This window comes from Brevundimonas faecalis (assembly GCF_040549405.1).
In the GTDB taxonomy this organism is placed as follows: domain Bacteria; phylum Pseudomonadota; class Alphaproteobacteria; order Caulobacterales; family Caulobacteraceae; genus Brevundimonas; species Brevundimonas faecalis.
Genome location: NZ_JBEPTF010000002.1, coordinates 215,577 through 270,708, shown reverse-complemented (window position 1 = coordinate 270,708; position 55,132 = coordinate 215,577). Strand labels below are relative to the sequence as shown.

The following is a 55,132-nucleotide window of genomic DNA, read 5'->3' as shown; positions in this document are numbered from 1 at the left end:
CGCCGGTGATCAGGAAGGAGAGGGAGCCCTCGACTTCGCCTTCCGCCAGCACGCGCGAGACGGCGGCGACCCAGGCGGCGATGCCCCCCTTCATGTCCACCGCGCCGCGACCATAGAGGACGCCGTCTCGGGTCTCGCCCTCGAAGGGGGCGGCGGTCCAGGCGGCCAGGTCGCCGGTCGGCACCACGTCGGTGTGGCCGGCGAAGCAGAGGTTGGGCGAGGCGGTCCCGCACCGGGCGTAGAGGTTCTCGATGCGAGCGTCATGACCCACGCCGGTCGGCCCCTCGAACACCATGCGGCGGCAGGTGAAGCCCAGGCCGGTCAGGGCGCGTTCCAGCACGTCCATCGCCCCCTCGTCGGCGGGGGTGACGGAGGGAATGCGGATCAGGTCGCGAGTCAGTTCGACAGGATCGATGACGGAATGTGATGCGGCGCTCATGGCCTAATGCTTTAGGCATATCCCGCACCCGCGAGAAGGCCCGAAAACCGTGCCCAAGATCGACATCGACAGCGCCCCGACCGGCCATGGAACCGGATACCCCGAGGAATTCGCCGCACCCTGCAAGTCGCGCCGCCGCTGGCGGCTGGGCGACGCGCTCGGTCTGGATCAGTTCGGGGTCAATCTGCTGCGCCTGCCCGCCGGGGCCTGGTCCAGCCAGCGTCATTGGCACACGGCCGAGGACGAGTTCGTCTGGGTGGTCGAGGGCGAGGTGGTGCTGATCGAGGAGGACGGCGAGACGGTGCTGGTCGCCGGCGACTGCGCCGGCTTCAAGGCAGGGGTCGCCAACGGCCACAAGATCGAGAACCGCAGCGGCCATGAAGCGGTGCTGCTGGAGGTCGGCAGCCGTCGCCCGACCGAGGACGCCTGCGACTATCCCGACATCGACATGATCCTGCCCAAGGGCGCCGACCGATATTTCCATCGCGACGGAACCCCCTATCCGAAGACGCCGCGAAGAACGTGACCACAGACAGTATCGACACCGCTCCGACCGTTCCGCCCCAGCCGCCGACGCCGCCTGAGTCTCATGATGGCGGCCCGCCCAGCCCTTGGGCCATACGCGACTTCCGCCTGCTGTGGATCGGACGCGTCGCTGCGGTCCTGGGCATCCAGATCCAGTCCTCGGCCCTGTTGTGGCAGGTCTATGAGATCGCTCGGCGCGACCACCCGATCGCCGAGGCCAGCCTCTATCTGGGTCTTGTGGGCCTGTGTCAGTTCCTGCCGCTGCTGGCTTTCACCCTGCCGGCCGGGGCCATGGCCGATCGTCGCGACCGCAAGCATACGGTGACGCTCTCGGTGGTGGTCGAGTGCCTGTGCGCCCTGGCCTTCCTCGGCATGGCCCTGCATGGGTCGCCGCCGCTCTGGGGGCTGTTGGCGGTTGCGGTCGTCTTCGGCGCGGCCCGCGCCTTCCTGGCGCCGGCCAGCCAGGCCTTCCTGCCCATGGTGGTGGGGCGCAAGGCCCTGCCGCCGGCCATCGCGGCCCAGTCCATCGCCTTCCAGACCGGGGCCATCGCCGGTCCGGCGCTCGGCGGGGTCATCGTCGGCCTGAACGTGCCCCTGGCCTATGCCTGCTCCATGGGTCTGTTCCTGCTGGCCGTCGGCTCGCTTCTGCTGATCCGCACCAGCGGCAAGCCCCAGGTCGACCCGTCCAAGCTGGGACCCATCCAGCAGGTCCGCGAAGGCCTGGCCTATGTCTGGAAGACAAAGATCGTCCTGGGCGCCATCTCCTTGGATCTGGTCGTGGTCCTGTTGGCGGGGGTGGCTCTGCTGACGCCGATTTTCGCGCGCGACATCCTGCATGTGGGCGCCTTGGGTTTCGGCCTGTTGCGGGCCTCGTTTGGAGTGGGGGCTCTGCTGATGGCCCTCTATCTCAGCCGCTTCCCCATCGTGCGTCATGGCGGGCGCTGGATGTTCGCCGCCGTGGCCGTGTTCGGCATCTGCACCCTGGTCTTCGGTCTGTCCAAGAGCGTCTGGCTGTCGGGCGCGGTGCTGTTCATCGGCGGAGCCGCCGACATGATCAGCGTCAACATCCGCCAGACCCTGATACAGCTGGCCACGCCCGATCACATGCGCGGGCGGGTGTCGTCGGTGTCCATGCTGTTCATCGGGGCGTCCAATGAACTAGGCGAGGCCTATTCCGGTGTCATGGTGCGCCTGCTCGGCCCCATCGGGGCGGCGGTGTTCGGCGGCGTCGGGGCCCTGGCCGCGACGGGGGTATGGGCCAAGGTCTTCCCCAGCCTGAGGAAGGCGAACAGGCTGACTTGAAGAGTGGCGAGTATTGAGTGACGAGTGACGAGAGGGGCGGGTTTGCTTCGCCACTCAAGATCGCCATTCGTCACTTGCTTCCTAGCCCCAGGGGCGGAAGTGTTTCGACAGTTTGAGGCCCTGGCTCTGGTAGTGGCTGCCGCCTTCGCCGTAGAGGCGCGACGGGCGTTCCGTCAGCGGCTCATAGACTAGGCGGGCGACGATCTGGCCGTGCTCCAGCAGGAAGGGGGTGTCGTGGGTGCGAACCTCCAGCACGCCCTTGGAGCCGGCGCCGTGGGCCTCGTCCGTGCCGAAGCCGGGATCGAAGAAGCCGGCGTAATGGACGCGGAACTCGCCGACCGAGGGGTCGATCGGGGTCATCTCGGCGGCCTGGTCGACGGGAATCTCCACGTCGTCCGACGAGGCCAGGATGTAGAACTCGCCCGGATCCAGCAGCAGCTCGCCGCGACGCAGGGTCAGCGGTTCCCAGAAGTCGCGCGGGTCGTGGCCGTCGATGTGATCCATGTTGACCACGCCCGCGTGGCGGCGGCCGCGATAGCCGACGACCCCGTTGTCGCCCGCACGAAGATCGACGCCGACGCTGCGGGTCTCCAGCTTGGGCGGCTCGCCGGCCTTGAGGCGCAACTGGTTCAGGCGGGTGCCCGGCTTGACCAGGATGGAGAAGGTCTGGGGCGCGATCTCGAGATAGAGGGGGCCGTCATAGCCCTCGTCCACGTCGTCGAAGCTGCCGCCCTGGTCGGTCAGCAGGCGCACGAAGACATCGACCCGACCGGTCGAGCTCTTGGGATTGGCGCGGGCGTTCAGGCCCTTGGGCAGGCTGAGCCGTTCCTGCAGCCGAGCGATGTAGACGCAGCCCTTTTCCAGCACCACGCCGCCCGACAGGTCGATGGCGTGCATCTCCACGTCCTTGATGCGGTCCTCGACCTTGCGCTGACCGGGCAGGAAGGAGGCGCGCACGCGCCAGGCCTGGTTCGACAGGCGCAGGTCCAAGCTGGCGGGCTGCACCTGATCAGGATCGAAGGGAGTGTCGGACTTGATCGCGCCGACGGCGATCAGGGTCTCGATGCCCTGGAAGGGCAGAATGCCGGGCTGGGCGGGAATCTCGAAGATGCTCATGCCGTCCTGTCTCACACGGATTTTTCCATCTGTCTCGCTTCGGAATGCGACATCCGCAGCGTCAGACGGGTTGAACCCCGAGGTCGGCGGGCTGCATATAGCCTATGCACGTCCCTCCTGCCTATACCGCCGAAACCGAAGGCGTCGTCGTCCGCGTCCGTCCTTCCTATCTGGCGGCGCAATCGGACCCTGAGGAAGGGCGCTGGGTCTGGGCCTATCAGATCGAGATCGTCAATCTGACCGGATCGCCGGTTCAGCTTCTGGCCCGGCGCTGGACCATCACCGACGCCCTAGGGCGGGTCGAGGAGGTGCGGGGGCAGGGCGTGATCGGCGAGCAGCCGGTGATCGAGGCCGGCGACAGCTACGCCTATGCTTCGGGTTGCCCGCTGACGACGCCCTCGGGCTCCATGGTCGGCGCCTACTTCATGCAGGACGCCGAAGGCCGGATGTTCGAGGCGGCCATCCCGGCCTTCAGTCTGGACGTGCCGGGCGAGAAGCGAGTGCTGAACTAGGTCTCCTGCGTCACTGAGGCTCGGTGTCGGGAAAGCTGTGGCGTCGGCTTCCTTCTGGGCGCTTCTGGCGCGTATCGAACGTGATCGGCGCCCCGATGTTTCGCGCTGTCGCGCCGAAGCCGGATTAGGCCGCGTCGGCTTCCTCACGTTCAGCCTTCAATCGCGCCGAGGCCCGCTGCTTCTCGCTTTCGGACTTGAGCTGGCCGCAGGCGGCCAGGATGTCGCGGCCGCGCGGGGTGCGGATGGGCGAGGCGTAGCCGGCCTTGTTCAGGATGGCGGCGAAGCGTTCGATGGTCTTCCAGTCCGAGCATTCGTAGTCGGTGCCGGGCCAGGGGTTGAAGGGGATCAGGTTGACCTTGGACGGGATGCCCTCGATCAGCTTGACCAGGGCGCGGGCCTCGTCGGGGCTGTCGTTGACGCCCTTCAGCATGACGTATTCGAACGTCACGCGGCGGGTGTTGGCCAGGCCCGGATAGGCGCGGATGCCGGCCATCAGCTGTTCCAGCGGATACTTCTTGTTCAGCGGCACCAGGACGTCGCGCAGGGCGTCGTTGGTGGCGTGCAGGCTGATGGCCAGCATGGCGGCCGTGCGATCGCCCAGGGCCTGGAGCTGCGGCACCACGCCCGAGGTCGAGACGGTGATCCGGCGGCGTGACAGGGCGATGCCCTCGTTGTCCGAGATGATGTCGATGGCGTCGGAGACGCTGTCCAGATTGTAGAGCGGCTCGCCCATGCCCATGAAGACGATGTTGGACAGGCGGCGATCTTCCTTGGGCGACGGCCATTCCTCCAGGTCGTCGCGGGCCACCTGGACCTGGGCCACGATCTCGGCCGCGGTCAGGTTGCGCACCAGCTTCTGCGTGCCGGTGTGGCAGAAGGTGCAGTTCAGGGTGCAGCCGACCTGGGAAGAGACGCACAGGGCGCCGGCCCGGCCCACGTCGGGAATGTAGACGGCCTCGATCTCGATGCCCGGGGCCGTGCGGATCAGGTATTTGCGCGTGCCGTCCTTCGAGATCTGACGCTCGACGATCTCGGGACGGGCCAGGGTGAAGGCCTCGGCCAAGGCCGCGCGGGTCTCCTTGCCGATGTCGCTCATCAGGGCGAAGTCGGTGACGCCGTAGTGGTGAATCCAGCGCCACACCTGCGAGGCGCGCATCTTCGCTTTCTCGGGCGGGCAGATATTCGCTTCTATCAGCGCATTGCGCAGGCCCTCGCGCGTCAGACCGGACAGGTTGACGGGGGCCTTGGCTGAAGCGCTTGCGCGGGAAAGATCGAGCGTGATGCTCAAGGGCGGATGTCCTGCGGCGGAAGGGGAGGCGGCGGCGTCTAGCATGGATGGGACGTCTTGTCGCCCTCGGCCAGGACGCCCCGGACTTGATCGACTCGGAGCGAGGCGATAGAGGGACGGCCGTTGGGGAGTAGCTTCCGGCATATCCCAGCCGGGATCGCGTCAACACACTTGCTCCGTCCTGGAGCATGGCGCGATCAGCGGATCATCTCCGCCTAGCGAGACCAGCATGCTGCACCTGCGGGGCCGGCCCGCGCGTGGAGCGTGCTGTCATGCGTCCGGCCGAGTGTGTTTCCCCATGATGTCCCCCGTCGCTATCGCCGTTTTGTCCGTCAGCATGTCCGCCGACGCCTTCGCCGCCGCCATCGGTCGCGGCGCCCAGCATCGACCCAGTCTGGCGCAAGCCCTGCGTTCGGGCCTGGTGTTCGGCGTGATCGAGGCGATCACGCCCCTGATCGGCTTCGCCCTGGGCGTCGCCGCCGCCGGCTTCGTGGAGGCCGTGGATCACTGGATCGCCTTCGGCCTCTTGGGCGCGGTCGGCGCCAAGATGATCTGGGAGGCGTTGAAGCGTGAAGAAGAGGTCGAGGCCGAAGCTGTGGGCGGCAAGGCCGCCTCGCGCGGCCTGCTGGCCCTGGTCGCCACCGCCGTCGGCACCTCGATCGATGCGGGCGCGGTGGGCGTGGGCCTGGCCTTGCTCGGCGCCAATATCTGGCTGATCGCCGCCTGCATCGGCTTCACCACCTTCGCCCTGGCCACCCTGGGCCTGCTGATCGGCAAGGCGGCCGGCGCGCGGCTGGGCAAGGTCGTGGAACTGATCGGCGGCGTGGCTCTGATCGGTCTGGGCCTGAAGATTCTGCTGGAACACCTGGGCGTGCTGGCCTTCTGACGCTCTTGCCTCGAGGAATGGCTTGACGGAACGTGTCCGAACGCAAGCCGTTCTGCCCTCGGCTGTAAAGGAGTCCGTCACATGCGCGTCTTGATCCTCGCCGCCGCCCTCGTCACTCCCCTGGCCTTGGGCGCCTGTGCGGGAAGCGGCAAGCCGTTGCCGACCTATCAGCAGGAAATGGATCAATTGGACGCCGACTGCGTCGCTCGCGGCGGCATCCTGTCCCCGACCGGCGCCCAGACAGGGCGCCCGCAGACCGAATATGTCTGCAAGATCGCCGGCGGCGCTTCGCGGCTGAACCAGAACTGATCGACGGATTTTCGGAGATGTCCGTTGGTGGTTGGAGGCGGGATCGAACCGCCGACCTGTGGGTTATGAATCCACCGCTCTAACCATCTGAGCTACCCAACCCCATACGGGACCCGCAAGGCCGCCGTGGGCGACCGGGTGCGCGAGAGGCGTGCGTATATCGCCGCCTTACGCCGGGTTCAAGCCGGTTCGACGTCTAAATCGCGCGGGACGATTGGTCGCGGCCGGATTCGGCTCGCGAAGACGGGGGCGATCCCCCTATTCTGGCCTCAGGCTCCGACGCTGTTCAGGAACGCGCCATGAAACCCATCATCCTCGCCGCCTCCGCCTCGCTTCTGGTCCTCGCCGCCGCCTGCGGCGCCAACGGCCAGGACGCGCCCGCCGCGCCTGGGGCGCCGGTCGAGACCCGTCCGCCGAACAATCCGGACCAGAGGCCCGCCTTCGAAGGGCAGACCCGCGCGCCGGGACTTCGCACGGAAGTCGGTCTTGAACATGCGGTCGTCGCCTCCGGCCTGGTCCATCCTTGGGGGCTGGCCGCCTTGCCCGACGGCCGCTGGCTGGTGACGGAGAAACCGGGGCGGATGCGGGTGATCGGCACCTCGGGCCAGATCGGCGCGCCCATCGCCGGCCTGCCGGAGGTCGCGGCGCGCGGCCAGGGCGGCCTGCTGGACGTCATCCTCAGCCCGAACTTCGCCCAGGACCGGCTGATCTACTGGTCCTATGCGCAGCCTCGCGACGGGGGCAACGGCACGGCCGTGGCGCGCGGGCGGCTGTCGAGCGACATGGGCCGCGTCGAGAACGTCCAGGTCGTCTTCCAGGTCCAGGACACCTATGACGGGGACAAGCATTTCGGCTCCTCCCTGGCCTTCGGACCGGACGGCAAGCTCTACATCACGATCGGAGAGCGCTCCGACAAGCCGATGCGGCCGAGCGCCCAGAGCCTGGCCTCGCACCACGGCAAGACCATCCGCATCAATGCTGACGGAACGGTTCCGTCGGATAATCCCTTCGTCGGTCGCGAGGGCGCCCTGCCGCAGATCTGGTCCCTGGGTCATCGCAATCCGCAGGGCGTCGCCGTCCAGCCCGGCACGGGCGCCGTCTGGACCATCGAGCACGGTACGCGCGGCGGCGACGAACTGAACCTGGAGAAGCCGGGCGCTAACTACGGCTGGCCCGGAGTCGCCTACGGCATCGAATACAACGGCCAGGCCATTCCCGACGTCGTGACGGCCAGGGAAGGGACCGAGCAGCCGGTCTACTACTGGGATCCGGTGATCGCGCCGGGCGGCATGACCTTCTACGAGGGCGCCATGTTCCCCGGGTGGCGCGGAAACCTGCTGATCGCCGGCCTGGGCGGCAAGCAGTTGGCGCGCCTGGCGCTGCAGGATCAACGCGTCGTGGGCGAGGAGCGCCTGCTGACCGACCTGAACGCCCGTATCCGCGACGTGGCCGTCGCCGCCGACGGCGCCGTCTGGGTCGTCACCGACGAAGAAGACGGCAAGCTGGTCCGCCTGTCGAAGAAATAGGGGCTGAAGGACGGGCGGGAAGACGATTTCCCGCCCGTCGGCGCCCTCACGCGGCTTGTTACTTGACGTTGACGTAAACGTCGGCTTTCTACGCTTCCGAGTTTTCTTTCCAGACGCGATGATCGGACCCGTCCGCCCACCGCCTCCCAACCGAGACGACACCCCGTCCCCCAAGTCGCGAGGCGCCGCGCGCCGAGCATGGGGACACTAGAAACCCGTCCCCCAAGCCGTTCGCTGTCGCGCAGCGAACGATAGGGACACAACAAAGAGAGACGCCTCATGGCCGACGCCTACATCTACGACGCCGTGCGCACCCCGCGCGGCAAGGGCAAGAAGGACGGCAGCCTGCACGAGATCACGGCCCTGAGCCTGGCCGGTCAGGTCCTGGAAGCCCTGCGCGACCGCAACGGTCTGGATACGGGCAAGGTCGACGACGTCATCCTGGGCGTGGTTTCGCCGGTCGGGGAGCAGGGCTCGGACATCGCCCGCACCGCCGTCCTGGCCGCCGGCTATGATCAGCGCACCGCCGGCTTCCAGCTCAACCGCTTCTGCGCCTCGGGCCTGGAAGCCGTGAACGTGGCGGCCGCCAAGGTGAAGTCCGGCGAAGCCGGCATGGCCATCGGCGGCGGCGTCGAGGCCATGAGCCGCGTGCCCATGGGGTCCGACGGCGGCGCCTGGCCGACCGACCCCTCCTCGGCCTTCCCGACCTATTTCGTGCCGCAGGGCGTCTCGGCCGACATGATCGCCACCAAATACGGCTTCACCCGCGACGACGTGGACGCCTATGCGGTCGAAAGCCACAAGCGCGCCGCCAGGTCCTGGGCCGAAGGCCGCTTCAACAAGTCGGTCGTGCCGACCAAGAACCAGCTCGGCCTGGTGCAACTGGATCGCGACGAGACCGTCCGCCCCAACACTGACATGCAGACCCTGGCCGGCCTGAACGCCTCGTTCGAGATGATGGGCGGCATGGGCTTCGACGCCGTGATCAACCAGCGCTACCCCGAGGTCGCGGCCGTGCGTCACGTCCACACTCCTGGCAACTCCTCGGGCATCGTCGACGGCGCTGCGGGCGTCCTGATCGGCACCAAGGAAATGGGCGAGGCCCTGGGCCTGAAGCCCCGCGCCCGCATCCTGGGCGGCGCCTCGATCGGCTCCGAACCGTCGATCATGCTGACCGGCCCCGAGCCCGTCACCCGCAAGCTGCTGGCCAAGCTGGGCATGGAGCCGGGCGACATCGACCTGTATGAACTGAACGAGGCCTTTGCGGCCGTGGTTCTGCGCTACATGCAGGCGCTCGACATCCCGCACGACAAGATCAACGTCTGCGGCGGCGCCATCGCCATGGGTCACCCCCTGGGTGCCACGGGCGCCATGATCCTGGGCACCGTGCTGGACGAGCTGGAACGCTCGGGCAAGTCGACGGCCCTGGCCACCCTCTGCATCGGCGGCGGCATGGGCACCGCCACCGTCATCGAACGCGTCTGATCCGGGAGCGACGGACTATGGAAAACTTCAAGATCGACATCGACGCCGACGGCGTCGCCCTGGTCACCTTCGACGTGCCGGGCCGTTCGATGAACACCCTGACCGGTTCGGTCATCGCCGAAATCCCGACCCTGGTCGAAAAGATCAAGTCGGACGACGCCATCAAGGGCGTGGTCATCACCTCGGGCAAGCCTTCCGGCTTCTGCGCCGGCGCGGACCTGGGCGACATGGCCTCGGGCATGCTGGCGGGCGGCGGCGACCTGCAGAAGGCCTTCGATACGGGCTGGGCCCTGAACGGCGCGTTCCGCGCGCTGGAGACCTCGGGCAAGCCGGTGGCCGCGGCCATCAACGGCCTGGCGCTCGGCGGCGGCCTGGAGTTCACCCTGGCCTGCCACTATCGCGTCGTCGAGAACGACCCGAAGATCCAGCTGGGCCTGCCCGAGATCAAGGTCGGCCTCTTCCCCGGCGGCGGCGGCACCCAGCGCCTGACGCGCCTGATCGGGGTGCAGAACGCCCTGATGCAGATGGCCGAGGGCAAGTCCTGGCGCCCGAACGACGCCAAGGGCGCCGGCGTGGTGCACGAGGTGGTCGAGAAGGGCCAGTCGGTCGAGGCCGCCAAGGCCTGGATCAAGAACGGCGGCAAGGCGGTCCAGCCGTGGGACGACAAGGGCTTCAAGATCCCCGGCGGCGGCCCCTATCACCCGGCGGGCGCCCAGGTCTTCATCATGGGCAACGCCATCCTGCGCAAGCAGTCCTACGGCAACTATCCGGCCGTCCTGAACATGATGAAGGCCGTCTATGAAGGCGTGCAGGTGCCGATCGAGGCCGGCCTGCGCATCGAGACGCGCTACTTCATCAAGACCCTGATGACGCCGCAGGCCCAGGCCATGATCCGCAGCCTCTTCCTGTCCAAGCAGGAACTGGACAAGGGCGCCGTGCGTCCGGCGGGCGTGCCCAAGTCGGACCCGAAGAAGGTCACCGTCATCGGCGCCGGCATGATGGGCGCGGGCATCGCCTATGTTCAGGCCATGGCCGGCATCGAGACCATCCTGATCGACCAGTCGCAGGAAGCCGCCGACAAGGGCAAGCAGTACGCCGTCGACCTGATCCAGAAGCGCGTCTCGCGCGGCCACATGACCCAGGACAAGGCCGACGCCGTCCTGGGCCTGATCACGGCCACCACGGACTATGATCTGATCAAGGGTTCCGACCTGGTGATCGAGGCCGTGTTCGAGAACCGCGAGATCAAGGCTGCGGTGACGAAGAACGCCGAGGCTCAGTTGGCCAAGGGCGCTGTCTTCGGCTCCAACACCTCGACCCTGCCGATCACCGGCCTGGCCGAGGCCAGCGTGCGTCCGGAAGACTTCATCGGCATCCACTTCTTCTCGCCCGTCGACAAGATGATGCTGGTCGAGATCATCATGGGCGAGAAGACCGGCGACGAGGCCTTGGCCAAGGCGCTGGACTATGTCCTGAAGATCAAGAAGACGCCGATCGTGGTCAACGACAGCCGCGGCTTCTACACCTCGCGCTGCTTCTCCACCTTCCTGATGGAAGGCATGGCCATGCTGGAAGAGGGCTATTCGCCCGTGCTGATCGACAACGTCGGCCGCATGACCGGCATGCCGCGCGGCCCGCTGGAGATGCACGACGACGTGGCCCTGGACTTGTCGTACAAGATCGCCAAGCAGACCCGCGAGGATCTGGGCGACAAGTATGTCCCGACCGAGGGCGAGCAGATCGTCGCCACCATGGTCGAGCAGGGCCGCTACGGCCGCAAGAACGGCAAGGGCTTCTACGACTACGACCAGAAGCCCAAGGTCATCTGGCCGGGCCTGGCTGAACTGGCCCCGACCACCAAGGGCGCCGAATTCGGCGAGGGGCCCGAGGCTCTGGCCGCCGTCGACGAGCTGAAGACGCGCCTGCTGTATCGCCAGGCGGTGGAAGTGGCCCGTTGCTGGGAAGAGGGCGTCATCGACGACCCGCGCGAGGGCGACCTGGGCGCCATCCTGGGCTGGGGCTTCGCGCCCTGGACCGGCGGCCCCATCACCTTCATCGACCAGACCGGCCTGAAGGCCTTCGTGGCCAAGGCCGACGAACTGACCGCCAAGTACGGCGATCGCTTCAAGGTCCCGCAACTGCTGCGCGACATGGCCGAGAAGAACGAAACCTTCTACGGCCGCTTCGCGCCGGAGAAGAAGGCGGCCTGAGCCTCAGGCGCAGACTGAAACGGGAAAGGGCGGCCTTCGCGGGCCGCCCTTTTTTGGTGCTCCCCCCTCGATGAGCGGAGATAAGTCGCTCAAGCGGCGAGCCGCCGTCCGGCGAGCGATAGCGACGCTAGCGACTTCTGAACACCCGCGAGGCGGCGTAGCCGGTGCAGGCCGCCAGGATGACGCACAGGACGCCGTAGCTCCACGGCCGCCGATGGGCGAACTCATAGATGTCGCGCTCCAGCCCCACCTTCTCGACGGTCAGGGTCAGGTTGGAGACGGAAACCGGCGCCCCGTCCTGGAACAGCCAGACCTCGGCGTAATACTTGCCGGTAGGCGCGACGGTCGGCAGTTCGACCTCGGCGCGGAACAGACCCTTGTCCACGAACTGCACGCCGCGCGGATCGGTGTTGTAGAGGGCGGCCGCCTCCTTCAGACGGATCACGGCCCGGCGCCAGTCCAGGTAGTTCTCGCCCAGGCGGCTGACGACCACGTCGCGCACGCCGTAACGCGTGACGGTGCGACTTTCCTGCGGCGCGTCGATCCTCAGGTGATCGACGCCGACGCCCAGGCGGCGAAGCTGGCCGAAGTCGGCGATGTCGCTCAACGGCCGGGTCGAGGCGGTCATGTAGAAACCGGGGGCGCCCTCGAAGAGGACCGGGCGGCTGTTCAACCAGACGCCCATGTTGCGCGTCTTCTTGACCAGGCGGACAGGGGCGTCCGGGCCGCGCACTACGACCACCACGTCGGCAGGAGTCGTGGTCGGATTGAACACAGCCCCGTAGAGGACGATGGAGGCGCCGCGAAAACCGGAGTCGACCTTGACCTGGGCGTCGGTCAGGGCGGCGGCCACCCGCACCTCTTCCTGGGTCGCCACGGATCGGTCGCCGGTGTGAACCTCGACCGATCCCGTCGCGGCCGTGGAAGCCGGGGCCTGAACGACGACGGGAGGCGGATCGGGCGGAAGAGCTTGGATCATCATCCGCCCGTCCCCGGCGCCAGGAGGAAGAGGTCGCTGGGCCTCACGAAGAGCTCCAGCCCCATCTGGATGCCGACCAGCAGGACGATCAGCCCCAGGGCCGCCCGCATTTCCTCGGCGCGGAAACGGCCCGACAGCTTGGCGCCGTACTGGGCGCCGACCACTCCGCCCAGCAGGAGGATGGTCGACAGGACGATGTCCACCGTCTGGTTTCGTCCAGCCTGCAGGATGGTGGTGATGGCCGTGGTGATGATGATCTGGAACAGGCTGGTGCCGACCACGACATTGGCCCGCATCCGCAGCACATAAAGCATGGCCGGCACCAGGATGAAGCCGCCGCCCACCCCCATGATGGCCGACAATATCCCGGCGAACACCCCCAGGCCGAAGGGCGGAATGGCGCTGATGTAGAGGCCGGAGCGCGGGAAGCGCATGCGGAAGGGCAGGCCGTACAGCCACATGGGGCGGCGCCGCTCCTTGCGCGGCGGCGTCTCGCCCCGGATTCGATGCAGGATCTGGGTCAGGCTCTCGTACAGCATCATGCAGCCGATGGAGCCGAGGAAGATCAGGTAGGACAGGGCCACCACCAGATCCGCCTGTCCCAGCAGACGCAGGTAGCGGAACAGTTCGACGCCCGCGAGCGCGCCGAGCGCGCCGCCCAGGGCCATGATGCCGCCGATGCGGTAATCGACCGCCTTCATGCCCGAATAGCGGATGACGCCCGAGGTCGAGGAAGCGACGACGTGGCTGGCCTGGCTGGCCACGGCGACCGTCGGGGGAATGCCCATGAAGACCAGGACCGGGGCCATCAGGAACCCGCCGCCGATGCCGAACAGGCCCGAGACGAAGCCGACCGTCGCGCCCAGCAACACTAGGAGCGGCCAGTTCACCGAAACCTCGGCGATCGGCAGGTAAATATCCACGGCACGCGCCTTCGGCTGGAAGGGAACGCAGAACAGCGCCGGTCAGGCGACTAGGTTTCGACTTCCGGTCTTAGCGACGGCCGCGCCGAACCGCCACCCCCAGCAGACGCCGATCAGGCGGCGGGAGGGGCGGTGAAGGCGTCGGCCGCCGCACGCGCCTGGCGACGCGTCTCGGCCGAGGTGACCGGAGTCAGGCGCTGCACGGCGGCCAGCGCCTGCTGGTCGCCGCGACGGGCCGCGATCATGTACCACTTGAAGGCTTCGGCGGCGTTCGGCGCCACGCCTTCGTCGCCCTTTTCGTAGATCTTGGCGACATTGTACTGGCTGTCGACGCGCCCGGCCTGGGCCGACTTCTTGAACCAGGACAGGGCCTCGGGCCGGTTCTTGGCGCCGCCTTCGCCTTCGTACAACTGCATGGCGTAGAATTGCATGGCGCGGGCGTCGCCGCCCTCGGCCGCACGGCGCGCCCAGTTGCGCGACTCGACCGGATCGGCCGTCAGGCCCGCTCCGCCTTCCTGGTACAGGCCCGCCAGACGCATCTGCGCCGGACCATAGCCCAGCTCGGCGGCCCGCTTCAGGGACGCCAGACCGCTGTCGTCGCCATTGTCGATCAACTGCACCGCGCGGGCGAACAGGATCGCGCCCTCGGTCGCCGCCGCGTCGGGAGACGGCGTCGCCTCGGTCGGCGTCGCGTTCAAAGCTACGGCGGCGATCGGCGGCGTGGCCGTCCTGGGCGCCTGCGGGGCGCCGGTCAGGGCCGCGACGCCGGGAAGCTCCAGACCCGATCCCTCGGCCAACTGCAGGGAGGCGTAGCCGCCGCCCATGACCAGGGCCGCGACTGCCGAGGCGCCCAAGGCCTTGCCCACGGTCGAGCCGCCGCGCGTCGCCTGTTTGTCCAGACGTTCCTGCAGCTTGGACTTGCCGCCGCGTTTCAGCTTCAGACCGAACCCCTGACGAGCAGGGGGTTCTTCGGCCTGGGTCATGGCGGCGCGGGCCGCCTCCAACGCGCCGCGCGTCGATGCGCGACCGTCAGTCGCTTCGGCTTGCAGGGCGCGCGGATCGATGAAGTCGCTGTCGGCCAGGAAGCCGTCGTCGCCTTCCGGCGCATCCACCAGAGGCGGCAGGGCGCCGATCGCGCCGTCGGAGGCGCCCAGGACATCGCTGACGTCGGCACCGCCGAAGTCGCCCGCCGACATGGCGGGTTCAACGTTGACCGGGGGCGGCGCGGCCGTTGGCGCAAAGACGTCCCCGAAGCCGTCGTCCGGCAGATGGGTCGAAACGGCGCCGAAACGGGCGCGTTCAGGAGTGGCGCCGAACAGGCCGGCAGGCGCGGCCTCTTCCGTCTTGAGCGTCGGCGCCTCAGCTTCAGCGAAGACGTTCAGTTCGGCGTCCAGAGGATCGTTGAAGACCGGCTCAGGTTCGGAAGCCTGCGGCGAAGGGAAGGGGGCCGCGTCCAGGACGCCGGACAAGGGATCGTCGGACCAGGCCGCGGCCGGTTCGGCGAAGGCCGTGGCGCGCCAGTCGTCGCCGGCGCTCTCGGACGGGCTCCAGGGCGCGGGCTCTGGGCTTTCCAGAGGCACGTCGCGTCGCGACGGCCGCGCGGCCGAGCGCTGCTCGATATTCTCGCGGGCCTCGGCCAGCAGGCGCGCCGTGCGCTCCTCGCTCTGGCGCATGCGCTCGCCCAGCTCGCCCGAAGCGCGGTCGTAGCGTTGTTCGAACCGGTCGGAGCTTTCCGACAGGCGGCGACCGATGTCGTCCAGAGCCTGGGCCGAGCGGCGTTCCGACTGGGCGATGCGTTCGCTCAGACGATCCGAGATGCGGGTGATCTCGCCGCCCAGACGTTCCAGAGCCAGGGCGTGCTGGTCGTCGGACCGGGTGATGCGCTGTTCCACCGCCTGGGCGTGGCGCTGCATCTCGCGGTCGAGCTTCTCGTCCAGATCGCGGCCGAGGGCGTCGATCCGAGCTTCGATCCCTTCAGAGCCGACGCCGCCCTGTTCGACGGTTTCGACGCGGGTGTTCAGGTTCTGAGCGATGCGCAGGACTTCGCGGCCCATGGCTTCGACCGCCGCGGCCGAGCGCTGCTCGGAGGCGCGCGCCTGATCGCCGATGCCGGCCAGGGCGCGCTCGATGCGATCGACACGGCTTTCGGTCTCGGCCGCGTCGAGGCGGCGCATCATCTCGTGGCGGCTGGTCTCGACCTGACGGGTCAGGGTCTCGGCCAGCTTTTCAAAGCGGGCGGCTTCGCGCGCATGCTCGGGTTCGATCCGGCTCTCGGCGTCGCGCAGGCGAAGATCAAGCGCGGCGAAGGAGCGTTCCAGTCCCTTCAGCGCCTCGGAGGTCCGTGTCTGGGCCTCATCCAGACGATGGCCGACCTGACCCAGAAGGTCGGTTCCCGGTCCGGGGCCGGCGGCCTTTTCCACCGCCGTCATCCGCTCGCGCAGTTCGCCGATAGTGTTGCGTTGGCGTTCGTCCAGATCGAACAGGCGGCTGGACACGGCGCCCACGGCGTCGTTCAGCCTGTCCACGCCTTCTTCGGCCTTGGGCGCGACCTCGGCCTCGAAGCGGCGTAGGCGGCGATGGCCCTCGCGCAGTTCCTCGGCGATGTCGTCGATGCGCTTGGCGTAGCCGGCGCCCACGCGATCCTGTCCATCCAGACGACGCACCAGACCGGCCACGGCTTGGTCGATGCCCTGGATCGCCACGGTGGAGCGGCGTTCGGAGGCTTCCAGACGTTCGGCGATGGCCTCCAGCGAGGCGCCGATGCGGCCCAGGCCTTCATGCGAAGCATAGCCGTCATAGGCGTCGTCCAGGCGACGCGAACGGCTGCGGCGATCATAGGGGTCGGGAATGGGCGAACGGCGGGGCAGGGGCGTGACGCCCTCGTCCTCGTCCGGCTCGTCCATGATCATCGAATTCAGCCATTCGCCCAGCGTCATGCCGGAGCGACGCGCAAGGTCCTTGGCGATTTCGCGCGCCTTGGGATCAATCCCCTTAACGCTCCAAGGCGCTGCTGCGCTCACTGATTCGCCTCCTGACCTAGAATCGAAACGCTAACGCTCCAGATCAAGCGTGTAAACGTGCTGTTAACCGCAACATCTGGCGCCTCGGCGACTGAATCATCTCGGCAACAGGTTGGATTTGAGGGCTTCTGTCGCGCCGACATGGTTAACGAGGCGTAAAGCTTCGCCTTTGAGGCCTCAAACGGCTTGCGCGACGGCGCGCGCCACGCCACCTGCCATCGCCATGGACCTGTCGCTGACCCTGACCCTGCTGGCCGTCTCCGTGGCCGTCGCCGTCTTTTCCGGCTGGCGCGGCGCGCGACCGCCGGACCTGTCGAAGGGGCCCCGCATGGCGCCCTGGCGCTTCATCATGCTGGTCGCGGCGGCGCTCGCCTTCCTGTTGCTGATCCACCTCGCCTCGACGCTCGGCGGGCGGACCTATCCGACGTCCTACTAGGCTTGGGTCGCTTCGGCGGAATTAGGCTCCGCCGAAGCACCAGGCCAGCACCGCCTTCTGGGCATGGATGCGGTTCTCGGCCTCGTCCCAGATCAGGGACTGGGGACCGTCGATGACGGCGTCCGTCACCTCCTCGCCGCGGTGGGCGGGCAGGCAGTGCAGGAAGACCGCGTCCTCGTTCGCCTCGGCCATCAGGGCTTCGTCGACGGTATAGGGCTCGAAGGCGGCCAGGCGGGCCTCGTAGTCCTGATCCCCCATGGAGACCCAGGTGTCGGTGACGACCACGTCGGCGCCCTGAACGGCTTCACGCGGGTCGGAGGTCAGGTGGACATAGGCGCCGCCCTTCTCCAGGTCGCGCAGGTCCGGATGATATTCAGCCGGGCAGGCCACGTTCAGGCGGAAGCCGAACTTGGGCGCGGCGTGCATGAAGCTGTGGCAGACGTTGTTGCCGTCGCCGACCCAGGCGATGGTCTTGCCCTCGACCGGGCCCAGGTGTTCCTCGATCGTCAGCAGGTCGGCCAGGATCTGACAGGGGTGGCTGCGATCCGTCAGGCCGTTGACCACGGGCACGGTCGCGACGCGGGCGAAGCGTTCGACGTCCTCATGGTCGTTGGCGCGGATCATCACGGCGTCGACCATGCGCGACAGGACCTTGGCCGTATCCTCGACCGGTTCGCCCCGACCCAACTGCATGTCCGAGGCGGTGGCGATGATGGAGGCGCCGCCCAGTTGGCGGATGGCGGCGTCGAAGCTGAAACGGGTGCGCGTCGAGTTCTTCTCGAAGATCATGGCCAGGACGCGGTCCTTGCCCGGCGCGTCGGCGTCGGCGCGCCCCTGGGGCCAGCCCTTGCGGGCCTGTTTGCGGGCGTGGGCGTCGTCCAGGATGGCGCGCAGGTCGGCGGCGTCCAGCCGATGAATGTCGAGGAAGTGACGGACCATGACAGAGCCTCTCCCTCCCCGCTCAGGAGGGGGTGGTCCCGCAGGGACCGGGTGGGGCGGCCTCTGGGAACCTGGAATGAAGGAACAGCGTCCCCACCCGACCTCGCCCCGATGAGGGCCAGGCCCCTCCCCAAGCGGGGAGGGGGAAAGCACTTAGGCCGCCAGTTTCGTCCGGGCGAACTCGCAGGCCTTTTCGACCCGTTCGACGGCCTCGCGGGCCTCGTCCAGGGTGATGTTCAGCGGGGGCAGGATGCGCACCAGGTTGTCGCCGCCGCCGGCGACCAGCAGCTTCGCCTCGTCGCGGGCCCAGCCCATGAACTCACGGTTGTTGGGGACCAGCTTCAGGCCCAACAGCAGGCCCTTGCCGCGCACCTCGACGATCACGTCGGGGAAGCGCTCCTGCAGGCCGTGCAACTGCTGCTTCAGATAGCCGGCGATCTCGTTGACGTTGGCGATGACCGCATCCGACGAGATCTCGTCGAAGGCCGCCTTGCCGACCGCCATGGCCAGGGGGTTGCCGCCGAAGGTCGAGCCGTGGGCGCCGACGGTCATGCCCTTGGCCGCCTCGGCCGTGGCCAGGCAGGCGCCGATGGGGAAGCCGCCGCCCAGGGCCTTGGCCACCGCCATGATGTCCGGCGCCATGCCGGCCCATTCGTGGGCCCACAGCTTGCCGGTCCGACCCATGCCGCACTGGACCTCGTCGAAGATGATGAGGACGCCGTTGGCGTCGGCCGTTTCACGCATCCAGCGCAGGTCCTCTTCCGAGGTGGCGCGGCAGCCGCCCTCGCCCTGGACCGGCTCCAGGATGACGGCGGCCGTGGTCGGGTTCTCGAAGGCGGCCTTCAGGGCTTCCTTGTCGCCCCACTTCAACTGATGGAAGCCCTGCATCGGCGGGCCGAAGCCTTCGGTGTAGCTGGGGTTGGCGGCCGCGTTGATGCCGCCGTAGGTGCGGCCGTGGAAGGAGCCGTCGAAGCCGTAGATGTCGATGCGTTCCGGCTGACCGTTGGCGTGGTGATACTTGCGCGCCGTCTTCAGGGCGCATTCCACGGCCTCGGTGCCCGAGTTGGCGAAGAAGACCACTTCCGCGAAGGACTTGGCGCACAGGGCGTCAGCCAGTTCGTCCTGACCGGGAATCTTGAAGATGTTGGAGACGTGCCACAGCTTGTCGGCCTGGGCCTTCAGGGCCTCGGCCAGCTTCGGGTTGGCGTGGCCCAGGGCGTTGGTGGAGATGCCCGAGACGCAGTCCAGATACTCCGTGCCGTCCTTGGCCCACAGTCGGACGCCCTGGCCGCGATCCACCTCCAGCGGCGCGCGATTGTAGACACCCATCAGATGACCGGACACTGGGCAGACTCCATAAAAGCGGACGGTCCCGAAGCCTTGGCTGCGGGACCGCATTGAAAAAGGGCGCTGGTCTTGTCGGGCGCTACGGACGCTTAGTCAACACCGCCCGGAAAGCGCCGGACCGTGCTGCGCCGTTCGCCCTATCGGTCGGCCTCGCGGCTGACGCGCAGGGCCAGGTCGGCGACGAACAGGCCGAAGCGGGCGACATCGGCGCCGTTCAGACGCTCGATCCGGTCCTCGGCCGTGTGGATGCGCTGGAAGACCGGCGGGACGAAGCCTTCGGCCAGGCCGTTTTCCTTACCGCCGTTGAAGGCCAGCCACATCTGGTGGGCGCCGATCGCATCCTGGGTTCCCAGCGACACCACGGGGACGCCGGCGGCCGAGAAGACCCTGTCGTCGCTAGGCGGATAGACGGGGAAGGCGACGCAATCCACGCCGCGCTCGGCGCATTGCAGCCGCAGGGCGCGCAGGACGAAGGCCGACTGATCGCCGACGTTCTCGCCGTACATGACCGTCTCGCCATAGGCGGCGACGTCGGCGTTGACGACGGCCTCGATGCGCGCCTTGTCATGGCCTTCCAGCCATTTGCGGGCGCCGATCAGGCCCAGTTCTTCCTGGTCGGTGAAGACGAAGATGAAGCGGTGGGACGTCGGTTGGGCGTGAAGCCCTTCCTTCAGGGCCGAAGCCGCCTCGATCATGGCCAGGACCGAACCGGCGTTGTCGACGATCCCCTGGGACATGGATCCGTCGCGCAGCTTCACGGCGTCATAGTGGGCGGTCAGGACGATGTCCTTCTCGCCTGCGCCCAGGGTCACGACGACATTGGTTCCGGGCAGCGGACCTATCCGCTCGTTGCCGCCTTCGAAGGCCTGGGTCGTGAACGGCAGGCCCGCCGCCGTCAGGGCCGCCTTGACGGAGTCCAGGCGCGCGGCGTTCGAGGGTTGGACGAAGCTGCGCGCCGTCGCCTCGATGCGCGCGCCGGGCGTCGTTTCCAGCGCCGCGGCGGAGGTCGCGGCCAGCAGGGCGACGGATGCGGCAAGGACGCGGATCAGCATGAAGATATCTCCCCTTCGACCCTCCCCAGGGCCGATCATCCGTCCTGCCTAGAGGCTTAGCTCTTCAGGCGCCAGCCTGAACGGAAGATCAGCCAGCAGGCGACGCCCATGAGCAGGGTCAGGACGGCGCTCATGATCATGCCGACGGCCAGCGAGCCCTCGGCATGACCGATGAAGCCGGCCCGGAAGCCGTCGATCAGGTAGAAGAAGGGGTTGAAGCGGCTGATGCTGGCGAAGGGCTCGGGCAGGTTGTCGACCAGATAGAAGGTCCCCGACAGGAAGGTCATCGGCATGACCACGAAGTTCTGCACCGCCGACAGGTGGTCGAACTTCTCGGACCAAAGACCCGCCAGAACGCCGAGCATGCCCATCAGCAGCGAGGCGATCAGGCCGAACCAGAGGATCAGGAAGACATTGGCCAGGCCCAGCTTGGCGAAGGGCAGGACGCACAGGGCCGTCACCAGGCCGACCACGACGCCGCGCGTCGCGGCGCCCAGGGTGAAGCCGATCGTCAGTTCCAGCGGGCTGAGCGGCGGGGTCAGGAAGTCGGTGGCCGTGCCCATGATCTTGGCCTGGATCAGGCTGGACGAGGCGTTGGCGAAGGCGTTCTGCAGGATGGCCATCATGATCAGGCCCGGCGCCACGAACTCGGCGAAGGGCGTGCCGTGCAACGGCGGGCGGGCGCCCTTCAGCGCGACCACGAAGACCAGCATGTAGAGCAGGGTCGTCACCACCGGCGCCGCGATCGTCTGCGCGCCCACCTTCCAGAAACGACGCACCTCGCGCAGATAGAGGGTGCGCAGGCCCACCCAGTTGATCCCGTCATAGCGACGCGGCTGGGGCAGGCCGGAAGGGTGTTCTGCGGGGCGGGCGGGGGCGAGATCGGTCGTCATGGCCGCCCAGATGCGCCCGCAAAGCTGGTTTCGCAAGGCGCCCGACGTTATCCGGCCGCTCCGAAACCTGAGTCAAAACGGGACATTAACCACACTACATCTGGTTTCTGTGGACAGCCGAATTGCTACATCTTGCGCGTTTTAAGGCCTGCTTTACGATTAGTAGCGGGTCGAGCCGAAGAAAATCCGACAAGACCCAAGATATTGAATCCGACTTCCCCGGGAGGGTCGCCATGACCGCAGGCTGGACTGAAGACCGCGTCGGCGCGTTGAAGAAACTCTGGCTGGAAGGCCAGTCCGCGAGCCAGATCGCCAAGGCCCTGGGCGGCGGCGTGACGCGCAACGCCGTGATCGGCAAGGTGCACCGCCTGGGCCTGTCGGGCCGGGCCGCCCCGTCGCAACCCGCCCGCACCACCTTCCGCGCTGCGGCCCGGCCGCGTCCGGCCGCGCCGGCCACCCCCCCGCAGGCCCCTTCGGCGCCGCGCCGCATCGAAGCCGTGGCTCCGCGTCCGGCGATGCCGGCGCCCCAGACTCCGACCCCCGCCCCCGCGCCGGAACTGCCCGGCACGGCCACGGTGATGACCCTGGGCGCCCATATGTGCAAATGGCCGATCGGCGACCCGTCGTCGCGCGAGTTCAGCTTCTGCGGCCGCCGTGCTTCGGAAGGCGTCTACTGCGTCGAGCACGCCCGCGTCGCCTACCAGCCCCAGGTCCGCAAGGGCGCCAAGGACGGCGCCAGCGAGCTGGCCCGCAGCCTGCGTCGCTATATCTAGGGCGCTATCGCTGGCCGCGCGAGGGCTCGTTGCCTGAGCAGCTCTTTGCGCGCCTATGCTCACAACGCGGTTGCTCGCGACTTGAGTGCTAGAGCGACCTGAGCTTCTCCCGTCCGGTTCGCCGGACGGGATCAAGGCGGGGGCTGCGGTTCATCCGGGTTGACGCAGCCCCTTTCGCCCTCGTCCCTCGGCGAGGGTTTTTTCTTGGCCGTCGCGAACGAACGTTCGCCTGCCTCAACAACCGAAAGTAGCTTGGCGCCGCCGTTTTTCTGACAAGGTGTGGCCCGGCTGCTCTAGCGGAGGTCGCATCCGATCGGGCAAGGCTGTTTTGCTTTCGTTCCCCTTTCGCTGGAGGCTGCAGGCTCGCGCACCATGGACTCGTCGTCGTTGCCCAGCGTCCTGTCGAGTCCTGAGGTCCAGGCCTTCGCCACCGGCTTTCCTGTCCTGATCCTGCACCTTCTGGTGACCTTCGGCCTGCTGGCCATGGGCGCGACGGTCTACGCCCTGCTGACGCCGTGGCGCGAGGTGGGGTTGATCCGTGAAGGGAACTCGGCCGCCGCCGTGGCCTTCGCCGGGGTTCTGGTCGGGCTGGCGATTCCCCTGGCCGTCTCCCTCTCGGTTTCGACCTCCATCCGCGACATCGCCATCTGGGGCGTGGCGACGGTGGTGATTCAGCTCTTCGCCTTCCGCGTCGTCGACATGCTGCTGACCGGCCTGCCGCAGCGGATCGAGAAGAACGAGGTCTCGGCCGCCGTCGTCCTGGCGGGCGCCAAGCTGGCCACGGCCCTGATCCTGGCCGCCGCCCTGACGGGCTGAGCGCCTCGCGATGCGCTTTCCCCATCTGCCGGACTGGACCATCTACGCCGCCGTGATCGGGGCCTTGCTGATCGTGTCTCTCGGCCGACGGGAAAAGGCGGACGCGCCCAAGATCCCCGCCGACGACGAGGCGCACGGGCCCTTGCTGGGGCCGGTGACGCCTTTCGACCCCTCCGTCACGGTGATCGCGCCGGACACGCCCTTCCAGCCCTCGTCGGGTACGGCCTTTTCCATCGCGGCCGACGGTCGGTGGGTCACGGCGCGGCATGTGGTCGAGGGGTGCCGCCGTCCGGCCCTGGTGATCGGCGGCGGACGCGCCCTGGCGGCCGACGTGCGTCTGGCCTCGCGCGCCGACGTGGCCCTCCTGTTGACCGAGGGCGGGCCGCCGGCCCTGCCGGTCGTGACGGACGAGCCCTTGCGCAAGGGCCAGCGCGCCTATCACCCGGGCTTCCCTCAAGGCGCGCCTGGCGAGGTGGCGTCGCGCCTGCTGGGTCGCGAGACGCTGAAAATCCGAGGGCGCGGCGAGCGGGACGAGCCGGTCCTGGCCTGGGCCGAAGCCGGCCGCACCAAGGGGCTGAAGGGAACCTTGGCGGGCCTGTCCGGCGCGCCCGTCCTGGATCGCAAGGGGCAGGTTCTGGGCGTGACCATAGCGGAATCGCCGCGCCGGGGCCTGATCTACACCACGGCGCCGGACACCTTCGTGCCCGCCATCCGGGGCGAACGCGACCGTCACGAAAAGGCGCGCGGCGAGGCCGTGACCACCGACAACTACGGCAAGGTCGCCGACCGTCTGCGCCGTGACCTGCGCGTGGCCCAGGTGGTCTGCCTGACGACCTAGAAAACCTCCCCCGTCGCAAGGCGACGGGGGAGAAGGGCGGCTTACTTCAGCGAGGCGCTGTTCAGGTCCAGGTCAGTCAGGGGGATGACCTCGACGGTCGGGTACTTGGTCCGCAGGGAGTCGATGAACTTGGACGCGTCGCCGACGATGACCAGGCTGGCCCGGTCGGTCGGCAGGTGTTCGGCGAAGGCGGCCTCGACCTGTTGCGGCGTGACCGAGCGCACGCGGCCGGCGTAGTCGGCCAGGTCGCTCATCGGCAGGTCGTAGAGGGCTAGGTTGGCCACCAGGCCGCCCAGACCGTCCACCGTCTCCAGCGAACGACCGAAACCGCCGATCAGCGTCGCGCGACGCGGGGCCAGTTCGGCTTCGGTCGCGGGGCTGGTTCCCAGCCTGCCGACCTCGGCCAGGATCAGGTCGGCCACCTCGGTCGCCGTCTCGTTCTTGGTCTGGGTCGAGGCGGTGAAGACGCCGACGTCCTGCTGGGCGCCGACCGAGGAGCGGGCGCCGTAGGACAGGCCGCGCTTGATGCGGATTTCCTGGTTCAGACGCGAGGAGAAGCCGCCGCCCAGCAGGGTGTTGCCCAGGGTCAACGGGAAGTAGTCGGCGTCGGTCCGCTTGATCCCGCGGATGGCGGCGACGACGGCGGCCTGGCCCGCGCCCGGCTGGTCGATGACGACGATGCGCGGCGGCAGGGTCTGACCGGCCTTGGCGACGGGAACCGGAGCAGCGGTCGCCGGGTCGCGCCAGTCGCCGAAGGCCTGCTGCGCCAACTCGCGGGCCTCGGCGGGGGTTACGGCGCCCGAGAAGACGATCGTGGCCTGCGACGGGCGATAGCGGGCGGCGTGGAAGGCGGCCACGTCGTCGCGGGTGATGGCCGGGACGCTGGTCAGGGTGCCGCTTCCGGGCGCGCCGTAGGGGGCGTCGCCGTAGATGACGCGGCCGACCGACTGGGCGGCGACGGAGCCGGGCTGGCTGAGGGCCACGCGCAGGCCGTCAAGCGTCTGCGACTGCTGGCGTTCCAACTCCTCGGCGGCGAAGGCCGGGTTGCGCACCAGATCGGCCATCAGCGCCAGCGAGCGGCCGAACACGTCCTTGGGCGCATTGGCGTAGACATTGGTGAAGTCGGAACCCGAGCCCGCACCGATGTTGGCGCCCAACTGTTCGATGGCGGTGGCGATCTCGGGGGCCGACTTGGTGGTCGTGCCCTGAGTCAAAAGGCCGGCGGTCATGGAGGCCACGCCCGGCTTGCCCGCCGGGTCATTGGCCGAGCCGGCGTTGAAGTTCAGACGCGCCGAGACCAGGGGCAGGCCCTGGGTCGGGGCGACCAGAACCCGCATGCCGTTGGCCAGGCGGAAGTCGGCGACGGCGGGGGTGGCCGGGGCGACTTCTGCGCCCGGCTGGGGCAGGCGGGCGCGCTCGGCTTCCGGCAGCAGGACGGCGACCGGACCGGCGGGGGCCAGTTCGGCCACGGTGACGGGGGCGTCCACGTTCATCTTCTGCACGCTGGCCGGATGGGCCTCGTCGGCGGGCAGGTAGTTGATGGTGATCTGGCGCTGCGGCGTCAGATAGCGACGGGCCACGCGCTGCACGTCGGCGGCGGTGACGGCCTGGATCTCGGCGATCTCGCGGTCGGCGGCGGTTGCGTCCCCGGTCATGATCAAGGCCATGCCCAGAGTGGTGGCGCGGTCGTCGATGCTTTCGCGGCCGCGCAAGGCGTTGGCGACCAGCTCGTTCTTGGCTTCGCTCAGTTCGGCGGCGGTGATCGGGGCGTCGCGCAGACGGGCGATTTCGGCCTCGAGCGCGGTCTTGCCGGCTTCGACCGACTGGCCGTCGGCCATGATGGCGTAGGCGGTCAGGTTGCCGGCCTGCTGGGCGAAGTCGGGGCTGGAGCCGATGGTCGAGGCGATCTGCTTGTCATAGACCAGCGAGCGATAGAGGCGGCTGGATTCGCCGGTCGACAGCACGCCGTCCAGCACGGACAGGGCGGCGCGGTCGGCGTCCTTGTAGGCCACGGTGTTCCAGGCCAGGGCCACGGCGGGCAAGGGCACGTTGGGCGCGTAATAGGTGGCGGTGCGCGGGCCCGTCGGTTCCGGCTCCTTCACGTCGTTGACCGGCATGGGCGTCGCCGGTCGCTTCAGCGGGGCGAAGTATTCGTCCACCCAGGCGTCCAACTGGGCCTGGTCGAAGTTGCCGGCCACGATCAGCATGGCGTTGTCGGGCCGGTAGTAGGTGGCGTGGAAACGCAGCACGTCGTCCAGGGTCGAGGCGTTCAGCTCCTCGATCGAACCGATGCCCGGACGGCGATAGGGGTGATCCTGATAGATGGTCTCGGGCGTGAACAGGCCGAATAGACGGCCGTAGGGGCTGGCCAGGATCCGCTGACGGTATTCCTCCTTCACCACGTCGCGCTCGGATTCGAAGGTCTTCTGATCCACCACCAGCGAGCCCATGCGGTCGGCCTCGGCGAAGAGGATGCGCTGCAGGTGGTTGGCGGGGACCACTTCGTAATAGGCGGTGACGTCGTCGGCGGTGAAGGCGTTGTTCATGCCGCCGACGTCCTCGGTCAGACGGTCGAAGGTCTCGGACGGCATGTTCTTCGTCGACTTGAACAGCAGGTGTTCGAACAGGTGGGCGAAGCCTGAACGGCCTGCCGGATCGTCCTTCGAACCGACGCGATACCAGACCTGGACCGTGACGTTCGAGGTCGAGGCGTCGCGGGCGGTGTAGACCTCCATGCCGTTGGCCAGGACGCGCTTGTGGAAGCCCAGCGGCGGCACGACGACCCCGCCCTGTGCAGCAGCGGCGGTCGCGGCGGGCGGCGCGCCCTCGGCGGAAGCGGCGGCGGGCAGGCCCAGCAACAGGGCCGAGGCGCAGGCGGTCAGGATCAGGCGGGTCTTCATGGCGTCAGGTTCCGGTCGCCCGCCGGCCGCGCCGGGGGCAGGTCGACCGAACCCTATCAGCGTCCAAAGCCGCCGCGCACCTTACGGTGCTGTAATGAAACGAGGCGTTCAGCCCTGGCGGCCGAACACCTCGACGCCGATCTCACCGTCCGTGGTCAGCCAGGCGCGTTTCATGCCCTGGCTGTTGAAGGGGTGAGAGATACGGCCCGCGCGGTCGAGCGCGATCAGGCCGCCGTCGCCGCCCAGGCCGCCGATACGGTCGATGGTCGCCTGCGACGCCTCGGCCAGCGACTGACCGGCGGCCACGCCGAAGGCGGTGCGGGCGGCGGCGGCGACGCGGATGAAGTATTCGCCCTGGCCGGTGCAGGAGACGGCGGCGTGCTCGTCGGCCCAGGTGCCGGCGGCGGGAATGGGGGTGTCGCCGACGCGGCCCGGCATCTTGCCGAAGACGCCCGCCGTCGAGGTGGCGGCGGCCAGACGGCCCTGACTGTCCAGCACGCAGCAGCCGACGGTGCCGTGGCCCAGGACGCCGGGCGGATGATTGTCCTCGCCCTGACCGGCGCGGGTGAACCAGGCCTCCTCGTCGCCGATGGCTTCCAGGCCCTGGTCATGGGCGAACAGGGCGGCGCCTTCGCCGGCCAGCATGACGTGGGGAGTGCGGTCCATCACGGCGCGGGCGGCGACGACCGGGTTGCGGAAGCCCTGCAGGGCGGCGACGGCGCCGGCCTTGCCGCTTGCGCCGTCCATGAGAATGGCGTCCAGTTCATAGGCGCCGGCCAGGTTGGGCGAGGCTCCGCGACCGGCGACATAGAGGCCGGAGTCCTCCAGCATGACCACGGCCTCGACGGCCACGTCCACGGCCGAGGCGCCGGCGTCCAGCCGCGCCTTCATCGCCTCGACCACTTCGCGCATGTGCACGACCTCGGCGTCGTAGTTGCGCTCGCGCCGGGCGCCGGCGCCGCCGTGGAGGATGAGGGCCGTCGCCGCCATGAGGATCTCCTGAAAGTCGGTTCGGCCTCTATGAATCGGGCCGCGCGCTGATTAGCGTCGCAATCGTGTCGGCGCCATGGCCCGACGGGGGATTAGAGAAAAGAACCCATATGCGCGCAGTCCTGTCCAAGGCCGTCGGCGGCCCTGAAGCCCTGGTTGTCGAGGAGGTCATGGATCCCACGCCCAAGCCGGGCGAGGTGGTGATCGAGGTCAAGGCCGTGGGGATCAACTACCCCGACACCCTGATCATCGAGGACAAGTACCAGTTCAAGCCCGAACGGCCCTTCTCGCCGGGCGGCGAGGTGGCGGGCGTGGTCGATGCGGTGGGCGAGGGCGTCAAGGGCGTGTTCCGGGGCGACCGCGTCATCGCCGTGCCGGGCTGGGGCGGTCTGGTCGAACGTCTGGCGGTCCCGGCCGACAGCCTGATCCCCGTCCCCGACGGCATGGATTTCGAGACGGCGGCCGCCCTGGTCCTGACCTACGGCACGGCCTACTACGCCCTGAAGGATCGGGCCAACCTGCAGCCGGGCGAGACCCTGTTGGTGCTGGGCGCCGCGGGCGGCGTCGGCGCCGCCGCCGTCGAATTGGGCAAGGCCATGGGCGCGCGCGTGGTCGCCGCAGCCTCGACCAACGACAAGGTGGAGTTCGCCCTGGAGCTGGGGGCCGACAACGGCCTGATCTATCCGTCCGGTCCGATGGACAAGGCGGCGCAGAAGGCCCTGTCGGGCGAGCTGAAGCTGGCCACCGGCCGCGACGGCGCCGACGTGGTGTTCGACGGGGTCGGCGGCGACTACGCCGAGCCGGCCCTGCGCGCCATGGACTGGAACGGCCGCTATCTGGTGATCGGTTTCCCGGCGGGCATCCCGTCCCTGCCGCTGAACCTGACTTTGTTGAAGTCGGTGTCGGTGATCGGGGTCTTCTGGGGGGCGGCCGTCGCGCGTGACCCCAAGGGGCACGCGGCCAACATGGCCGAGCTGATGCAGCTGTGGGCCGACGGCAAGATCAAGCCGCGCGTCAGCCGGACCTATCCGCTGGAAGACGCCCATGAGGCGATCAAGGCCCTGGGCGATCGCCAGGCCATGGGCAAGATCGTGGTGACGACCGAGGGATAGGCGCGGGGCCGGGCCGAAGCCTAGCCTGCGTCGTCGCGGACCTTCTTCAGCGCCGCCTCTGCCTGTTCATGATGGCGGCGCTTCACATGGGCGCCGAGGGTGGCCAGGACCGCGGCGATCACCGCCGCGTCGTCGGTGAAGCCGATCCCGGCGAAGACGTCGGGAATGGCGTCGACCGGCATGACGAAATAGGCCAGGGCGCCCAGCATGATCCCCTTGGCGGCCATCGGGGTCTGCGGGTCCTGGGTCGCGTACCAGGCGGCCAGGGCCTGGCCTGCGAAGGGGATGCGCGCGGCCGTGCGCCGGATCTTGGGCCAGAAGCCCTTGCGGACGCGCATTTCATTGACCTTCTGGACGGTGGGGACCAGGGCCTTGTTCGGGTCGATGGCGTTCTCGGGCGACGCCGGTTTGGCTTTGGCGGTCATGCCCGCTAAATCCTCGCGCAAGCACTCGGTTCACAGGAATATAGGGACGATTTCCATGAAACTCGACGGTTCGATTTCGGCGGTGGTGACGGGCGGGGCTTCCGGCCTCGGCGAAGGCACGGCGCGGGCCCTGGCGGCCAAGGGCGTCAAGGTCGCCCTGTTCGACCTGAACGAAGAGCGCGGCGAGGTCATCGCCCAGGAGATCGGCGGCGTCTTCTGCAAGGTGGACGTGACCTCGGACGACAGCGTCAAGGCAGGGTTCGAGAAAGCCCGCGCCGCCCATGGCCAGGAACGCTTGACCGTCAACTGCGCCGGCATCGCCACTGGCCAGAAGACCGTGTCGCGCAACCGCGAGACCCAGGAACCGCGCGCCCACGACATGGCCCAGTTCGAGCGCACCGTCTCGATCAACCTGTTCGGCACCTTCCGCGTCCTGTCGCAATCGGCGGCGGGCATGGTGACGCTGGAGCCCATGGAGGACGGCGAGCGCGGCCTGATCGTCAACACCGCATCGGTCGCGGCCCAGGACGGCCAGATCGGCCAGGCGGCCTATTCGGCCTCCAAGGGCGGCGTCTACGCCATGACCCTGCCGGTCGCGCGCGACCTGATGAACGAGGGCGTGCGGGTCAACACCATCCTGCCCGGCATCATGTGGACGCCGATGATGGCCGGCATGGACCAGAAGGTGCAGGACGCCCTGGCCGCCATGATCCCCTTCCCCAAGCGCCTGGGCACGCCGGCCGACTACGCCGCCCTGGCCCTGCACCTGGCCGAGAACACCTATATCAACGGAGAATGCATCCGCCTGGACGGGGCTATTCGTCTGGCGCCGCGCTGATCCTCAGCGCGGCTGGGGCCGCTATCGCTCGCCGCGCGGCGGCTCGCTGCTTGAGCGGGTGCGCGAGGAGGTAGCGACGGCGGCGTTTTGAACCGGCCCCCGGGGCGTCCTTGCGGACGTTCCGGGGGCCGTTTTCGTGTGAAGTTTCAGGGCTATTCGAAAAAGATCGGCCGATTGAAGGAAAAACGAAAAAGGGGGTTGCGCGATCCGAAGAAGGTCCGCTATACGCCCCCTCCTCGACGGGGCGCAGCACACTGTTCCCTACGGAGTGCGGGCGTAGCTCAGGGGTAGAGCACAACCTTGCCAAGGTTGGGGTCGGGCGTTCGAATCGCCTCGCCCGCTCCATGTCGAGATCGGAAAACGGGGTCCGGCCGCAAGGTCGGACCCCGTTTCGCGTTTCGGGCCGTCAACCAGTGTCAGGCCAGACGGATTTCCAGCGCGATGCAGGCTCTTTGTTCTCGGCGACGAAATTGCCTTGAGAATTGTTCGATCTGCGAACAGGAACAGTCTGGGGCTCGTTCCGAAGGGGCGCGGGCGCATGGTGGGGACGGGCATGAAGAGTCGGGTCTTGGCTGCGGCGGCGGCCGTGTTGATCCTGGGCGGCTGCGCGTCGACGGGCAGGTTGCTTTCCTACGGCGTGGAGTTGTCCGACGCCCTGTTGCGAATGGGGCACGCGCAGTTCTCGATCTATGTCCATCCCAAGGACGACACGCTTCTGATCCAGCGGCGCGTCATGCAGACCTCGAACTATGATGGTCAGGAACTCATTCGGATCGCGGCGGCGCAGTTTCTCGAACCGGTGGATTGCACGGTGACGGAAGTCAGATTGATCGCTCCGGGCGGATGGGAGGCGGGCTTCGCCTGTCCTGCAGGCGTGGATCTCCGCGCCCTGGTTCAACAGCAACGCGCGGCGCTTCAGACCGGCGCACCGCTTCATCCCTGAGGACGCTGACAATGAAGAAGATGCTATTCGTCGCGGGGCTGGCCCTCGGTCTCAGCGGTTGCGTCACGGCTCCGGCCTATATTCCCCTGGAGAACAGTCGCGATATCGCCCTGTCCAAGGATGCGGCCTGGTCGAACCTGGTCGAGTATTTCGCGTCCAGCAACATCTCCATCAGAACGATCGAGAAGGACAGCGGCATCCTGACCGCCGAGCGGGTGTACGACCAGGGCTATCAACTGTCCTCCTATGCCGATTGCGGGGCGGCGGCGATGCTGGCCCCGATCAACGGCTCCGTCGAACTCAATGTTTTCGTGCGAGAGACGGCGTCGGGCGTGAAGGCGACGGTGAACGCCCGATATCATCAGAGACGCATCAGCGCATGGGACGGCCGGGTCACGGACACCCAGTGCTCCAGCCTGGGAACCTTGGAGCGGGCGGTTCTGAACGCGATCGCGAAACGATAGGCTTCAGTTCTCCATCAACCTCATCGTGGCGATCACGCGACGATGGCGTTTGGTCTTCATGACGATCCATCCGGTTCTGGACGGATTGTCGCGGGACTGTGGTCCGTTCGCAGATTCCTTTTCGCGAAATCGTCGCGGGCGCGTCGTCGCACGCCGTTAGCCAGCGCCCCCATGACCGGACAGGGATTCCGGCGAACGGGGATGACTGAAATGAAACTGCGCCTTCTTGTTGGAGCGGCCTTCCTGCCGCTGGCCTTCGCCATGACCGCCCAGGCGGCGGATACGGCGCCGAGCGCCGCCGTGGAACCGGCCGGCGACGGCCTGTTCGGTCGCGTAGTGAACGCCTCGGGTTCGCCTCTCCCGGGCGCGGAAATCATCGTGCGGGGCTCCGGCCGTCGCGCCGTCAGCAACACCCAGGGCGAGTTCAGCCTGCCGGGCCTCAGCGGCGACGTGACGCTGGACGTGCGCTACATCGGCCTGCCTGACGCCAGCCAGTTGGTTTCCGTGTCGCCGGGCCGTCCGTCGCAGGTGACGGTGACCCTGGGCGGCGACGATGTGACCACCGTGGCCGACGTTGTGGTGACGGGCGTCATCACCGACGGCGTGGCCCGTTCGCTGAACCAGCAGAAGAACGCCGACGGCACGGTCAACATCCTCTCGGCGGACGCGATCGGCCGCTATCCCGACCCGAACGTCGCGGAATCCCTGCAACGCGTTCAAGGCGTCGCCATCCAGCGCGATCAGGGCGAAGGCCGTTACATCAACGTGCGCGGCGCGCCCGCCGCCTTCACCGCCGTCTCGGTGGACGGCGTCGCCGTTCCGGCCGTCAGCCCGACGACTCGCGCCGTGGACCTGGACACCCTGCCGTCGGACATCGTCTCGACCGTCGAGGTCTCCAAGACCCTGACCCCGGCCCAGGACGCCGATTCCATCGCCGGCGCCGTCGATATCAAGACCCGCTCGCCCTTCGACAAGCGCCGCCTGGCCGTCAGCGGCTATGCGGGCGGCAGCTACAACGACTACGGCGGCTCGGACACCCGCGCGGGCGCGACCATCTCCAACGTCTTCGGCCCCGACCAGAGCTTCGGCGCCCTGCTGTCGCTCAGCTATTCGGAAACCAACCGCCGTCCCGACAACGTCGAGAACGCCTGGGTCTATGACAAGGACGCCGGCCGCTATCTGATCGAAGAGACCCTGTTCAAGGACTATGAGACCCAGCGGACGCGCCAGGCCCTGACCGGCGCCCTGGAATGGCGGCCCAGCGAAGGCCTGCGCGCCTGGCTGCGCGGCTCCTACGCTGAGTTCGAGGACGACGAGTACCGCGACACCCTGCGCTTCGGCTATGCGGACGGGAAGATCCAGCCCGGCGCCACCGACCGCGCGGCGACCTTCACCGGCGCGCGTATCTACAAGGCCCTGCGTCACCGCACCCAGAACAACCAGATCACGACCCTGAGCACGGGTCTGGAGCGCACCTTCGACAACGGGGCTGTCTGGGACGCCGCCCTGTCCTGGGCTCGAAGCGAGCAGACCTATCCGCATCGCGACGAACTGGTCTTCCGCTCGGATTCGCAGACTCTGAGCTACGACACGACCGACCACTACAGGCCGACCTATTCGGCCTTCGCCGATGCGAGCGGCTTCTATCGGAACCCCGCCAAATATTCGTTCCGCGAGAACACCTTCCGTTCGAACGACACCGAGCAGGAAGACGTTTCGTTCAAGACGAATTTCGAACTGCCGACGGTCATCGCCGGCCGCGAAGTGACGCTGAAGTTCGGCGGCAAGTACAGTACGCGGGACGTCGTCGCCGACGAAGAGCGCTTCCGCCACCGTTCGAGCGACAAGCCGGCGCCGCTGGACCCGGGAACCATGGCGTCGCTGCTCAGCGATCAGCTGTCGCGCAACTATGACTACAACCTGGGTTTCAAGCTGAACCACGATCTGGTCAGCGACTATCTGGCCCGCGCCGCCGTGGCTGGTTCGAAAAGCGCCGCAGCGCGCCGCATGCCGCAGTCGCTCACGGCCGACTACACCGCCAATGAAGACATTCTGTCCGGTTATGGTCAGGCCCGTTTCGATGTCGGAGCGACGAATGTCCTGGTCGGTCTGCGGATCGAGAAGACGGATTTCGAAGGCTCGGCGCTCAACGTTCCGAACACCGGCGCTCCGGTCAAGATCACGGTCGATCGTGATCAAACCGACTTCTTCCCGAACCTGACGCTGCGCCACAGCTTCAGCGACCAGTTGATTGGCCGTTTCGCCCTGACGCGCGCCATCTCGCGTCCGGACTACACGGACGTCGTGCCGCGTATCCTGGAAACCAGAGAGACTGAGGATACGGGCGGCGGGAGCAAGATCAGAACCCTGATTTCGCGTGGCAATCCGGACCTGAAGCCGACCCTGTCGAACAATGTCGACCTGGGCCTGGAATATTATCTGCGGCCGCTGGGCGTGATCTCCGCCAACGCCTTCTACAAGGATCTGTCGGACTACCGCTTCACCCTGGTCACGAACGGCGCGCCCTATGCGCCTTCGCCGACGGGCGTCGCCGACATCACCGAATCCCTGAACGCGCCTGACGGTCGCCTGATGGGCATCGAGCTCAACTGGCAGCAGACCTTCGACTTCCTGCCGGGTTGGGCCTCCGGGTTCGGCGTCTTCGCCAACTACACCCTGACGGACGCCGAGATCAAAACCGGCCGTTCCTTCGCCGGTCGCGACACCTTCACCCTGCCGGGCCAGTCGGACACGACCTACAATCTGGCGCTCTTCTATGAGCGCGCCGGCCTCAGCGCCCGGGTCTCCTACACCCATCGCAGCGACTATCTGGAGGCGATCAACGCCGAAAGGCCGGGCCTGGACCTGTGGGTCGAGGGGCGCGGGCAGCTGGACTTCACCGCCAGCTACGACTTCGGCAACGGGGTAGAGGTGTTCGGGGAAGCCAAGAACCTGACCGACACCGCCGGCGTCCGCTACTACGGCGTCAAGGAACGGACCTACGAGTATGAGAAGTTCGGCTACAACGTCTTCATGGGCGTGCGCTTCAAGTACTGATCGTCCTTCGGCGACCAGACGGAAAGGCCGGGCGGCGACGCCCGGCCTTTTGCCTTTGGTCGGCATGGCCCTGGACGCGGTCCCGGCCTATATGAATGGCGGCGGTTGACCCCGCCGGGGCCGGCGCTAGTGTCCGCGCCGTTTCCCGAACCCTGCGCCTGAACGATCAGAGGACCTCATGGCCGACGCTTCCCAGACCTACGACGTGGTGATCATCGGGGGCGGGCCGGGCGGCTACAACGCCGCCATTCGCGCCGGCCAGCTGGGTCTGAAGGCCGCCGTGGTCGAGATGCGCTCCACCCTGGGCGGCACCTGCCTGAACGTCGGCTGCATGCCCTCCAAGGCCCTGCTGCACGCTTCGGAACTGTACGAAGCCGCCAATACCGAATTCGCCGGCATCGGCATCGAGGTGAAGCCCAAGCTGAACCTGCCCCAGATGCACAAGGCCAAGGACGACAGCGTCGAGGCCCTGACCAAGGGCATCGAATTCCTGTTCAAGAAGAACAAGGTCGACTGGCTGAAAGGCCGCGGCCGCATCGCCGGCCAGGGTAAGGTCGAGGTCGAGGCCGCCGACGGCGCCAAGACGACCTATGAGACCAAGAACATCATCATCGCCACCGGCTCCGAGCCGACCCCCCTGCCGGGCGTCGCCTTCGAGGACGGCAAGGTCATCGACAGCACCGGCGCCCTCTTCCTGCCCAAGGTTCCGAAGCACCTGATCGTCATCGGCGCGGGCGTCATCGGCCTGGAGCTGGGCTCGGTCTGGCGTCGCCTGGGCGCCCAGGTCACGGTGGTCGAGTTCCTGGACAAGGTCGGCGCCGGCATGGACGCCGAGGTCGCCACCGCCTTCCAGCGCGGCCTGACCAAGCAGGGCATGACCTTCCGCATGGGGACCAAGGTCACGGCCGCCAGGTCGGTCAAGGACGGCGTCGAACTGACGCTTGAACCCGCCAAGGGCGGCGAGGCTGAAATCCTCAAGGGCGACGTGGTCCTGGTCGCCATCGGCCGTCGCCCCTACACCGAGGGCCTGGGCCTTGAGACGGTCGGCGTCACGCCGGACCAGCGCGGCTTCATCGCCAACGACCACTTCAAGACCTCGGCGCCGGGCGTCTGGGTCATCGGCGACGTGACCTACGGCCCGATGCTGGCCCACAAGGCCGAGGAAGACGCCGTGGCCGTGGTCGAGACCATCGCCGGCAAGGCGGGCCATGTCGACTACGACCTGGTGCCCTCGGTCATCTACACCACCCCGGAAGTGGCCTGGGTCGGCAAGACCGAAGAGGCGCTGAAGGCCGCGGGCGTCAACTACAAGAAGGGCAAGTTCCCCTTCGCCGCCAACAGCCGCGCCAAGATCAACCATGAGGTCGAGGGCTTCGTGAAGGTTCTGGCCGACGCGGCGACCGACAAGGTCCTGGGCGTCCACATCTACGGCCCGCAGGCCGGCGAACTGATCGGCGAAGCCTGCATGACCATGGCCTTCGGCGGCGCCTCGGAAGACATCGCCCGCACCTGCCACCCCCACCCGACCCGCTCGGAGGCCGTCCGTCAGGCGGCCATGGGCGTCGAAGGCTGGACCATGCAGGCCTAAGGCCCTCAGCCTTCGGACCGAACTCATGACGGCGCGCTCCGCAAGGGGCGCGCCGTTTTCGTTGGGGGACGCCGGAACGACTCAGAACAGCCAGCGCAATCGAGGCGTATAGCGCGTCGACTGAGGGGAAACGGACACTTCGGTATAGTTGATGAACACGCCCGATCCCGGCCCGCCCGCACCGGCTGCATAGGCTTCGGTGGCCGACTGCGAAATCATCTCGTCGTCATGGCAGACGGGTTCAGCCTTGCCGGGATCGCAGCGGACAAAGACCAAGGGGCCTCGTCCATCAGCCCCCGGGGCGCCGCTTCCTCGGAAGACGACCCCCGTCCCGTCGACCTGATCGTAATGGAGCCAGCGGCCATCGAACTTGACCAAGGTCAGTAGAGGGGCGGGTTCCGACAGATCAAGCAGGCCGAGGCGTCCCGTTTCGCCGTCGATCAGAGCCAGCCGATAGCCTGCATGGCGGGACAAGACCCTCAAATCGCCTTTCGCCTGATGAATGCGCAGCGGCTCGGCGCCGCCCGTGTGAAGCTCCAGGCTATATGCGGCCCCGCCTGCGACAGGTTGAATGCGCGTCAAAAGCACGACGGGCCGTCCGCTGGGACCGATCAGGCATCGCGTGAAACCCAGGACGAGGCGGCCGATGCTGCTGGCTTCGTTCCCGGTGACACCGATTTGAAGGTCAGGCGGGAGGTTGATCGCATCGCGAACAGATCGCCCCCTCAGGTCGTGGGCGGTGATCTTGTAGTCGTCATGACGGTGGCGGTCGGAGCGCGCCGCCAGCAAGCAGTCACCGGCGGAATTGACCTCGATCGCATCGACATCCTGCGCGCCGTCGAGTTCCTCGACGGATACGGTCCCTGCGAGAAGGTCGATCGACATCAGGGAGGCGGGACCGCCATCCAATCCGGCGGGGCGGAACCCCTGTATGCTCAGACTGGCCTCGGTGTCCTCTATCGCGGCGGCATCCAACAGAAAGGCGTCGGCGATCAGGCGACCGGGCGCGTTGAAGCGAATGACCGGCAGACGCCCGTCGTCGCATCCAAACGCAATCAGCCCATGATGTTTTGAATAGGCTAGAGGAACCGGACACGCGGTTTTCACGGCGCCGAGCGGTGTCTGAACGGTCGCCTCGTACACAAGTTCGCTCTTGGTGCAGCCGGTCAGACCAAGTGCGATGCTGAGGGTTGCGATGGCCAGAGGCGAAGGTGTCCGCATAACGTTAAGCTATCAGCTTCCCGTGCGGGGCTGTAGCTGATCTTGCACGGCGACGTGCTCGCGAGGCCTCGCAATCTCGCCCTCGCGCAACCATGTCCTTTCCAGATCTTTTATCAGCAGCGGATCCCCCTCATGGACCTTCAACTCACCGACAAGCGCGCCTTGATCTGCGGCGGGTCCAGCGGCCTCGGACGAGCCGTGGCGACGGCCCTGGTGGCCGAGGGCGCGCATGTGGCCCTGCTGTCGCGCGACGCCGTCAAGCTCCAGGCCGTGGCGGATGAACTGAACGCCATGGGGCCGGGCCGGGCGGTGATCGCCCCCGCGGATCTGGCTGATCATGCAGGTCTGCTGAAGGCCGTGGATGTGGCCGAGGCCGCCCTGGGCGGGCCGATCCAGATTTTGCTGAACAACACGGGCGGGCCGCCGCCGTCGGGCGTGGACGGGCTGGAGCCTTCGGTCTGGCGTGAACATTTCGAGTCCATGGTGCTGTCGGTGTTTCGCCTGACGGACCGGGTGTTGCCGGGAATGCGAGCCATGGGCTGGGGGCGCATCCTGAACGTCGCCTCCATCACCGTGATCGAGCCGGTCGGGACCCTGGGCGTGTCCAATACCCTGCGCGCCTCGGTGGCGGCATGGGCCAAGACCCTGGCGAGCGAGGTCGCGGCCAACGGGGTGACGGTCAACACGCTTCTGCCGGGCCGCATCGACACGCCGCGCATCGAGCGTCTGGACGCCGCCCGCGCCGTTGCGACGGGCGTCGACCCGGCCGAGGCGCGCGCTGAATCGGTGAAGTCCATCCCCGCCGGCCGCATCGGTACGACGGAAGAGTTCGGCGCTGTCGCCGCCTTTCTGGCCAGCCCCTTGGCGGGCTATGTCACCGGCTCCTTGATCCGGGTGGACGGCGGGGCGGTCAAGTCGATCTGAGGATTCAGGCTGAGCGCCGCCGCGCGCTTCCGAACATGATGCGCGCGCGTCCATCACCCAGGTTCACCTCGACGCCCATGCGGGTCAGCAGGGTTTCCAGAAGACGCGCCTGTTCGTCGTCAGGCGGAACGGCGTCGGAGACGGGCGGGGCGGTCTGGCCGAAGACGGGCGCCGGCCATGCGCAGCCGGCCAGGCCTGCTAGGACCAAGGACAGGGCGGAGGGACAGGGCGGAGCGACGCGACGGCGGACCAGCGAGCCCATGTCGTTGCAATTCTTCCCCCCCCCCCCCCCCCCCCGTTGATCTTACCTACGTGGAGAATAGGCGGCCTTCCCTGCGGCTGACCAGTCAGTCGCGCGGGTGGGCCTGGGCGTAGGCGGCGAGCAGGCGGGCGGCGTCGACCTGGGTGTATTTCTGGGTGGTGGACAGGCTGGCGTGGCCCAGCAATTCCTGGATCGAGCGCAGGTCAGCGCCCGCCCCCAGCAGGTGGGTGGCGAAGCTGTGGCGCAGGGCGTGGGGCGTGGCGGAGGCGGGCAGGCCCAGCCGCCCCCTCAGTCTCTGGACGGTCGCCTGGACGTGGCGCGCGCTCAGCGGGCCGCCGCGACGGGCTCGAAACAGGGCCTGTTCGGGATCGAGGACGAAGGGCTGGGCGTCCAGATAGGCCTCGGTCGCCGCCTGGACCTGGGGCAGGACGGGCACGATCCGCGTCTTGCCGCCCTTTCCCAGGATGCGCAGGGACTCGGGCAGGGGCGCATCCGACCGCTTCAGGGACAGGGCTTCCGATATCCGCAGGCCGCAACCATAGAGCAGGGTCAGAACCGCCCGGTCGCGAGCGGCCTCCCACGGTTCCATGTCGGGATCGGCTTCCGGCTCTTGCAGCAGGCCGCGCGCCTGATCCTCGGTGACGGGACGGGGCAGGGACGGCTTGACGCGCGGGCCGCGCACCAGGGCCATTTGCGGCGCGGACACGCCCAGGCGCCGGTCGAGGAAGGCGTGAAAGCCGCGAATGGCGGCGAGCGTCTGGCTCAGCGAGCGGGCGTTCAGGGGGCGGTCGCCGCTTCTGCGTTCGGCCAGATGGGCGCGCACCTCGGCCGCCGTGACGTCGCCCAACTCCGTTGCGGACAGGGGACCGCCGCGATGGCGCGCGAGGAAGGCGACATACAGCCGCCCGATATGGCCATAGGCTTCCAGGGTGCGCGGCGACAGGCGGCGCTCATGCGCCAGATGTTCCAGCCAGGCCGACAGGGCCTGGTCGGCGGTCAGGCCGGAAGCGCCCATCGCTCGGCCATGCGTTCGACCACGCGGGTGATGAAGGCCACGAGCTCGCAGCCCATGGCCGGGGTGAAGCCGTCGTCCTCGTATGAACCGAAGGCGCACAGCGCGGCGCGCGGGGCCAGGGATTCCGGCAGATGCAGCTTCATCCGCACCAGGGCCACGGACTTGACCTCGCCCTCGGCCGGACCGAACAGGTTCAGGCCTGTGAAGTTGGGGCCCAGCCATTCCAGGCCGTCGTCGCCCAGCAGGGCGTCGACGCGGCCGGGCTCCAGCCCCCGCCAGCCGAAGGGAACGGCGCCGGGTTTCTCGATGGCGACCGCGCCTCCGGCCAGGCCGAACCGGCCTTGGGCCGTGGCGTCCAACTGGCGCGACAGTTCAGCGTGGCTGGTCGCCTCCATCAGGTCCAGGGCGGAGACATGGGTCTGGGTCTGGGCGGCGAAGTTGGCGCGGGCGATCTCTTCGATCTGCTTGCGCGCGTCCGCCTCGCGCTGGACCACGGCCTCCAGCCGGGCCAGGGCTGCGCGGCCGAAATCGACCACGTTGCGGCCGGCGGCGCGCAGGCCCAGTTCTTCCAGCAGGGTGCGGTCGTCCAGCAGGCGATCGGGATGGGCGTTCAGCCAGGCCCGCACCTCGGGCCAGTGAAGGCCCTCGGCGTGATCCGAAGAGAGGTCCAGGGAAGTGCTCAAGCAGGACCTCTTTCGGGGTCGTCGTTACAGGATGGACTGACCGGTCTTGCCCCAGTCGGCCAGGAAGGCATCAAGCCCCTTGTCGGTTAACGGGTGCTTTACCAGGCCCTTGAAAACGTCGGCCGGCAGCGTGGCGGCGTCGGCGCCGGCCAGTGCGGCGGCGGTCACATGGTTGGGATTGCGCAGGGAGGCGGCCAGGATTTCCGTATCGAAATCATGGATGTCATAGAGGGCGCGGATCTCCTCCAGCAGGCCCACGCCGTCGGCGCCGTGATCCTCCAGACGACCGACGAAGGGCGAGATGAAGGTCGCGCCCGCCTTGGCGGCCAGCATGGCCTGGGCGGCCGAGAAGCAGAGGGTGACGTTGGTCTTGATCCCCTTGTCGGCGAAGGCCCGCGTGGCGCGCAGACCGTCCCAGGTCAGGGGCAGCTTGACGACCACGTTCGGGGCGATGGCGGCCAGCTTGTCGCCCTCCTTCACCATGGTCTCGAAATCGGTCGCCACGGCCTCGGCGGAAATCGGCCCCTCGACCAGGGCGCAGATTTCAGCGATGACCTCGGCGATGTTCCGACCCGACTTGGCGATCAGCGACGGATTGGTGGTGACGCCGTCCACCATCGCGGTGGGCAGCATGTCCTTGATGACGGCGACGTCGGCGGTGTCGAGAAAGAGTTTCATGACCGGGTTTCTAGCCCTTTGGGACGCGTGGTGAAAGTCGCCTCCGTCCTCATTCCCCTGCCGGTGCCCGAGGCCTTCGATTACGAGGTCCCGGAAGGGCAGACGGTCGTGCGCGGCGACCAGGTGGCTGTGCCCCTGGGGCCGCGCCTGATCCGGGGCGTGGCGGCAGAGGTGTTCGAGACCATCGGCTCGAACCGGCGGCTGAAGGCGATCGATCAGGTGCTGGACGATCCGCGCCTGCCGGAGCGGACGCTGGACTTCGTGGAATGGGCGGCGCGCTGGACCCTCAGCCCGCCGGGCGAGATGGCGGCGACCGCGCTCAAGGGATTGCGTGCGCCCCGGCCCCGGCCCGAGCGGCGGGTCCGTCGCGTCGAAGGGCGCAACCCCGCCCGCCCCACGGCGGCGCGCACGGCGGTGCTGGAGGCCCTGGGAGCCCGCGCCATGCCGGGTCCCGACCTGGCGCGGACGGCCGGCGTCTCTTCCGGCGTGATCAAGGGCCTGGTCGACGAGGGCGTGCTGGAGGTGGTCGAGATCGAGGCCGTCGCCGCCTTCGATCCGCCCAATCCCGATCATGCGCCGGCCGCCCTGAACCCGGATCAGGCGGCAGCCGCCGTCGCCGTGGCCGAGGCCGTGACGGCGGGCGGCTTCACGCCCTTCCTGCTGGACGGGGTGACGGGCTCGGGCAAGACCGAGGCCTATCTGGAGGCGGCGGCGCAGGCTCTGCGGGCCGATCCCACGGCCCAGATCCTGATCCTTCTGCCCGAGATCGCCCTGACCCAGGCGGTGATCGAGCGCATCACCGCCCGCTTCGGCGCCGCGCCGGCCGAGTGGCATTCGGGCGTGGCTCCGCCGCGTCGTCGTCAGGTCTGGGAGGCGGTGGTCGCCGGGCGCTGCAACATCGTCGTCGGCGCGCGCTCGGCCCTGTTCCTGCCCTACGCCAACCTGCGTCTGGTGGTGGTGGACGAGGAGCACGACGGCTCGTTCAAGCAGGAGGAAGGGCTGGTCTATCACGGCCGCGACCTGGCCGTGGCGCGGGCGCGGATCGAGGGGGCGGCGGTGGTCCTGGCCTCGGCCACGCCTTCGCTGGAGACCCTGTGGAACGCCCATCAGGGGCGCTATCGCTGGTTGAAGCTGGCGGCGCGGCACGGGGCGGCGGTCCTGCCGGAGATCGGTCTGATCGACCTGAGGGACCGGCCGCCGGACCCTCAGACCTGGCTGTCCCAGTCGCTGCGCGAGGCGATCGGCGAGACCCTGGCGCGCGGCGAGCAAAGCCTGCTGTTCCTGAACCGGCGGGGCTATGCGCCTGTCGTCCTGTGTCGGGCCTGCGGGCATCGGCTGACGGCGCCGGACACGGATTCCTGGCTGGTCGAGCATCGCTACACCGGGCGGCTGGTCTGCCACCTGACCGGCTTCTCCATGCCCAAGCCCAAGACCTGTCCGTCGTGCGGGGCCGAGGACACGCTGGTCCCCGTGGGGCCGGGCGTCGAGCGGGTGGAGGAGGAGGTGCGGGGTCTCTTCCCCCAGGCCCGCACCGCCGTCTTCAGTTCCGACACCGTTCCCGACGGCAAGTCGGCGCGGACCCTGATCCAGTCTATGGCGGACGGCGAGATCGACATCCTGGTCGCGACCCAGGCGGCGGCCAAGGGGCACAACTTCCCGCGCCTGACCCTGGTCGGGGTCGTGGACGCGGACCTGGGCCTGCGCGGCGGCGACCTGCGCGCGGCCGAACGCACCTATCAACTTCTGGCCCAGGCGACGGGGCGAGCGGGGCGGGCGGATCGGCCGGGGCGGGCTCTGTTACAGACCTGGACGCCCGAGCATCCGGTGTTGGAGGCCCTGGCGGCGGGCGACCGCGACGCCTTCGTCGAGGCGGAGATGGCCGAGCGCGAGGCGGCCTCCCTGCCGCCCTACGGCCGCCTGGCCGCCCTGATCCTGTCCAGCGAGAACGCCATGGCGGTGGAGAAGACGGCCCGCGACCTGGCCGAGGCCATTCCCAACGCCGAGCGGCTGGAGGTCTACGGCCCCGCCGACGCGCCCCTGGCCCTGGTGCGCGGGCGTCGTCGCAAGCGCCTGCTGGTCCGGGCGGATCGCGACGTGAACCTGCAGGCCTTCCTGCGCGCCTGGCTGGCGCGGGTGAAGGTTCCGGCCTCCGTCAGGCTGACCGTGGACGTGGACCCCTACAGTTTCCTGTAGAAAACCCTTCCTTCTCCCGATGGGAGAAGGTGGCGCGCAGCGTCGGATGAGGGGCGGCCCTGTCCGTCAGCGTAAGCTGCCTCTCCGAGCGATGAGACGGCTAGCGCCGAAGGCAGGGTCAGCCCCTTACCCTTTCGCGCAGCCGCGCGCTGCGCTTGCGGGCGCTCAAGCCCTCTCCCGCCGGAAGAGGGGAGAGTTCAGCGCGGCCCGGTCAGCCTGATCTCGAACAGGCTGGGCCAGTTCTTGCCGGTGACGAACAGGCGGCGGCTTTCGGCGTCCCAGGCGATGCCGTTCAGGACGTCGTCGTTCGGATCCTTGGCCTGGCCCGCGGGCAGCAGTCCGGTCAGGTCGATGATCCCGACCACATGGCCCGAAGCCGGGTCGATGCGGACGATGTAGTTCGTCTGCCAGACATTGGCCCAGACCTCGCCGTCGATCCATTCCAACTCGTTCAGTTGAGGCAATGGACGGCCGTTCAGGGTGACGGGGACGCGGCCCGTCTCGGCGAAGCTGGCGGGATCGAGGAAGCGCAAGGCGGGCGAGCCGTCCGACAGGATCAGCCGCGTCCCGTCGTGGGTCAGGCCCCAGCCTTCGCCCGCATAGGCGAAGCGGGCGGTCTGGCTTAGGTCGGCGGCGTTCCAGACGAAGCCGACGCCGTTGGTCCAGGTCAGGCTGATGACGCGGCCGTTCATCTCCGTCAGGCCTTCGCCGAAGTATTCGGGGGCGAGTTCGTGGGTCTGCAGCACGACCCCGTCTTCCAGCCGCACGCGACGAACGCTGGAGGGATTGCGACCCGTGCTTTCGATCAGCACGCCGTTGCGGATGACCAGGCCTTGGGTGAAGGCGGTCGGGTCGTGGGGGAAGGTCCGCACCACCTCATAGCCGTAGACCGGGGGCCGGGTCTGGGGAGCCTGAGGAGAAGGAGCGGAGGCGGCCGGCCCCGGCGACTGGGCCGCCGTCGATGCGGGAAGCGCCGACAGCAGCATCGCCAGGACCGGCCCGATACGCACGCCTAGACGCCGGGCTCCGCGGTTTCCCGTTTGTTGAGGTCCGCCTTGGCGGCTTCCTCGGCCTTGGTCTTTCTGAGTTGGGCGTTGCGCGACCACATGTTCAATCCTTCAACCAGGGCGGAGAAGGCCATGGCGGCGTAGATATAGCCCTTGGGCACGTGGACGCCGAATCCGTCGGCGATCAGGACGGCGCCGATCATCAGCAGGAAGCCGAGGGCCAGCATGACCACGGTCGGGTTCTTGTCGATGAAGTTCGCCAGGGGGTCCGAGGCCAGCAGCATGACGATGACGGCCACGACGACGGCGACCATCATGATCGGCACGTGGTCGGTCATGCCGACGGCGGTCAGGATGGAGTCGACCGAGAAGACCAGGTCCAGCATGATGATCTGGATGATGGCCGAACCGACGTTGTTGATGACGACGTCCTTCTTGTCCTTCTCCAGCATGTCGTTCGACGGGGTCGTGTCGACGGCGTGGTGGATCTCCTTCGTGGCCTTCCACACAAGGAACAGGCCGCCGGCGATCAGGATCAGGTCGCGCCAGGAGAAGGCGGTGTCGAAGGTCTCGCCGTGGAAGCCCAGGTCGAAGACGGGCGCCGTCAGGCCGACGATCCAGCCGATGGTGGCCAGCAGGCCCAGACGCATGATCAGGGCCAGGCCGATGCCGATGCGGCGCGTGCGCTGGCGATGCTCGGGCGGCAGCTTGTTCGACAGGATCGAGATGAAGATCAGGTTGTCGATGCCGAGGACGACTTCCATGACGACCAGGGTCACGAGGGCGGCCCATGCCGCGGGATCGCTCAGCAGGGGAGTTATGCTTTCAAGCATCGGGGTTCCAGATTGTGGTGTAGGCCTTAAGCGGTAACGGGCGCGTGAAGTCGCGGCAAGCGGGGATCGAGGGCGTCATCGTCGCACCCCGCGCCGTCGAAAGAGCGCAGGTGCGACCTTATCGTTCCGTTCCCGTCGGTTGCGACCGGGGGCCTTGCATGCTATCAGCCGCGCGGCTTTAGCGAAGGATGCATCGATAGATGTGTCCCAAGCGTGCTTTGTTCAAGCAAATCAAGCCCTTGGCCGGCGCGAGGATTCGCGGCCGGACTCGAACCCAAACGCTTCAAATCGCGGACCTTTATTACGTGGCGGACGATTTCAGAACGACGGAAGTCGGCGAACGGTATGCTCAGGCGCTGTTCGACCTCTCGCAAGAGACGGGGGCGCTCGACGCCGTGCGCGGCGATCTCGCCTCGCTGAAGGCCGCCTGGCTGGACAGCGCGGACCTGCGCCGCCTGGCTCAGTCGCCGGTCATTTCGGCCGAAGATCAGGCCAAGGGCCTGGCGGCTATCGCCGACAAGGCGAAGTTCAACGCGACGACCAAGAAGTTCCTCGGCCTGCTGGCCCAGAACGGTCGCGCCCGCGACTTGCCCGGCGTGATCGCCGGCTTCCAGGCCCTGCACGCCAAGGCGACGGGCGTCGTGGCCGCCGAGGTCGTCTCGGCCCTGCCGCTGTCGGCGGCCCAGACCAAGAGCATTCAGTCGGCCCTGCGCGCGTCGCTGGGCCGCGATCCCGAACTGACCGCCCGCGTCGATCCGTCGATCCTGGGCGGCCTGAAGGTCAAGGTCGGCTCGAAGCTGTTCGACGCCTCGCTGAAGACCAAGCTCGACCAGATGAAGTTCGCCCTCAAGCGCGCTTAAAAGACCTCCATTCAAGATCAAAGCCGGGCCAGCGGGCCCGCACCGAAGACGAAAGCCAGAGAGCCCACCATGGACATCCGCGCCGCCGAAATCTCGGCCATCCTCAAGTCGCAGATCGCCAACTTCGGCGTCGAAGCCGACGTTTCCGACGTCGGCCAAGTGCTGTCGGTCGGCGACGGCATCGCCCGCATTCACGGTCTGGACAACGTCCAGGCCGGTGAAATGGTCGAATTCCCCAAGGCCGGCGTGAAGGGCATGGCCCTGAACCTGGAACGCGACAACGTCGGCGCCGTGATCTTCGGCGCGGACGCCGCCATCGCCGAGGGCGATGAAGTCCGCCGCCTGGGCGAAATCGTGGACGTGCCGGTCGGCAAGGGCCTGCTGGGCCGCGTCGTCAACCCGCTGGGCGAGCCGATCGACGGCAAGGGCCCGATCCAGTTCACCGAGCGTCGTCGCGTCGACGTCAAGGCTCCGGGCATCATCCCCCGCAAATCGGTGCACGAGCCGATGCAGACCGGCCAGAAGGCGATCGACACCCTGATCCCCGTCGGCCGCGGCCAGCGCGAGCTGATCATCGGCGACCGTCAGGTCGGCAAGACCGCCATCGCCATCGACACCATCCTGAACCAGAAGAACGTCAACAAGTCGGAAGACGAGTCGGCGAAGCTGTACTGCATCTACGTCGCCATCGGCCAGAAGCGCTCGACGGTGGCCCAGATCGTGAAGACGCTCGAAGAGTCGGGCGCTCTGGAATACACCATCGTCGTCGCCGCCACGGCTTCGGAACCGGCCCCGCTGCAGTTCCTGGCGCCGTTCGCCGGCACCGCCATGGGCGAGTTCTTCCGCGACAACGGCATGCACGCCCTGATCGTCTATGACGACCTGTCCAAGCAGGCCGTGGCCTATCGTCAGATGTCGCTGCTGCTGCGCCGTCCGCCCGGCCGTGAAGCCTACCCGGGCGACGTCTTCTACCTGCACAGCCGCCTGCTGGAGCGTTCGGCCAAGCTGAACGAAGACAACGGTTCGGGCTCCATGACGGCTCTGCCGATCATCGAAACCCAGGCCAACGACGTCTCGGCCTACATCCCGACCAACGTGATCTCGATCACCGACGGCCAGATCTTCCTGGAATCGGACCTCTTCTATCAGGGCATCCGTCCGGCCGTGAACGTCGGCATCTCGGTGTCGCGCGTCGGCTCCTCCGCCCAGATCAAGGCCATGAAGCAGGTCGCCGGTTCGATTAAGGGCGAGCTGGCCCAGTATCGTGAAATGGCCGCCTTCGCGAAGTTCGGCTCGGACCTGGACGTCTCGACCCAGAAGCTGCTGGCGCGCGGCGCCCGCCTGACCGAGCTGCTGAAGCAGCCGCAGTACTCGCCGCTGGCCGTCGAAGAGCAGGTCGTGTCCATCTACGCCGGCACGCGCGGCTACCTGGACAACGTGGCTGTGTCGGACATCGGCCGCTTCGAGAGCGAGCTGCTGGCCCGCGTCCACTCGAACCACGCTTCGCTGCTGGAAGGCATCCGCACCAAGAAGGCTCTGACGCCGGAACTGGAAGCCGAGCTCAAGGACGTCCTGGCCGCCTTCGCCAAGACCTTCGCCTAAGATCTGACCAGAGAGCGAGAGTAGCGCCGGATGGCCAGCCTCAAGGAAATGCGCAATCGGATCGGAAGCGTCAAAGCGACGCAGAAGATCACGAAAGCCATGCAGATGGTCGCCGCGGCCAAGCTGAAGCGCGCCCAGGAGCAGGCGGAGAACGCCCGCCCCTATGCGACGCGGATGGCCTCGGTCATCGCCAACCTGGCCGCCGGCGTCTCGGGCGACGGCGCGCCGAAACTGCTGGCCGGCACGGGCGCCGACCAGCGTCACCTGATCGTGGTCGCCACGGCGGACAAGGGTCTGGCGGGGGGCTTCTCGTCCAACGTCGTCCGCGCCGCTCGCGACCGGATCAACAGCCTGATCGCCCAGGGCAAGGACGTTCGCGTCATCGCCGTCGGCAAGAAGTCGCGTGATCCCCTGACCCGCCTGTTCGGCGACAAGGTGGTCAAGTCCTTCGAGCTGAGCGAGCACAAGGTCCTGGGCCTGCCGGCCGCGCAGCCGATCGCCGAACTGATCGCCGAGAGCTTCGAAGACGGTCAGGCCGACGTGGTCACCCTCTTCTACAGCCAGTTCAAGTCGGTGATCTCGCAGGTGCCGACCGCCAGCCAGCTGATCCCCGCCGTCGTCGAAGGCGACGCGGAACCGATCGACCTGAACGGCGCGGTCTATGAGTATGAGCCCTCGGAAGAGGAAATCCTCGAGACCCTGCTGCCGCGCAACCTGACGACGCAGATCCTGGCCGCTCTGTATGAGAACCAGGCCGGCTTCTTCGGCGCGCAGATGGCCGCGATGGACAACGCAACGCGCAACGCGGGCGACCTCATCAACAGCCTGACCCTGCAGTATAACCGTAAACGCCAGGCCCAGATCACCACCGAGCTGATCGAGATCATCGCCGGCGCTGAAGCGCTCTGATCCCGACCGACACGATATTCCGAACCGGACGCACCCCATGACCGACGCCACCGCCACCAAGAAACCCGCCGCCAAGAAGCCGGCCGCTCCCAAGAAGGCCGCCGCTCCGAAAGCCGCCGCCGTCGCAGGCTCGGGCCGTATCGCCCAGGTCATCGGCGCCGTCGTCGACGTTGAGTTCGACGGCGCCCTGCCGGCCATCCTGAGCGCCCTGGAAACCCAGAACGTCGACCAGAAGACGGGCGAGCCCTTCACCCTGGTTCTGGAAGTCGCCCAGCACCTCGGCGAGAACATGGTCCGCGCCATCTCGATGGACACGACTGAAGGTCTGACGCGCGGCCAGCCCGTCGTCGACACCGGCAAGTCGATCATGGCGCCGGTCGGTCCGGGCACCCTGGGCCGCATCATGAACGTCGTCGGCCAGCCGATCGACGAAGCCGGCCCGATCAAGACCACCGAATACCGCCCGATCCACAAGGAAGCTCCGACCTTCGACGAACAGTCGACCTCGGCGGAAATCCTGGTCACGGGCATCAAGGTCATCGACCTGATCTGCCCCTACACCAAGGGCGGCAAGACCGGCCTGTTCGGCGGCGCCGGCGTGGGCAAGACCGTGACCATGCAGGAACTGATCAACAACATCGCCAAGGCCTACGGCGGTTATTCGGTTCTGGCCGGCGTGGGTGAGCGCACCCGCGAAGGCAACGACCTGTATCACGAGATGATCGAGTCCAACGTGAACGTGGACCCGGCCAAGAACAACGGCTCGACCGAAGGCTCCAAGTGCGCCCTGGTCTACGGCCAGATGAACGAGCCGCCCGGCGCCCGCGCCCGCGTCGCCCTGACCGGCCTGTCGATCGCTGAGTACTTCCGCGACGAAGAAGGCAAGGACGTGCTGCTGTTCGTCGACAACATCTTCCGCTTCACCCAAGCCGGTTCGGAAGTGTCGGCTCTGCTGGGCCGCATCCCCTCGGCCGTGGGCTATCAGCCGACGCTGGCCACCGAGATGGGCAACCTGCAAGAGCGCATCACCTCGACCAAGAAGGGCTCGATCACCTCGGTCCAGGCCATCTACGTTCCCGCCGACGACCTGACCGACCCGGCGCCCGCCGCCTCGTTCGCTCACTTGGACGCGACGACCGTTCTGAACCGCGACATCGCCGCCCAGGCCATCTTCCCGGCCGTGGACCCGCTGGACTCGACCTCGCGCATCATGGACCCGCTGGTCATCGGTGAAGAGCACTACACCGTCGCCCGCCGCGTTCAGGAAATCCTGCAGCAGTACAAGGCGCTGAAGGACATCATCGCCATCCTGGGCATGGACGAACTGTCGGAAGACGACAAGCTGGTCGTGTCGCGCGCCCGCAAGATCCAGCGCTTCCTGTCGCAGCCCTTCTTCGTGGCTGAGCAGTTCACCAACTCGCCCGGCAAGTTCGTCGAGCTGAAGGACACCATCCGCTCGTTCAAGGCCATCTGCGACGGCGAATACGACCACCTGCCGGAAGCCGCCTTCTACATGGTCGGCGCCATCGAGGAAGTCGTCGAGAAGGCCGCCAAGATGGCCTCGGAAGCCTAAGTCATGGCCGGTAAGCTGAACTTCTCCCTCGTCGCCCCGGAACGCGAAATCTTCGCGGGTTCGGTCGATCAGGTCGATGCGCCGGGCGTCGAGGGCGACTTCGGCGTCCTGCCGGGCCACGCGCCCTTCATGACCACCCTGCGCGAGGGCGTCGTGACCGTCTATGAAGGCGCTTCGCGTCGTCAGTTCTCGGTCAAGGGCGGCTTCGCCGACGTCAACGCCCAGGGTCTCAGCATCCTGGCCGAAGAAGCCTCGGAAATCGTCGAAGCCTGAGGCTTACATGACGCCGACAAGATCAGGGCCCTTCGCTTCGGCGAAGGGCCTTTTTCTTTGGGGTTCAGCTCTTCGGCAGGCCTTCAAACGCCGCGACCACCTGCTGATAGACCTCGCGCTTGAAGGGCACGATCAGGTCGGGCGCCTCCTCCAGGTTTCCCCAGCGCCAAGCGTCGAACTCGGGCTCGCCGTGGGCCTCCAGGTCGAACTCGCTGTCTTCCCCGGTGAAGCGGAAGGCGAACCAGACCTGCTTCTGGCCCTTGAAGCCCTTCCATGCCTTGGGGCCGCCCATGCCCTCGGGGAAGTCGTAGACGATCCAGCCGCCGGTCCGGCCCAGCAGTTCGACCGAGCGGACGCCGGTCTCTTCCTGCAACTCGCGCAGGGCGGCGGCTTCCAGATCCTCGCCCTCGTCTACGCCGCCTTGCGGGAACTGCCAGTTCCACGGCTCGGGCGTCCTGGCGCGACGTCCCAGCCAGACCTGTCCGGCGGGGTTGAACAGCACCACCCCGACATTGGGACGATAGGCGGAAAGATCAGTCTGGCTCATCCGTCCCGATTACGCGCGCCCGCGTCGCCCCGCCAGCCGTAACCGGGCCTTAAGTCGGTCGGACGCAGACTGAAGGCATGGATCGTCGCGCACTGATCGGCCTCGCCGCCCTGGGTTCCGCACTCGCCGCCGCCGAAGCCGCCGAGGCCTCCGGCAAGAGCGAGGGCGGCGGCGCGCCGACCCATCCCTTCATCTCCCTGCCCACGGCGACCGCCACGGTTCTGCGGCGCGACGGCCGACGGGGCGTGATGACGGTCGAGGTCGGGGTGGATGTGACGGACATGGCCCTGCGCGCCCGCGCCGACCAGTCGAAGCCGCGTCTCAGCGCCGCCTACAACGAGGTGGTGCGCCTGGCGGGCGAGCGCCTGTTGCCTGGCGCTCCGCCCGACGTCGAATGGCTCAGCCGCGCGCTTCAGGCCGCCACCGACCGCGTGCTGGGCCGTGCGGGCGCCAGGCTGCTGCTCGGCACGGTGATGGTGGTCTAGCTCATTCTTGAGGGGCCTACCGCCCTTCGGGCTACTTGAGGCCCGCTATGGCTAGTCCTGCGTCGGGCTCGGCCGGCTGGCGTCGCCATAAGTCATGGCCAGGAAGACGTCTTCCAGATCCGGGTCCTCGGTCGCGATGTCCTTGATGGTCACGCCCGCTGCGCGCACGGCGGTCAGGACCTGCTCCACGCTGGATTCGCCGGTTCGATAGGTGACGACGAAGGCGCCGTTGGCGCGCGGCGCGACGGTGAAGCCGTTGAGGACGGGCAGGCTCTCGGGCGGGGTTTCAGGCGTGACGACGACGTTGCGGGTGTCCAGCCGCTTCAGAAGCTGCTGGGTCGGCTCGCAGGCCACGACCTCGCCCCGGTTGATGATGGCGATGGTGTCGCACAGCTCTTGGGCTTCTTCGAGATAATGGGTGGTCAGGATCACCGTCACCCCTTCCTCGTTGATCCTGCGGACGTAGTCCCACAACTGGCGGCGCAGTTCGACGTCCACGCCCGCCGTCGGTTCGTCCAGGATCAGCACCGGCGGATTGTGCACCAGGGCCTTGGCCACCATCAGGCGCCGCTTCATCCCGCCCGACAGGGCGCGGACATAGGCGTTGGCCTTGTCCGACAGGCCCAGCGCGGCCAGCAGTTCGTCCGAGCGCCGCTCGTCGGCCGGCACGCCGTAGAAGCCGGCCTGGACCTCCAGCGCCTCGCGCGGGGTGAAGAAGACGTCGGCGACGATTTCCTGAGGCACGACGCCCAGGGCGGCGCGGGCGTCGCGGGCCTCATGGTCGATGTCGCGGTCCCAGATGCGGACGCTGCCCTCGGACTTGTTCACCACTCCGGCGATGATGTTGATCAGGGTCGACTTGCCCGCGCCGTTGGGTCCCAGCAGGCCGAACATGGAGCCGCGCGGCACCGTCAGATCCACGCCGCGCAGGGCCGTCTTGGGCGGCGACTTCTTGTTGCCGGCATAGGTCTTCTTCAGGCCCCGCACCTCGATGGCGTTGACGGGCAGGGCGGGGGTCTCGGTCATGCGGGCGTTCACTCGGAGGGCGGAAGCGTGCGGCATAGGTAGGGCGCGCAGGACGGTTCGCCAAGGCGCAGTTCCATGCATGTCGGACAAGTTTGCGCGTCCTTATGTAAATGATGCTTGACGTATCCTTTGGGTGTGTCTAGGTTCCTTGTCATAAAGACAATCTGCCTTGATGGAGAGACGCTCATGACCGCCCTGCAAGCCCAGATGAAGAAGCCCCTGACCCGCACCCGCGTGATCGGTTTCGCCGCCATGGCGGTTTGCGCCGTCGGCTATGCCGGTTTCGCCCTGGCCCTGGGCGCCGGCAAGCTGGACTATCTGCCTATGACCCAGGCGGCGATCATCGCCGCCGTCGCCGCCCTGATCGGCGAGATCGGCTTGTGGGTCGGCGCGGGCTGCCTGGGCCTGACCCTGTTCAAGAAGCGCAAGGCCATGCTGGACAGGCTGTTCCGCCGCCAGCCGCGCCCCTCCGAGGTTTGACCTGAAGGTCCGGTCCTTCTAGGAACGGCGCGAGCCTTCCAGACCCGGACCGGACCCATGCCTCCCCGCCATACCGACGCCGTCATCCCCGCCCCCGAAGAGATCGTCGTCCCGACGAAGCGCGTCGCCTGCGACGGCGGCGGCGTCCTGGGCCATCCGCTGGTCTATCTGGAGATGGGCGAGGAGAGCTTCATCGAGTGCGGCTACTGCGATCGCCGCTTCGTCCTGTCGGACCATCCGCACCCGGAGAGCGAATACCTGGACCCGGCGGCCCGTCCGCCCGAGGCCCACTGAGGCATGCGCTACCTGCACACCATGGTCCGCGTGAAGGACCTGGAGGCGTCGCTGCACTTCTATCGCGACCTGCTGGGCCTGGTGCAGACGCGCCGGATGGACAGCGAGGCCGGGCGTTTCAGTCTGATCTATCTGGCCGCGCCGCAGGATGTCGGCCGCGCCGAGGCCGAGAAGTCGCCCGAGGTCGAACTGACCTTCAACTGGGATCCCGAGGACTATCAGGGCGGCCGTAACTTCGGCCACCTGGCCTTCGAGGTCGATGACATCTACGCCGCCTGCCGACGCCTGATGGACGGCGGGGTGACGATCAACCGCCCGCCGCGCGACGGCCACATGGCCTTCATTCGCTCGCCCGACGGCATCTCGATCGAGCTGCTGCAGGGCGGCGAGCGACTGGCTCCGGCCGAGCCCTGGGCCTCCATGCCCAATGTCGGGGCCTGGTGATTTGACGACAGCGCGCCTGATCGTCCTGTTCGTGGCAACGGCGGTCCTGGCCGGTTGCGCCTCCGTGACGGAGACCAATCCGGCGCGGACGGCCACCGACATGCTGCTGGTCAACCGGGCGGCGGATCGGGCGGTCGAGGGCCTGACCCTGCCCATTCCCCAAGGGGCGCGCGTCTTCGTCGACGAGACCTATTTCCAGGCCGAGAACGCCCGCTACGCCCTCAGCGCCATCCGCGCCGCCCTGTCGGACGCGGGCTACGCCATCAGCCGTGATCGTGAAAGCGCCGACGCCATCTTCGAGGTCCGCGCCGGCGCCCTGTCGCTGGAGCAGATGCGCCGGGTCTTCGGCATTCCCGACATGCGGGTGCCGATCAACGAAAGCCTGAACGTCGTCTCCATTCCGGAACTGTCGATCTATTCCAACCGCGACCGCATGGGCGTGGCCGAGTTTTCGGGCTTCCTCTACGACGGGCGCACCGGCCTGCCGCTCGGCGCCGTCTCCCCGATGATCGGCCAGTACAAGATCCGCAGCCACAAGGCCTTCATGGTCGTGACCTGGGGCCAGCAACTGGCCCAGCCGGGCGAACGCGATCCGGGTTCGAGCTGGAAAGAGTTCTGAAGCTTCGTCTTCGCCTTTCGTCCGTCTTCTGACACGAGACAGGGGCGCGGCGGCGTGTTAGGGCGCGGGTGAGCATAAGTCGCCCTCGTCCCAGAAGAGCCGCCCTTGTCCTTCTTCCACGCCGGTCCCGCGCCGAAAGGCTTCGGCCCTCGTCCCGGCGCCCTGCGTGACGGCCTGGGCCTGCAGCCGGGCATGAAGGTCGGCCTGTTCGGGGGCTCCTTCAATCCGGCGCACGACGGCCACGCCCATGTGGCCGAGACCGCCATGCGGCGTCTGGGCCTGGACCGGGTGGTCTGGCTGGTTTCGCCGCAGAACCCGTTGAAATCGAACCACGAGACCGCGCCCCTGTCGGAACGCATGGCCTCGGCCCGCGCCGTGGCCGCGACGGTCGGCCCCGCCATGATCGTCTCGGACTTCGAGACACGGGCCGGCACGCGCTGGACGGTGGACACCCTGCGCGCCCTGACCGACCGCTATCCCGGCGTACGCTTCGTCTGGCTGATGGGATCGGACAATCTGGCGGACTTTCACCGGTGGCGCGGATGGACGGACATCATGCGGTTGATGCCTGTCGCAGTGATCGCCCGGCCCGGCAGCCTGCTGGACAGCCGCACCGCCCCCGCCGCCGCCCGTTTCGCCCATAACCGCATCCCGGCGGGGCAGGCGGGCCTGCTGGCCAGCCTCCAGGCGCCCGCCTGGACCTATCTGACGGCGCCCCTCAATCCCCGCTCCTCCACCGCCATCCGGGCGGCGGCCAAGGCGCGCTCGACCGGCGCCTGACCCGCGCCGCGCGGGAAGAGTCGTCGGCGGGTGACCTTTCGGGCGGACTGTGATAGGCTGCCTTCTTTAGTAATCTCCCTTGGAGCCCTCCGCTGACCCCCTCGCCCGCGCACGATGCGCAAGACGCCGCCGTTTCCAACGCGGCCCATGAAATGGACCCGATGGATTCCGTCCATTCCGAAGACGGTCAGGTCGAAGGCCCCAGTACCGGCGATCAAGCTCCGCTTCCGGTCGGCCTGACCGAACTGGAACGCGCCATCATCGCCAAACTCGATGAAGACAAGGCTCAGGACATGGTCCTGATCGACCTGCGCGGCAAAAGCCCGATGTCCGACGCCATGATCGTGGCTTCGGGCCGGTCGCACCGCCATGTCGGCGCCCTGGCCGACCACCTGCTGCGCCTGTTCAAGGACCTGGGCCTGGGCAAGGTGAAGGTCGAAGGCCTGCCGCACTGCGACTGGGTTCTGCTGGACGCGGGCGACGTCATCGTCCA

54 protein-coding genes, 2 tRNA genes and 1 riboswitch (2 of these 57 only partly in view) are annotated in these 55,132 nt (G+C 67.9%); of the genes, 33 read left to right on the top strand and 23 right to left on the bottom strand.

Annotated features, from left to right (window positions below; translation table 11 throughout):
• Positions 1–439, bottom strand: the start of a protein-coding gene (gene dapE / locus ABIE19_RS09325; protein WP_354088890.1) for a succinyl-diaminopimelate desuccinylase. Its footprint begins 755 nt before the window's first position; only the first 439 of its 1,194 coding nucleotides appear in the window; its start codon is at positions 437–439; its stop codon lies beyond the left edge, outside the window.
• 49 nt (positions 440–488) lie between these two features.
• On the opposite strand from dapE, the gene ABIE19_RS09320 reads away from it, so the two are divergent.
• On the top strand, positions 489–965 hold the full coding sequence (locus ABIE19_RS09320) for a cupin domain-containing protein (protein WP_354088889.1): 477 nt from the start codon (positions 489–491) through the stop codon (positions 963–965).
• Positions 962–2,266: an MFS transporter gene (locus tag ABIE19_RS09315; protein ID WP_435521143.1), complete on the top strand. Its 1,305-nt coding sequence runs from the start codon at positions 962–964 to the stop codon at positions 2,264–2,266. Before ABIE19_RS09320 ends, ABIE19_RS09315 begins: the two co-directional genes overlap by 4 nt.
• 81 nt (positions 2,267–2,347) lie before the next feature.
• Here ABIE19_RS09315 and ABIE19_RS09310 read toward each other — a convergent pair whose 3' ends face one another.
• Entirely contained in the window at positions 2,348–3,382 is a 1,035-nt protein-coding gene (locus tag ABIE19_RS09310; RefSeq protein WP_354088888.1) for a 2'-deoxycytidine 5'-triphosphate deaminase, read from the bottom strand.
• Between the two features lie 104 nt (positions 3,383–3,486).
• Here ABIE19_RS09310 and apaG point away from each other — a divergent pair, with 104 nt between their 5' ends.
• On the top strand, positions 3,487–3,894 hold the full coding sequence (gene apaG, locus ABIE19_RS09305) for a Co2+/Mg2+ efflux facilitator ApaG/CorD (protein ID WP_354088887.1): 408 nt from the start codon (positions 3,487–3,489) through the stop codon (positions 3,892–3,894).
• A 124-nt stretch (positions 3,895–4,018) separates the two neighbouring features.
• Here apaG and rlmN read toward each other — a convergent pair whose 3' ends face one another.
• Positions 4,019–5,182, bottom strand: a complete 1,164-nt coding sequence (gene rlmN, locus ABIE19_RS09300; RefSeq protein ID WP_354088886.1) for a dual-specificity RNA methyltransferase RlmN — start codon at positions 5,180–5,182, stop codon at positions 4,019–4,021.
• A 108-nt stretch (positions 5,183–5,290) separates the two neighbouring features.
• A riboswitch (yybP-ykoY riboswitch) is annotated at positions 5,291–5,476 on the top strand.
• Positions 5,477–5,480: 4 nt separating this feature from the next.
• On the opposite strand from rlmN, the gene ABIE19_RS09295 reads away from it, so the two are divergent.
• Positions 5,481–6,068, top strand: a complete 588-nt coding sequence (locus tag ABIE19_RS09295; RefSeq protein ID WP_354088885.1) for a manganese efflux pump MntP — start codon at positions 5,481–5,483, stop codon at positions 6,066–6,068.
• An 81-nt stretch (positions 6,069–6,149) separates the two neighbouring features.
• Positions 6,150–6,377, top strand: coding sequence for a hypothetical protein (locus ABIE19_RS09290; RefSeq protein WP_354088884.1), 228 nt, complete (start codon positions 6,150–6,152; stop codon positions 6,375–6,377).
• A gap of 25 nt (positions 6,378–6,402) precedes the next feature.
• On the opposite strand, the gene ABIE19_RS09285 is transcribed toward ABIE19_RS09290, so the two are convergent.
• Positions 6,403–6,479 (bottom strand) — tRNA-Met (locus ABIE19_RS09285).
• A gap of 197 nt (positions 6,480–6,676) precedes the next feature.
• Between ABIE19_RS09285 and ABIE19_RS09280 the strand changes: the two genes are divergently transcribed.
• From ABIE19_RS09280 to ABIE19_RS09270, 3 genes are all read left to right on the top strand, one after another.
• Entirely contained in the window at positions 6,677–7,903 is a 1,227-nt protein-coding gene (locus tag ABIE19_RS09280) for a PQQ-dependent sugar dehydrogenase (protein WP_354088883.1), read from the top strand.
• 279 nt (positions 7,904–8,182) lie between these two features.
• Positions 8,183–9,388, top strand: coding sequence for an acetyl-CoA C-acetyltransferase (locus ABIE19_RS09275; protein WP_354088882.1), 1,206 nt, complete (start codon positions 8,183–8,185; stop codon positions 9,386–9,388).
• A gap of 17 nt (positions 9,389–9,405) precedes the next feature.
• Positions 9,406–11,598 (top strand): 3-hydroxyacyl-CoA dehydrogenase NAD-binding domain-containing protein, encoded by a 2,193-nt coding sequence (locus tag ABIE19_RS09270; RefSeq protein ID WP_354088881.1) that lies wholly within the window; start codon positions 9,406–9,408, stop codon positions 11,596–11,598.
• A gap of 127 nt (positions 11,599–11,725) precedes the next feature.
• Here ABIE19_RS09270 and ABIE19_RS09265 read toward each other — a convergent pair whose 3' ends face one another.
• From ABIE19_RS09265 to ABIE19_RS09255, 3 genes are all read right to left on the bottom strand, one after another.
• Positions 11,726–12,580, bottom strand: coding sequence for a TIGR02186 family protein (locus ABIE19_RS09265; protein WP_354088880.1), 855 nt, complete (start codon positions 12,578–12,580; stop codon positions 11,726–11,728).
• Entirely contained in the window at positions 12,577–13,500 is a 924-nt protein-coding gene (locus tag ABIE19_RS09260) for a sulfite exporter TauE/SafE family protein (protein WP_354088879.1), read from the bottom strand. Before ABIE19_RS09260 ends, ABIE19_RS09265 begins: the two co-directional genes overlap by 4 nt.
• A 113-nt stretch (positions 13,501–13,613) precedes the next feature.
• Positions 13,614–16,520, bottom strand: a complete 2,907-nt coding sequence (locus tag ABIE19_RS09255) for a hypothetical protein (RefSeq protein WP_354088878.1) — start codon at positions 16,518–16,520, stop codon at positions 13,614–13,616.
• A 223-nt stretch (positions 16,521–16,743) separates the two neighbouring features.
• Here ABIE19_RS09255 and ABIE19_RS09250 point away from each other — a divergent pair, with 223 nt between their 5' ends.
• Entirely contained in the window at positions 16,744–16,956 is a 213-nt protein-coding gene (locus tag ABIE19_RS09250; protein ID WP_354088877.1) for a hypothetical protein, read from the top strand.
• A 21-nt stretch (positions 16,957–16,977) separates the two neighbouring features.
• Here the strand turns inward: ABIE19_RS09250 and argF are convergent, their stop codons facing one another.
• The 4 genes from argF to ABIE19_RS09230 all read right to left on the bottom strand — a co-directional run bounded on the left by argF (position 16,978) and on the right by ABIE19_RS09230 (position 21,187).
• On the bottom strand, positions 16,978–17,895 hold the full coding sequence (argF, locus tag ABIE19_RS09245) for an ornithine carbamoyltransferase (protein WP_354088876.1): 918 nt from the start codon (positions 17,893–17,895) through the stop codon (positions 16,978–16,980).
• A gap of 153 nt (positions 17,896–18,048) precedes the next feature.
• A complete protein-coding gene (locus tag ABIE19_RS09240) occupies positions 18,049–19,224 on the bottom strand; it encodes an aspartate aminotransferase family protein (RefSeq protein ID WP_354089234.1) in 1,176 nt (391 codons plus the stop codon).
• A 155-nt stretch (positions 19,225–19,379) separates the two neighbouring features.
• Entirely contained in the window at positions 19,380–20,294 is a 915-nt protein-coding gene (locus tag ABIE19_RS09235; protein ID WP_354088875.1) for a M28 family metallopeptidase, read from the bottom strand.
• A gap of 56 nt (positions 20,295–20,350) precedes the next feature.
• The gene (locus ABIE19_RS09230; RefSeq protein WP_354088874.1) at positions 20,351–21,187 is read right to left on the bottom strand and encodes an ABC transporter permease; all 837 of its coding nucleotides are present in this window, start codon (positions 21,185–21,187) and stop codon (positions 20,351–20,353) included.
• A 233-nt stretch (positions 21,188–21,420) separates the two neighbouring features.
• Here ABIE19_RS09230 and gcrA point away from each other — a divergent pair, with 233 nt between their 5' ends.
• The 3 genes from gcrA (at position 21,421) to ABIE19_RS09215 (ending at position 23,614) form a co-directional block, all read left to right on the top strand.
• Positions 21,421–21,960 (top strand): cell cycle sigma 70 cofactor GcrA, encoded by a 540-nt coding sequence (gcrA, locus tag ABIE19_RS09225; RefSeq protein WP_354088873.1) that lies wholly within the window; start codon positions 21,421–21,423, stop codon positions 21,958–21,960.
• A gap of 372 nt (positions 21,961–22,332) precedes the next feature.
• Positions 22,333–22,776, top strand: coding sequence for a DUF350 domain-containing protein (locus ABIE19_RS09220; protein WP_354088871.1), 444 nt, complete (start codon positions 22,333–22,335; stop codon positions 22,774–22,776).
• 10 nt (positions 22,777–22,786) lie between these two features.
• A complete protein-coding gene (locus ABIE19_RS09215; RefSeq protein WP_354088870.1) occupies positions 22,787–23,614 on the top strand; it encodes a S1 family peptidase in 828 nt (275 codons plus the stop codon).
• Positions 23,615–23,655: 41 nt separating this feature from the next.
• Here the strand turns inward: ABIE19_RS09215 and ABIE19_RS09210 are convergent, their stop codons facing one another.
• On the bottom strand, positions 23,656–26,514 hold the full coding sequence (locus ABIE19_RS09210; protein ID WP_354088869.1) for a M16 family metallopeptidase: 2,859 nt from the start codon (positions 26,512–26,514) through the stop codon (positions 23,656–23,658).
• Positions 26,515–26,622: 108 nt separating this feature from the next.
• Complete coding sequence (locus tag ABIE19_RS09205; protein WP_354088868.1) at positions 26,623–27,504, bottom strand: isoaspartyl peptidase/L-asparaginase family protein; 882 nt, start codon at positions 27,502–27,504, stop codon at positions 26,623–26,625.
• A 110-nt stretch (positions 27,505–27,614) separates the two neighbouring features.
• Between ABIE19_RS09205 and ABIE19_RS09200 the strand changes: the two genes are divergently transcribed.
• Complete coding sequence (locus ABIE19_RS09200; protein WP_354088867.1) at positions 27,615–28,616, top strand: NADPH:quinone oxidoreductase family protein; 1,002 nt, start codon at positions 27,615–27,617, stop codon at positions 28,614–28,616.
• Positions 28,617–28,636: 20 nt separating this feature from the next.
• Here ABIE19_RS09200 and ABIE19_RS09195 read toward each other — a convergent pair whose 3' ends face one another.
• Positions 28,637–29,041, bottom strand: a complete 405-nt coding sequence (locus tag ABIE19_RS09195; RefSeq protein ID WP_354088866.1) for a YkvA family protein — start codon at positions 29,039–29,041, stop codon at positions 28,637–28,639.
• Between the two features lie 55 nt (positions 29,042–29,096).
• Here ABIE19_RS09195 and ABIE19_RS09190 point away from each other — a divergent pair, with 55 nt between their 5' ends.
• The 6 genes from ABIE19_RS09190 to lpdA all read left to right on the top strand — a co-directional run bounded on the left by ABIE19_RS09190 (position 29,097) and on the right by lpdA (position 35,931).
• Positions 29,097–29,879, top strand: a complete 783-nt coding sequence (locus ABIE19_RS09190; RefSeq protein WP_354088865.1) for an SDR family oxidoreductase — start codon at positions 29,097–29,099, stop codon at positions 29,877–29,879.
• A gap of 270 nt (positions 29,880–30,149) precedes the next feature.
• A tRNA-Gly gene (locus tag ABIE19_RS09185) sits at positions 30,150–30,224 on the top strand.
• A 208-nt stretch (positions 30,225–30,432) separates the two neighbouring features.
• Positions 30,433–30,822, top strand: coding sequence for a hypothetical protein (locus tag ABIE19_RS09180; RefSeq protein WP_354088864.1), 390 nt, complete (start codon positions 30,433–30,435; stop codon positions 30,820–30,822).
• An 11-nt stretch (positions 30,823–30,833) separates the two neighbouring features.
• Positions 30,834–31,286 carry a lipoprotein gene (locus ABIE19_RS09175; RefSeq protein WP_354088863.1) on the top strand — a complete coding sequence of 151 codons (453 nt, stop codon included), beginning with the start codon at positions 30,834–30,836 and terminating at the stop codon, positions 31,284–31,286.
• Positions 31,287–31,496: 210 nt separating this feature from the next.
• Complete coding sequence (locus ABIE19_RS09170) at positions 31,497–34,343, top strand: TonB-dependent receptor (protein WP_354088862.1); 2,847 nt, start codon at positions 31,497–31,499, stop codon at positions 34,341–34,343.
• A 178-nt stretch (positions 34,344–34,521) separates the two neighbouring features.
• On the top strand, positions 34,522–35,931 hold the full coding sequence (gene lpdA / locus ABIE19_RS09165; protein WP_354088861.1) for a dihydrolipoyl dehydrogenase: 1,410 nt from the start codon (positions 34,522–34,524) through the stop codon (positions 35,929–35,931).
• An 81-nt stretch (positions 35,932–36,012) separates the two neighbouring features.
• On the opposite strand, the gene ABIE19_RS09160 is transcribed toward lpdA, so the two are convergent.
• On the bottom strand, positions 36,013–37,074 hold the full coding sequence (locus ABIE19_RS09160; protein ID WP_354088860.1) for a hypothetical protein: 1,062 nt from the start codon (positions 37,072–37,074) through the stop codon (positions 36,013–36,015).
• A 210-nt stretch (positions 37,075–37,284) separates the two neighbouring features.
• Here ABIE19_RS09160 and ABIE19_RS09155 point away from each other — a divergent pair, with 210 nt between their 5' ends.
• A complete protein-coding gene (locus ABIE19_RS09155) occupies positions 37,285–38,076 on the top strand; it encodes an SDR family oxidoreductase (protein WP_354088859.1) in 792 nt (263 codons plus the stop codon).
• 4 nt (positions 38,077–38,080) lie between these two features.
• Here the strand turns inward: ABIE19_RS09155 and ABIE19_RS09150 are convergent, their stop codons facing one another.
• The 4 genes from ABIE19_RS09150 to fsa all read right to left on the bottom strand — a co-directional run bounded on the left by ABIE19_RS09150 (position 38,081) and on the right by fsa (position 40,714).
• Positions 38,081–38,338, bottom strand: a complete 258-nt coding sequence (locus ABIE19_RS09150; protein ID WP_354088858.1) for a hypothetical protein — start codon at positions 38,336–38,338, stop codon at positions 38,081–38,083.
• An 85-nt stretch (positions 38,339–38,423) separates the two neighbouring features.
• On the bottom strand, positions 38,424–39,353 hold the full coding sequence (locus tag ABIE19_RS09145; RefSeq protein ID WP_354088857.1) for a tyrosine recombinase XerC: 930 nt from the start codon (positions 39,351–39,353) through the stop codon (positions 38,424–38,426).
• Complete coding sequence (locus ABIE19_RS09140; protein ID WP_354088856.1) at positions 39,335–40,036, bottom strand: DUF484 family protein; 702 nt, start codon at positions 40,034–40,036, stop codon at positions 39,335–39,337. The genes ABIE19_RS09145 and ABIE19_RS09140 overlap by 19 nt, the downstream gene beginning before the upstream one ends.
• A 24-nt stretch (positions 40,037–40,060) precedes the next feature.
• Positions 40,061–40,714, bottom strand: coding sequence for a fructose-6-phosphate aldolase (fsa, locus tag ABIE19_RS09135; protein WP_354088855.1), 654 nt, complete (start codon positions 40,712–40,714; stop codon positions 40,061–40,063).
• 30 nt (positions 40,715–40,744) lie between these two features.
• Here fsa and ABIE19_RS09130 point away from each other — a divergent pair, with 30 nt between their 5' ends.
• On the top strand, positions 40,745–42,907 hold the full coding sequence (locus tag ABIE19_RS09130; protein WP_354088854.1) for a primosomal protein N': 2,163 nt from the start codon (positions 40,745–40,747) through the stop codon (positions 42,905–42,907).
• A 197-nt stretch (positions 42,908–43,104) separates the two neighbouring features.
• Here the strand turns inward: ABIE19_RS09130 and ABIE19_RS09125 are convergent, their stop codons facing one another.
• Entirely contained in the window at positions 43,105–43,893 is a 789-nt protein-coding gene (locus tag ABIE19_RS09125; protein WP_435521147.1) for a glutaminyl-peptide cyclotransferase, read from the bottom strand.
• Between the two features lie 26 nt (positions 43,894–43,919).
• Complete coding sequence (locus ABIE19_RS09120) at positions 43,920–44,747, bottom strand: TerC family protein (protein WP_354088852.1); 828 nt, start codon at positions 44,745–44,747, stop codon at positions 43,920–43,922.
• Positions 44,748–45,052: 305 nt separating this feature from the next.
• On the opposite strand from ABIE19_RS09120, the gene ABIE19_RS09115 reads away from it, so the two are divergent.
• The 5 genes from ABIE19_RS09115 (at position 45,053) to ABIE19_RS09095 (ending at position 49,964) form a co-directional block, all read left to right on the top strand.
• Positions 45,053–45,607: a F0F1 ATP synthase subunit delta gene (locus tag ABIE19_RS09115; protein WP_354088851.1), complete on the top strand. Its 555-nt coding sequence runs from the start codon at positions 45,053–45,055 to the stop codon at positions 45,605–45,607.
• Positions 45,608–45,676: 69 nt separating this feature from the next.
• The gene (gene atpA, locus ABIE19_RS09110) at positions 45,677–47,209 is read left to right on the top strand and encodes a F0F1 ATP synthase subunit alpha (RefSeq protein WP_105563148.1); all 1,533 of its coding nucleotides are present in this window, start codon (positions 45,677–45,679) and stop codon (positions 47,207–47,209) included.
• Between the two features lie 30 nt (positions 47,210–47,239).
• Entirely contained in the window at positions 47,240–48,118 is an 879-nt protein-coding gene (locus ABIE19_RS09105; RefSeq protein ID WP_292085412.1) for a F0F1 ATP synthase subunit gamma, read from the top strand.
• Between the two features lie 37 nt (positions 48,119–48,155).
• Complete coding sequence (gene atpD / locus ABIE19_RS09100) at positions 48,156–49,691, top strand: F0F1 ATP synthase subunit beta (RefSeq protein WP_354088850.1); 1,536 nt, start codon at positions 48,156–48,158, stop codon at positions 49,689–49,691.
• Positions 49,692–49,694: 3 nt separating this feature from the next.
• Entirely contained in the window at positions 49,695–49,964 is a 270-nt protein-coding gene (locus ABIE19_RS09095; protein WP_354088849.1) for an ATP synthase F1 subunit epsilon, read from the top strand.
• A 64-nt stretch (positions 49,965–50,028) separates the two neighbouring features.
• Here the strand turns inward: ABIE19_RS09095 and ABIE19_RS09090 are convergent, their stop codons facing one another.
• Positions 50,029–50,511 carry an RNA pyrophosphohydrolase gene (locus ABIE19_RS09090; RefSeq protein ID WP_354088848.1) on the bottom strand — a complete coding sequence of 161 codons (483 nt, stop codon included), beginning with the start codon at positions 50,509–50,511 and terminating at the stop codon, positions 50,029–50,031.
• A 77-nt stretch (positions 50,512–50,588) separates the two neighbouring features.
• On the opposite strand from ABIE19_RS09090, the gene ABIE19_RS09085 reads away from it, so the two are divergent.
• A complete protein-coding gene (locus ABIE19_RS09085) occupies positions 50,589–50,996 on the top strand; it encodes a Tat pathway signal protein (protein ID WP_354088847.1) in 408 nt (135 codons plus the stop codon).
• Between the two features lie 51 nt (positions 50,997–51,047).
• Here ABIE19_RS09085 and ABIE19_RS09080 read toward each other — a convergent pair whose 3' ends face one another.
• Positions 51,048–52,022, bottom strand: a complete 975-nt coding sequence (locus tag ABIE19_RS09080; RefSeq protein ID WP_354088846.1) for an ABC transporter ATP-binding protein — start codon at positions 52,020–52,022, stop codon at positions 51,048–51,050.
• A gap of 186 nt (positions 52,023–52,208) precedes the next feature.
• Here ABIE19_RS09080 and ABIE19_RS09075 point away from each other — a divergent pair, with 186 nt between their 5' ends.
• The 6 genes from ABIE19_RS09075 to rsfS all read left to right on the top strand — a co-directional run.
• Entirely contained in the window at positions 52,209–52,502 is a 294-nt protein-coding gene (locus ABIE19_RS09075; protein WP_354088845.1) for a hypothetical protein, read from the top strand.
• Between the two features lie 57 nt (positions 52,503–52,559).
• Positions 52,560–52,796, top strand: coding sequence for a zinc-finger domain-containing protein (locus tag ABIE19_RS09070; RefSeq protein ID WP_354088844.1), 237 nt, complete (start codon positions 52,560–52,562; stop codon positions 52,794–52,796).
• A 3-nt stretch (positions 52,797–52,799) separates the two neighbouring features.
• Positions 52,800–53,240, top strand: coding sequence for a VOC family protein (locus ABIE19_RS09065; RefSeq protein ID WP_354088843.1), 441 nt, complete (start codon positions 52,800–52,802; stop codon positions 53,238–53,240).
• Between the two features lies 1 nt (position 53,241).
• Positions 53,242–53,859, top strand: a complete 618-nt coding sequence (locus ABIE19_RS09060; RefSeq protein ID WP_354088841.1) for a DUF6655 family protein — start codon at positions 53,242–53,244, stop codon at positions 53,857–53,859.
• A 105-nt stretch (positions 53,860–53,964) separates the two neighbouring features.
• Positions 53,965–54,639 carry a nicotinate-nucleotide adenylyltransferase gene (locus ABIE19_RS09055; RefSeq protein WP_354088838.1) on the top strand — a complete coding sequence of 225 codons (675 nt, stop codon included), beginning with the start codon at positions 53,965–53,967 and terminating at the stop codon, positions 54,637–54,639.
• Between the two features lie 152 nt (positions 54,640–54,791).
• Positions 54,792–55,132 carry the 5' portion of a ribosome silencing factor gene (gene rsfS, locus ABIE19_RS09050; protein ID WP_354088837.1) on the top strand. Its footprint extends 88 nt past the window's final position, so 341 of the gene's 429 nt are visible here — the first part of the coding sequence; it begins with the start codon at positions 54,792–54,794; the stop codon falls past the right edge of the window.

Bases quoted from the DNA above. Each gene is read 5' to 3' on its own strand.
- ABIE19_RS09310 (WP_354088888.1), bottom strand. From the start codon at position 3,382: ATGAGCATCTTCGAGATTCCCGCCCAGCCCGGCATTCTGCCCTTCCAG.
- apaG (WP_354088887.1), top strand. From the start codon at position 3,487: ATGCACGTCCCTCCTGCCTATACCGCCGAAACCGAAGGCGTCGTCGTC.
- ABIE19_RS09295 (WP_354088885.1), top strand. From the start codon at position 5,481: ATGATGTCCCCCGTCGCTATCGCCGTTTTGTCCGTCAGCATGTCCGCC.
- ABIE19_RS09290 (WP_354088884.1), top strand. From the start codon at position 6,150: ATGCGCGTCTTGATCCTCGCCGCCGCCCTCGTCACTCCCCTGGCCTTG.
- ABIE19_RS09280 (WP_354088883.1), top strand. From the start codon at position 6,677: ATGAAACCCATCATCCTCGCCGCCTCCGCCTCGCTTCTGGTCCTCGCC.
- ABIE19_RS09275 (WP_354088882.1), top strand. From the start codon at position 8,183: ATGGCCGACGCCTACATCTACGACGCCGTGCGCACCCCGCGCGGCAAG.
- ABIE19_RS09270 (WP_354088881.1), top strand. From the start codon at position 9,406: ATGGAAAACTTCAAGATCGACATCGACGCCGACGGCGTCGCCCTGGTC.
- ABIE19_RS09265 (WP_354088880.1), bottom strand. From the start codon at position 12,580: ATGATGATCCAAGCTCTTCCGCCCGATCCGCCTCCCGTCGTCGTTCAG.
- ABIE19_RS09250 (WP_354088877.1), top strand. From the start codon at position 16,744: ATGGACCTGTCGCTGACCCTGACCCTGCTGGCCGTCTCCGTGGCCGTC.
- argF (WP_354088876.1), bottom strand. From the start codon at position 17,895: ATGGTCCGTCACTTCCTCGACATTCATCGGCTGGACGCCGCCGACCTG.
- ABIE19_RS09240 (WP_354089234.1), bottom strand. From the start codon at position 19,224: ATGGGTGTCTACAATCGCGCGCCGCTGGAGGTGGATCGCGGCCAGGGC.
- ABIE19_RS09235 (WP_354088875.1), bottom strand. From the start codon at position 20,294: ATGCTGATCCGCGTCCTTGCCGCATCCGTCGCCCTGCTGGCCGCGACC.
- ABIE19_RS09230 (WP_354088874.1), bottom strand. From the start codon at position 21,187: ATGACGACCGATCTCGCCCCCGCCCGCCCCGCAGAACACCCTTCCGGC.
- gcrA (WP_354088873.1), top strand. From the start codon at position 21,421: ATGACCGCAGGCTGGACTGAAGACCGCGTCGGCGCGTTGAAGAAACTC.
- ABIE19_RS09220 (WP_354088871.1), top strand. From the start codon at position 22,333: ATGGACTCGTCGTCGTTGCCCAGCGTCCTGTCGAGTCCTGAGGTCCAG.
- ABIE19_RS09215 (WP_354088870.1), top strand. From the start codon at position 22,787: ATGCGCTTTCCCCATCTGCCGGACTGGACCATCTACGCCGCCGTGATC.
- ABIE19_RS09210 (WP_354088869.1), bottom strand. From the start codon at position 26,514: ATGAAGACCCGCCTGATCCTGACCGCCTGCGCCTCGGCCCTGTTGCTG.
- ABIE19_RS09205 (WP_354088868.1), bottom strand. From the start codon at position 27,504: ATGGCGGCGACGGCCCTCATCCTCCACGGCGGCGCCGGCGCCCGGCGC.
- ABIE19_RS09200 (WP_354088867.1), top strand. From the start codon at position 27,615: ATGCGCGCAGTCCTGTCCAAGGCCGTCGGCGGCCCTGAAGCCCTGGTT.
- ABIE19_RS09195 (WP_354088866.1), bottom strand. From the start codon at position 29,041: ATGACCGCCAAAGCCAAACCGGCGTCGCCCGAGAACGCCATCGACCCG.
- ABIE19_RS09190 (WP_354088865.1), top strand. From the start codon at position 29,097: ATGAAACTCGACGGTTCGATTTCGGCGGTGGTGACGGGCGGGGCTTCC.
- ABIE19_RS09180 (WP_354088864.1), top strand. From the start codon at position 30,433: ATGAAGAGTCGGGTCTTGGCTGCGGCGGCGGCCGTGTTGATCCTGGGC.
- ABIE19_RS09175 (WP_354088863.1), top strand. From the start codon at position 30,834: ATGAAGAAGATGCTATTCGTCGCGGGGCTGGCCCTCGGTCTCAGCGGT.
- ABIE19_RS09170 (WP_354088862.1), top strand. From the start codon at position 31,497: ATGAAACTGCGCCTTCTTGTTGGAGCGGCCTTCCTGCCGCTGGCCTTC.
- lpdA (WP_354088861.1), top strand. From the start codon at position 34,522: ATGGCCGACGCTTCCCAGACCTACGACGTGGTGATCATCGGGGGCGGG.
- ABIE19_RS09155 (WP_354088859.1), top strand. From the start codon at position 37,285: ATGGACCTTCAACTCACCGACAAGCGCGCCTTGATCTGCGGCGGGTCC.
- ABIE19_RS09150 (WP_354088858.1), bottom strand. From the start codon at position 38,338: ATGGGCTCGCTGGTCCGCCGTCGCGTCGCTCCGCCCTGTCCCTCCGCC.
- ABIE19_RS09145 (WP_354088857.1), bottom strand. From the start codon at position 39,353: ATGGGCGCTTCCGGCCTGACCGCCGACCAGGCCCTGTCGGCCTGGCTG.
- fsa (WP_354088855.1), bottom strand. From the start codon at position 40,714: ATGAAACTCTTTCTCGACACCGCCGACGTCGCCGTCATCAAGGACATG.
- ABIE19_RS09125 (WP_435521147.1), bottom strand. From the start codon at position 43,893: ATGCTGCTGTCGGCGCTTCCCGCATCGACGGCGGCCCAGTCGCCGGGG.
- ABIE19_RS09120 (WP_354088852.1), bottom strand. From the start codon at position 44,747: ATGCTTGAAAGCATAACTCCCCTGCTGAGCGATCCCGCGGCATGGGCC.
- atpA (WP_105563148.1), top strand. From the start codon at position 45,677: ATGGACATCCGCGCCGCCGAAATCTCGGCCATCCTCAAGTCGCAGATC.
- ABIE19_RS09105 (WP_292085412.1), top strand. From the start codon at position 47,240: ATGGCCAGCCTCAAGGAAATGCGCAATCGGATCGGAAGCGTCAAAGCG.
- atpD (WP_354088850.1), top strand. From the start codon at position 48,156: ATGACCGACGCCACCGCCACCAAGAAACCCGCCGCCAAGAAGCCGGCC.
- ABIE19_RS09095 (WP_354088849.1), top strand. From the start codon at position 49,695: ATGGCCGGTAAGCTGAACTTCTCCCTCGTCGCCCCGGAACGCGAAATC.
- ABIE19_RS09090 (WP_354088848.1), bottom strand. From the start codon at position 50,511: ATGAGCCAGACTGATCTTTCCGCCTATCGTCCCAATGTCGGGGTGGTG.
- ABIE19_RS09085 (WP_354088847.1), top strand. From the start codon at position 50,589: ATGGATCGTCGCGCACTGATCGGCCTCGCCGCCCTGGGTTCCGCACTC.
- ABIE19_RS09080 (WP_354088846.1), bottom strand. From the start codon at position 52,022: ATGACCGAGACCCCCGCCCTGCCCGTCAACGCCATCGAGGTGCGGGGC.
- ABIE19_RS09075 (WP_354088845.1), top strand. From the start codon at position 52,209: ATGACCGCCCTGCAAGCCCAGATGAAGAAGCCCCTGACCCGCACCCGC.
- ABIE19_RS09070 (WP_354088844.1), top strand. From the start codon at position 52,560: ATGCCTCCCCGCCATACCGACGCCGTCATCCCCGCCCCCGAAGAGATC.
- ABIE19_RS09065 (WP_354088843.1), top strand. From the start codon at position 52,800: ATGCGCTACCTGCACACCATGGTCCGCGTGAAGGACCTGGAGGCGTCG.